Source organism: Oligosphaera ethanolica, from assembly GCF_030814695.1.
Classification (GTDB): Bacteria; Verrucomicrobiota; Lentisphaeria; order Oligosphaerales; family Oligosphaeraceae; genus Oligosphaera; species Oligosphaera ethanolica.
Window position 1 is genome coordinate 2,651,989 of the sequence record NZ_JAUSVL010000001.1, and the last position, 57,671, is coordinate 2,709,659.

The window sequence follows — 57,671 nt, forward strand, 5'->3', positions numbered from 1 at the left end:
CTGTAGAGGACGCCACCACCAGAAAAATACTTACTGAACAATTCGTAATACTCAAGACGCACACCCTGTATCATCGCCACCATGCCCTCGAAGGCAATCACCAGCACGTTGCCGAAGATGATCACCAACAGCGACAGCGCGCCGCCCATGGGCAGCTCCTTGAGCATGTTCACGATGGAATAAATCGCCAAGCAGAGCGCCGCGTGACTGATGGCAAAAGCGCCCACGCGGACAAAGGACACCGTGCCGCTGATGTAGCCCGTGAAGGTCTCCATCAGTTCGATGCAGGACTCCAGCACGACTTCCAGTAGGCTGCCGTGTTCTTCGCCGTGCTCGTCGTCAGCATCGCTCTTGTGGGCACCATGACGCCGATAGTGCTGCAACAGCAGTTGCACCGGCTTGCCCACAAAGAGCAGCACCAGCGGCAGCGCCAACACTACCAGCTGCCAGGCCGACACCTGCCCCGTCAGCGCCACCGAAATGCCAATGCCCAGCGCCAGCCAGTAGAATAACAGCCCGAGAACTCCAAAGCGGTCAAAGACACTCTCAAAATAGTGTCGCGCCATATAGCGGTTGATGATGTTGATGATGATCGCGACGCTCGTAAAGACGATGCCGACGCCGACCGCCACCAGCAGCAGCTTGCGAATGTCCTTCTCCGCCAGTGGACTGAGCCACAGCGGTGGAAATATCTCGTGGTTCTCGTAACCGAAGCAGCTGCCGTAGAGCAGTCCAAAGACCGCCGCGCTGATGCCGCAGGTGGTCAGCAGGAAACCGACGTCCCGCAGCATCTCCGGCAGGCGCCGTTTGCTGTAATGCAGCCACAGACCAATCAGCGCCAGCACCGCGCCCTGCCCGAAATCGCCGAACATGAAGCCGAACAGCACCACGAAGGACAGGCCCACGAATAGGGTCGGGTCGAGCTCGTTGTAGCGCGGGATGGCAAAATTAGTCACCAGCATGCGGAAGGGCCGCAGCCACGCCGCGCCCTTGAATTGCACGGGAACGGTCTCCAAGCCGGCCTGGACCAGCACGTCGTTGCCGGCTTCAATGACTTCGACGACGCCAGCGCCGTCCGTGTTCTCTTCCACGATCTGGCGTACTTTCTCGACCTGGTCTTTCGGTGTCCAGCCCGAGATGCAGTAGAGGTGCGATACGCGGCCAAAATGCTTCTGGGCGCTGTGCACGGCCTTGAGGCCCCGCAGCTGCGTCCGCATCGCCAACAGCACGCCGCCGTATTCCTCGCCGAGTTTGAGGACGCTCAAGCGGCATTCCTCAAGCTGGCGATGTAACTTCTGCAGTTCGTCTTCGACATGCTGGCGCTCTTCTGCCGCGCTGCCGCTGACTTCCGGCGGGGCCTCAATGGCCGTAAAGCCGAACTTGCGCAGCTCTTCCTCGACCGCCCAGCGGTTTTTGCGGGACGACAGCACCAGCACGTTGCCGTCCTTGCCCTCGGCGGGCAGCAACAGCGCTCGTTCGCCCATGACCATGCTCGCGCTGGGCAGCACCGACGGCGCAATGCGGCCCGTGATCATGTAGAAATGCGACAGATTGCGCAGCGCCTCCAGTCGCACTTTCTGCAGTGGGTAGCCGGCCAGCAGCGTGCTTTCCAGACTGAGACTGCCAGAATCGCTGATGAGCTTGTTGAGCGTATCGTCCTGGACCTTGAAGCGCTCGTGGATTTTGCCCAGCAGGGCTTCCATGTCCTTCAGGTCCATGTTCTCCAGCTGCGGCGCGCGTGCGTCGCTCTCGACGCCGAGGGCTTCGATCAGCCGGTCGCAGCGCTCCAGCAGACGGTCGACCGTGCGCTCGTCCTTGTCCTGGTTGACATTGGACAGCAGCTTTCCCCGTGACTGGTTCACGGCGTCTACCAAGTGCACCAGGCCGCGCTGGCCAAGAATCCTGGTCATCGCGGTGACGTGCTTGCTCAGTACCAGGATGTTCACTTTGCACATTTCTACCGGCCTGAACATGATCACACTCCAATCATCATGTCTTGCATGTCACGCGGCGGGATGGCAAAATGCACCCCCTCGTACACACGCCCAATGTTCAAGGTCTCAAAACGAAGCAAGAAGGGATAGGCTACAATGGACAGGGCGGGGCGATTATAATCCCGGAACAACGAATACACATAACGATACAGGTAATTCCACAGCGCATTCTCGCACAGATAGAGCTCGGCCGCCGCAAAAGGCTCCAGCAGTTCCCGGAAGTCTTTCGGCAGGCCGTGTATCGTGCGGGCCACGCCGCCGTTGGCGGCCACCAGCGCCGTCAGGTCCTCCGGCTTGAGTTGCTCGCCGTCGTCAATCCAATAGCCGGCCATCTTCTCCGGCTCGAAGTGATAGAGATAGACGTCCCGCAGCAGGATGGTCACGTTGATGATGTCGATATTGCGACGCACTGCCTGCACCGCCTCCCGGCGGATGTCCAGCGGCGTCCGCCCGGCCAGGCGCAGCAGGTCGCGGTAATGCACCTTGTCAATCTGGCACTCCGCCGTCATCATGTCGTGGTCGCGGTCAAGCTGCCGCACAATGTCGTCAAGGTGATCTTCCGGATCAACCACCGGCAGGTGCCGCACAAAGGCCTCAATATTCGGCGCCTGCAGCAATTCATCAACCGGAAAAGCCGGATGCTGCGGCAATTCAACCAGCAGATAGTTGATGTCGGTCTTGTTCTCGGGGAAAAAAAAGTAATGCAGGACGGTTTTGACGTCGTCGTAGAAAACGCGGTCAATCAAGGCGCCATAGAACAGCGCGGTGGCGTCGTCAAGCTGCGCCTGGATGGCCCCGAGCTGCTTCATCTCGCGCAGAATGAGATTTTTGTGAAAAGCGCTGCGGCTGCTCGCGTCAAGGCCGAAGTTGCGCAGTTCCCGGATCAGATTTTCCGTCGTGCCGCTGCTCGTCAGTCGTTGCAGCGCCTCGCCTTTGACGGCATTGGCCCACATGCCATGCAGCTTGGCAAAAAGAAAATCGTGGCTGGCGTTGGTGGCGAGTACTGGCATGGCACGGTCATATCAAGAAAAAAGAGGGCGGTGGTGAACGTATCGCGGTGGGACTTTCCGGCGGCATGCGCTTACTTGTCGCTCGGGTAGGCTAAGGCCTCCTTGACCTCGCGGAGGCGCCGGTCGAGGCCCTGATGGAATGCCTTGAGCTCAATGGCGTGGCGTTTGTCGGCCTCGGCAAGCGCCTTGTCGCGCTCGCTGCGCGCCGTCGTCAGGCGCGCCGACAGCAGCGCTTCGTATTCTTTCGCCAGCGCTTGCTGGGCCTGGACCTTCTCGTCGTTGATCTGCTGGCGACTCGCCGTCAATATCTGCTCGGCTTCGCGCTCGGCGGCGGCGACGATCTCGTCGGCCTGCTCTTCAACCAGCAACATCCGCTTGAGAATGTCGTCCATGGTGTTTACTCTTCACTTTTGATGATCTGCAGGATATCACGGGCGCTTGTGGCGGCGCGGATCTTCTCGGCAAAACCCGGTATGGAAAACAGCCGCGAAATCTCGGCCAGCGCCAGGATATGCGGGCCGGGGTTGCCCAGTTCGGCAAAAATCGTGATCACGATGTACACGGGCTCGCCATCCAATGAGTCGTAGTCCAAACCGCGTTTGGAAACGCCCAGCGCCATCAGCAGCCCGTTGGCCTCGGCAAGCTTGCCATGCGGCAGCCCCAGCCAGCGGGATATGCCCGTCGACATCTTGTTCTCGCGCTCCACCAACGCCTCGACGGCGGCAGTGCTGTCCGTGATTAGGCCGTCGTTGACAAAAAGCTGCACCATCTCCGCAAATAACTCGGGCTTCTCGGTGGACTGGAGATCGAGCTTGATCAAAGATGGCGTGAGTAACTCGGATATTTTCATGCTTGTACCTGCCAAGTAAGTCGTTACAACTGAGGCCGGCGACCTCGTGAATTTATAACCGGTAATATAGCGCCGAATTCACAAAAAATGAGCGTGAAAAGAAGTAATTGATATTGGTCGGTTCCAGGGGACGACTGGGACCGTGGGGACTGATTGACTGCTGCGCACTGGGGCGAGGACTCACTGACTCATGAGGCATGATCCCATGGATTGGACCGTGGGGTCTTTCTGGACCGTGGGGATTGACGCCCGACGCCTTGGACTGATTGGGGACTGATTGGACTCCTGTGAGCGCACGTCTCCCGATGCGTCCACTCGCGCGCACGGCATCCCTTGCCGCGAAGCGGCAGAAGCGCTGAAAGCGCGACACATACCAGCCCAGGGCAAGCACGCTGAAAGCGTGCGCCGCCCTGGGTAATTCGCCATTGTTCTCGTGTTCCTCGGCCTCTCTGGCCCCAGTCGGCGAAGCTGACTGGGGCCAGAGAGGCAATGGAACGATGTGTCTTTCCTGGGGTGGTCACGCCGGTCCGCCCCTACGGCAAACGCCCGCCCTCAGATATTGAGTTCTTCGGCCAGCTGGCGGCCGGCTTCGATGGCGCGGATTTCGCCCAGCAGGTCATCGAGGTTGCCTTCCATGATTGAGCTGAGATCATAGAGGGTGATGTCATAGCGGTGGTCGGTCACGCGATTCTGCGGGAAGTTGTAGGTGCGGATGCGCTCGCTGCGTTCGCCGCTGCCGACCTGCGATTTGCGTTCGGCGGCGTTCTTGGCGTCTTCCTTGCTCTGTTCGATTTCCAGCAGACGCGCGCGGAGGATGCGCATGGCGATTTCCTTGTTGCGGTGCTGGGATTTTTCCTGCTGGCTGGCCACGAACATGCCCGTGGGGAGGTGTGTCACCCGCACGGCCGAGTCTGTGGTGTTCACGCACTGGCCGCCGTGGCCCGATGAGCGATACACGTCAATGCGCAGTTCATCGGGCTTCAATTCGAAATCGACTTCTTCGGCTTCGGCGAGGACGGCGACGGTCACCGTCGACGTGTGGATGCGGCCCTGCGCCTCGGTCACGGGAATGCGCTGCACGCGGTGCACGCCGCTCTCAAAACGCATGGTGCTCCAGGCGCCCTCGCCGCGGAGAGTGAACGACGCGTTTTTCAGACCGCCCAGAGGCGTGTCCGTCATGTCGAGGACTTCCTGACGCCAGCCCCTCAGCTCGGCGTAACGGCTGTACATGCGCAGCAAATCTGCCGCGAAGAGCCCCGCCTCATCACCGCCGGCCGCCGGCCGGATTTCGACAATGACGTCGCGCCCTTCATTGGGGTGTGGCGGCAGGATCAGCGTCTTGATGTCGCGGTCCAGGCGCGTTTCCTGCTTTTCGAGCTCGGCGATGTCGGCGCGGATCAACTCTTTGAAGGCATCGTCTTCGGTCTGGTCCAAGAGCTCCGCGTTGTCGCGCAGGTCCTGTTGGGTTTTCAGATACTGCTGCCAGAAATTCAGGAGCTGCTTCAACCGCTGGTATTCACGGTTGAGCTGCTGGTACTGCCCTTGTTCGCCGTGGGCAAAATCAAAGGCCGATATGGCCCGCTCCACCTCGGCGAAGCGCTCGGTCGAATTGGCTATGTAACGGTCAAGATTCACAGTCGGGCCTTATGGCTTGACAAGTGGTCGATCACGGAAAAAGGACGGCGCCTGGCGCCCAAAACGCCCCTGCCGGCAACGAAAAGACGGACGGAGAGCATTTCCTGGGAAATCTCTACCGCCCGTTTTTTTGCGACATTGCTGGCGCGTCGGCTATGCTGTTGCTGACGGACGCCTAGGCGGGGCCGCAGCCCCTGCACGCTCAGGCTGTGTACTGTGTCAGCCCTTGGCGTAACGACGGCGGAACGCGTCGACACGGCCTTCGGTATCTACCAGCTTCTGCTTGCCGGTGAAGAACGGATGGCACTTTGAACAAATACCGACGGACGTTTTTTGTGCCAGCGAAAAGACTTCCATCTGGTTGCCGCAAGCGCAGCTCACAACGCACTTCTGGTACTTGGGATGTATTGCTTCTTTCATGACCATTCCCTTTTTTTGCTTTGCCGGCCGGGCTCGGGGTTACCGACCGGACTGACTCACACACTACACTCGTTTCGCTTGTCAATAAAAAGCCATTGCCGACATGGGCGCCAAGCCTCGTGGCGTGACGTTGTCGACGGCAGCATCACATCTCCGCGAGGGCGGCCTTGCGGCTGAGGCGAACCCGGCCGCGGTCATCGATGTCAATCACTTTCACGGAGATTTCTTCCCCGACCTTGCAGATTTCATCAACCGTCTTGACGCGGTAATCCGCCAGCTCGGAAATATGCACCATGCCTTCCTGGCCGGGCATGATCTCGACGAAGGCACCGAAGTCCTTGATGGTCTTGACAATGCCCTTGTAGATCTTGCCGATCTCGACTTCGCCGGTGGAGCCCTCGACCATGTAGCGGGCCTTTTCCATCGCGGGGCCACTGGTGGCGAATATCTTGACCGTGCCGTCGTCGGTCACGTCAATCTTGGCGCCGGTGCTGTCACAGATGCCGCGGATGTTCTTGCCGCCGGGGCCGATGAGGGCGCCGATCTTCTCGGGGTTGATCTTCAGCACGGCCATCTGCGGCGCGTAGGGGCTCAACTGAGCGCGGGGCGCGGGCAGACAGGCGGCCATGACCGCGCGAATCTGTTCGCGGGCGACCTTGTTGCGCTGCATGGCGTCGTACATGCCAGGAATGTCCAGGCCGGCGATCTTCAGATCCAGCTGGAAGCCCGTGATGCCTTTGCTGGTTGCCGAAACCTTGAAGTCCATGTCGCCGTAGTGGTCTTCGGAACCCAGAATGTCCGTCAGGAACTCACGCTTGTCCGTGCCAGTCACCAGACCGATGGAAATACCAACCACCGCGTCGCTGATCGGCACGCCGGCGTCCATCAGCGCCAGGCTCGATCCACAGACTGTCGCCATGGACGATGAGCCGTTCGAACCCAAAATCTCCGACGTCACTCGCACCGTGTAGGGATAATCCTTGGGCATCGCGCCGACAACCGACCGCTCCGCCAAGGCGCCGTGACCGATCTCACGACGGCCCGTCGAACCGTAACGGCCGACTTCGCCCGTGCAGAAATTCGGGAAGTTGTAATGCAGAATGAAATTCTTTTCGGATGGCCCGCCAGTGATCACGTCGTATTCCTGGGCGTCGCCGCTGGAAGCCAAGGTGGCGATGACCAGCGCCTGAGTGTCACCGCGCTTGAACAGCGCACTGCCATGGACGCGCGGCAACACGCCGACTTCGCAGCTGATCTCGCGCAGCTCGTCGAGCTTGCGGCCGTCCTGACGAATGCCCTTGTCCAACACCAGGCCGCGAATGGCCTTCTCCAGCAAGACTTCCCAGATGAGGCCGACGTCCGGCGTGCTGCCATCCGCCGCCGTGAATTTGGCGGTGAGCTCCGCAGTCAGCTCGGCCTTAAGGGCGTCCTGTTGGGCCTGGCGTTCGAGCTTGCTTGGCGCCGAACAGGCCGCGGCGAGGCGGTCGCCGCAAAATGCCTCGGCGGCAGCCAGGGCGGCAGCATTGGGCAGGTTGGGCGTGAAGGCCGCCTTGGCCTTGTTGACGCGGGCGGCGAGGTCCTTCTGGGCCTCGATCTGCTTGCAAACGATGCCGTCCGCGAAGAGCATCGCGTCGCGCAGGTCTTCTTCGCTGATCTCGCTGGCGCGCCCTTCGATCATGATGGCCTTGCCGGCGATGCCGGCGTAAACCAGATCAATGTCGCTGGCTTCGATTTCCGCATTGGTCGGATTGGCGATGAACTGGCCGTTGACGCGACCGACCCGCAGCGCGCCCACCGGGCCGTTGAAGGGAATGTCCGACACCATCAGGGCCACTGACGCGCCGAGAATGCTCAGCACGTCCGCTTCATTCTCGCCGTCAGCACTCAACAGTGTCGATACGATCTGCACTTCATTGATAAAACCCTCGGGGAACAGCGGGCGCAACGGCCGGTCCGTCATGCGCGCCGTCAGGATTTCCTTCTCGGTAGGGCGGCCTTCGCGCTTGAAGAAGCCGCCGGGCATTTTGCCGACTGCGGCGAAGCGCTCGCGATATTCGACCTGCAGGGGGAAGAAGTCAATGCCGGGGCGGGGCTTGGCCATGGTGGCGGTAATCAACACCATGGTGTCGCCCTGACGGACGGTCACCGACCCATTGCACAACAGGGCCATCTTGCCGGTTTCGATCTCAAGCTGCTTGCCGGAACCCAAATCAATACTTACGCGTTCAATACTCATGTCTGTCTCAATCCTTACCATCCCTGCTGTTGTCAACGGCCTGTGGTGGAAGCCAGGGTGTTCCACCGCCGCGCTGGGCTCGTCGCCCATAGCCGGGACCGGATCTCAAGCTGCGGCAGCTGACTGTCTCGGAAAACAGAATGCGGAATTGCGGCATAAGCGGCCAAGCTAAGCCCCTGCGCAGGGCGCCTGGCGGCTTATGCCGCCCAATTCCACACTGTTTTTTATTCCAAAGGAGTCTTCGCTGCGTGAAGCAGGTCTTTATCCGGCTCTCGGCTGCATCAGCCCGGCAAATATGCACCGGGCTCGGTGTTGGCTGGCGCTCTGCCGCAACCGCGGCGCTATGGCGTTCATCCAACCAGCGCAAAAGAAAATACCATAAGGCCCCCGGGAATATGGGTTTCACCGGGGATCCTGCGGAACAACTCGTCAGCGACGCAGACCAAGTCTCTTGATCAGGGTCACGTAACGCGCATTGTCAGTGCTCTGCAGATACTGCAACAAGCGGCGGCGGTTGTTCACCATGGCAACCAGACCACGGCGGGAGCTGTGATCCTTCTTGTTAACTTTCATGTGCTCGGTGAGCTCCAGGATGCGCTTAGTCAGCAACGCCACCTGCACTTCGCAGGAGCCGACGTCTTCGCTGCTGCGCTGGAACTCTTTGATCGTCTGGGTCTTGGTCTCTTTGTCCATGGTCTTTCCTAAATGCGTTTTCGCTACCAAACCATACTCGGGATTCTTCATCCGCTTACCGTGATGATCCAGTCATTCACTCGCGAATAACGGAAGCTCACAAATATAGCACGTCTTTTTCATTCAACTAGTAACAGAAACGCTAATTGCCGAGTTTCGGTAACCGGCCAGTCATGGATGTTGGCTGGGACCGTGGGGACGCCCGGGACCGGTTGGACTCCTGGGAGCGCCGCCGCCAACCGGTCCCAGCAGTCCCAGGAGTCCCCACGGTCCCAAGAGTCGCTTGGCATGCTCGGATATTTCTTGACATCGGGTCAAGTCGGCGGATAGTGTAGTCTTTTCCCGGTTCTGCCGGCCGCGCGTCTTATCGCCCCACCCAACCAGGAGCCCACCATGATCCGAAATTTGTATACGGCGTTGTTGCTATGCGCCATGCCTCTGGCGTTGTTCGCCGCTGAGGACGGCAATCTCTTCAAGAACACGGATTTTTCCGCTGGTTTGAGCCACTGGTGGTCGTCCTTTGCGGCCAATGCGCGTGATCACGGGCTGACGCATCGCATTGAGGAAGGCAAGTTGGTGCTGGACATTCCCGAGCCGACCGAGGGCAGCATCGGTAATGTCCTCATGGGGCAGGGCGCGTCACTCAAGGCTTACGAGAAGTTCCGTTTGTCCTACACGATCACCATTGACAAACCCGGCGTGATGCGCCATGTCTATCAGCTGTCCAACAATCCTTGGACGGCGTTGGGTCTGGCCGAGAACGTCCCCTTGCAGCCCGGCACGCATCACCTCAGCGCGATCTTCGTCTCCGAATACGACAAGCCGGAGTTGCCGGCGCATTTTACCTTCAACCTCAGCAAACTGAAAGGCCGGGTGGTCCTCAGCGATTTTTTGGTCACTGAGTACAACGAGCTCCCCCTAGCCGCGCTCAACCCCGCGTGGCAGGTCTTCGTTGACGTGCAGGCGCCGGAGTCTTACGCCGATCAGCCCGTGACCCTCCGGAGCCCGACCGGCGCGGAAGTCCGACCGCTCGCGGCCAATCTGCAAGACGGCGTTATCGACATCCGGGCGCTCAATCAGGGGCGTTTCAAGGAGCGCGCGGCCGCCGTCCTTTACAACGACTTCACTGTCGCGCAAGCCGGCGGCATGACTCTCGGTCTTGCCGCCGATTGGTGGATGGAGGTGTACTGCAATGGCGAACGCGTGTACGACACGCTGGAAAAGGGCAATGCCTCCCAACGCTTCGAGCCCAATGACCACGTTGTCACTATCGCCGTCAAACCCGGCCGCAATCTCGTTGCCATCAAAGTCCTCAGCGGCTCCGCCGGCTGGAAGCTGCTCCTTGGCAAGCCTCTGCCGCCCATCGTCTATAAGCCCAATGACGAATGGCAGCCCGTCGATCTCAGTAATATCGTCATCAGCGAAGGTAGCGCCCTTGATTTCAGCGCCCTCGTGCCCAGGCCCGCCGGGCAACTCGGCCGCATCAGCATCAACGACGCTGGCGATATGGTCTTTGCCGGCGCGCCGCAGCAAAGCGTTCGCATGCAGGGCTTCAACGGCTTCCCGTCGTCAATCTGGTACCAGCAGGACGACGCCGAATTCAAACTGCAGGTGACCGCCTTCGCCCAGGCCGCCAGACGACAGGGCTACAGTCTCTTCCGTGTCCATGGCCTCCTCGACAAGTGGCTCTGTCAGGACGCCACCGGCGACATGGCCATCAATCCTGAAAAACTCGACCGCTGGGATTACATCCTCGCCGAGCTCAAAAAAGAAGGCATCTACGCCCACATCGTCATCTTTTCCTTTGGGCTCTACGACGACCCCAAGAACGCCAAGCAGCTTTTTGAGGACCGCAATAAGCACCGGCTGCTGCTCTACTTCGGCGGCGACTGGGAGCGCACGCATTTTCGCTATGGCGCCGAGACGATCCTCAATCATGTCAATCCCTACACCGGCTTGGCCTGGAAGGACGACCCGCTGGTCGCTTTCCTCGAATTCTATAACGAGCAGGGGTCGGGTTTCGGCGTCATTCACCAAGTCATGCGCGATGACCCCGATGCATGCGCGCTCATTGAAAAACGCTGGCATGACTGGCTCGTGGCCACCTACGCCGATGGCGTCCCGGCTGACCTCGCGGCCGAGCTGGCCGGCACGCCCCTCAATCAAGCACCCGTACCCAATTTTTATCGCGATAAAGCCACGCCGCTGGGCAACGCCTTCGGTCTTTTCCGCTCCTTCATCACCGTCGACGGCGCTGACTGGTGCCGGCAGGTCGTGCGCGACAACGGCTATCAGGGCCTGATCACCCAGTACAACGGCTCGAAACGCCTGGGCTGCAGCGCCGCCCGCTGGCAGATCAGTCAAGTCATCGATCTCCACGCTTACTACCAGCATCCGCGCGGTGGCTGGGGCGCGCCTGGCTGTACCGTCGAACAGGACAGCTCGCTGGCTGACGCCGCCAACTACTGGCGCAATACCAACGCCGGCCGACTGTCGGGGCGGCCGTTCATCGTCAGCGAATTCAATCACTGCTACTGGAATCCGTATCAATACGAAGCCGGCCTGGTTTTCCCCGCCTATTCGGCCCTGCAGGGCTTCAGCGCCCTCCAGATTCACTCCGGGCCCATCGCCCTCAGCGCGGCGAAGAGCAGCATCAACAGCTTTGCCTGCGCGCAGTCGCCGGTGGTCCGTGCCAACGAAGTGCTCTCGACGCTGTTGTTTCTGCGTGGCGATGTGCAGAAGGCCCCGCACCTGGTCGAGCTGGTCGTCCCCGAGGCGAGTCTGGCCAGCAATGGCCTGACGCACTGGGCGGTCTCAACCGAGCAAAGCCGCCTCGCGTTGCTCACTGGCTTCTCGGTGGCCTTCCCATGGGCCAAACGCGCGGATGGCACCAGTCGTGGCCGGGCCCCTGACCTGCAAATCCTCCCCAATGACGCCGCCAAGGTCGACGATCAGGACTGGTTCGTCAATGTCATCGAAAATCCCGACGGCGAGTTCTCCCTGGCTCAGACTGTGCAGGTCCTCCGGGACAAGGGCATCCTCGGTCAGCAGAATATCAGCGATGTCGACGCCGGCGTCTTCCAGAGCGACACCGGCGAAATCGTCATGCGCACGCAAGACCAGGTGCTGAAGGTCATCACGCCGCGCACGGAGGCCGTTGCCATGGAAGCCGGCAAGAGCGAGCGCGTTGGCCGCCTGCAGATCCGTGATCTCAGCGTGGGGGCGACGGTCGCTATCGCGTCCACCAGCATGACGCCCCTGGCGAATGCCGACCGCATGCTCTTCATCTTTTCGACTCAGACCCAAAACACCAACGCGACCTTCGGCCACGACGGCCGCATGAAAATCCACTCGGGCACGCTGCCCATACTGCTCCGGACGGGCACGGTCCGCGCGCATTTCACGCCCGCGCAAAAACGGCCCTTCGCTCTCTACGCACTGGACTTCAATGGCCAGCGCCGGGAGCAAATACCCGTCGAATACCAGGGCGACGACCTCGTCATCGCTGTCAATAACGGCGCCCTCCAACATGGCCCGACGACCTTTTTTGAGCTCGTCGCTGAATAAGCACGCCAAGAAGCAGCATTGCCGACGCGTTTCCCGGGCGCCGGGTGCTGTCTGCGCAAGGAGGCCATTGTTCCTTACCCGCCGCACCCACCAACCATAGCCATAGCCGCATCCCACCCAACCCCAGCCCCGGAGAAGCAACCATGAAGATGAAGTCCTGTCTGCTCGCAGTGTTGTTGGCGGCCAGCGCCGCCGTCCCCGCCGTCGAAATCCACTCGCCCTTTGGCGTCTGCGCGCACCTCGGAGGCGGCGCGGAGTTCGCCAAGCTCATTGAAGAACTCGATCTGATGCAGGCCGCCGGCATCAAATGGGCCCGGGCGGATTTCACTTGGGCACAAATTGAGCCCAGCGAAAATGAATTCGTTTTCACCAATTACGACCGGGTGGTCGCCGAAGCCGAAAAACGCCAGGTGAAGATCCTGCCCATTCTCTGTTACAACAGCAAGTGGACGCAGGGCTTTGCGCACGAGAACCTCGACGCCTGGGCGCGCTTCGTCCGCACCGTCGTCAGCCGCTATGGCGACCGCCTGAAGCACTGGGAAGTGTGGAATGAGCCCAATATCGGCTTCTGGAAACCCAAGCCCGACCCTGAGCAGTACACCGCACTGCTGAAGGTCAGCTACGAGACCATCAAGGCCGTCGATCCGTCACTGGAGGTGCTCTACGGCGGCATGGCCGGCGTCGCTCCTAAGTTCGTCGAAGACACCCTCAAGCTGGGTGCCGGCGCCTTCTATGACATCATGAATATCCACCCCTATTGCTACCCGGCGACTATCGAACAACGAAAAAAACTAGCCGAAGTGGATGAGCTGCGCGGCATTCTCCGCCAGTACAACGCGCCGGAACGCATCTGGATCACCGAGACGGGCTGGCCCACCCACGAATCCGAAGTGGCCGTCCACGCCAAATTCTGGTCCGAGCTGATCGCCGCCGGCGCCAAGCGGCGCTTCCCTGGCCAGGACCGCTGGACCTGCGCCGTGGTCGTCGACCCCGCCGACAATGCCGGCGGCGGCGTGTCCACCCGCGAAGAAATCTTCGGGGTTCTGGCAGCCAACCCAGCCTTCACGGCCAAAGCCGTCACCTGGGCGGAAGCTGCGGCAATTACCCCCGCTGACACGCAGATTCTCGTCGCCCTCATTGGCGAGCACTTCGCGAAGAATCAGTACGACAAGCTGGTTGGCTACGTCCGCGATGGCGGCATGCTGGTCCATATCGGCGGCGTGCCCCTATACTACGCCGACGAATACGACGATGCCGCCGCCGGGTGGGTCCCCGCTCGCAACAACGCTCCCGAAAACTACCGCGCCGGCCTCCGCATCGGCTGGAGCGCCTGGTGGCTCGACAAAGACCTGCCCGAAAAAGCCGCCGTCACCAGCGCCGCCAGCGACGACTTGGCCTTCACTATCCCGAAGAAACTCGAAACCACCCGCTGGTTCAATGACAAACTCCTCAAGGACGGCGACGAATTCGTCCCCCTGCTCAAAGCCAGCGACAAGGACGGAAAATTCATCGGCTGGCCGGTCGCGCTCTATCTCTTCAACAGCGACTTCAAAGGCGCGGTGCTCACGGCCTGCCTGCCCATGGCGCAAAGCTCCGGCGTCACTTGGGATGTCCAGGGCGGCCGCTGCCCCCGCGCCTATCTTACCTACCTCGAAAATGGCATCGAAGTCTACTTCTGGTACGAATTTCGGGATGCCGGTACCGATCCGTACTACAACGAACACCACTTCGGCATGATCCAACTCGGACTCGAACCCAAACCCGCCTACAATGCCCTCAAATACGCCATTTCCCTCGTCGGCGACAAACCACAGTTCACCGGCAAGACCACCAATGCCGACGGCGTGGTCAGCATCGGCTTCAAAACCTCTACCGGTCAGGGCGTGGCTATCTGGAACAGCTTCGGACCCGACAAGGTCTACAATTTCACCGCGCCAGCCGCCGCCTTCAAGGCTACTGATCACCTCGGCGCGCCACTCGACCTCAAAGCCACCAATGGCGTCATCACTCTTAACGCTAGCGAAGCACCAACCTACATCCTCTGGTGAAGATCAGACGGATCCGACCGATCCGTCGGATCCGTCTGATCCGTCCGCGATACAACATCGAAGAACAGACCAATCTGTCGAGTCCGTTGCGGCCTCTGGCACGAATGCCCCAATATTACAAGGAGAGTGCATGGTAATGCGGGCACTGCGGGTAATTCTGGCGGCGCTGGCGGTGCTGGCCGCTACCACGGGCTGCGTGGAGACTCGCCCGCAGCCGCGCGCTGACCTGATGAATGTCCTGGTGCAGCACTACTTCGAGTGCCGACGCTGCGGCAGCCTCGAAGGCGGCTACTACGGCAAAAACAGCGTGTCGCGGTGGAATAGCGCTCCGCAAGGCAAATGCCGGCATCGTTGGCGGGAAATCAGCCAAGAAGTCTTCGAGCGAAAATGGCTTGATCGCGCTGGCGATACGACGCATTATTGAGTGTCGTCCGGGCATCGCCGGCCAAACGCCAGGTGGGCATGATGGCATTCATTCCGGCTTGGGACTGGGGCGCATGACTCGCCGCGACGCTATACTATGCGCGTGGCCGACAGGATATACGACGATTAGGCCCGCCGCCACAACGCACAGGCATGACAGTGCAAACTGAAGGCAGACCATGGATATTCTCAATGAGTTGAAAGCTGTGACAGGCGCGCTGGCGCAGGAACGCATTGACTACGCGCTTTGCGGTGGCTTGGCGATGGCCATATACGGTTTGCCGCGCGCTACCCTGGATGTGGATTTGCTGATTCCATTTGACGCGTTGTTCAGTGCCAAACGTGCTCTTGAACCCCTCGGCTACACCTTGAGTGGCGCACCAATGGCGTTCCACAACGATGCAATCCAAATCTACCGACTCGTGAAAATTACACCAAGCACCGAGGAAGAAATGGTGCTCGACTTGTTATTGGTGACCCCAGCGATTACCCCGGCTTGGGAATCGCGGCGGAATATTACCTGGGACGGACAGATGATCAAGGTGGTGTCGGTGGCCGGGATGATGCTTCTGAAGTCGTTTCGCCGTAGTGGCAAGGACCTCGATGACATTGAGCACCTTAGGAGCCTCGGCGATGAAACTTGATCTCAGTCCCGAAGCAGTGGGGCAACGGCTGCGCCAGGTCGAGCAGCTGCGACGCCTGTGCCTGTCGCTGGCCGCTGCCGGCGTAAGTCGCGAGCTGGCGCAAAAATACCCGGAGAACCAGGTCCTGCAGCGAACCGCCCGGGCACTGGGCAACAATGCCGCGGCAAAGACGCCTAGCCGACAGGACGGCGAGGCGCAGGAGTAAAGGGGAACTGGCATGAGCAAGGATCAACCCTTGTTGAATGACAGGCGACTACTGGTGGCGTCAGGTGACGACGCGGCCATGCAGCACCTGTCGTGGCCGAAGATGGTCCGCGCGAACGATGGCGCGCTGATACTGGCGTACAGCGCGGGCATCGGCCACAACAAAGGCGCGTCGGGGCTGGCGTGGTCGGTGTCGCGTGATGGCGGGCTGAGTTTTTCGCCGCCGGCGCTGCTCTGCTATTTTCCGCGCGACGACGCACGCTATCACGACGTGGGCAATATGGCCATGGGCATCGGCGCCGATGGCGCGGTAATTCTCCTGGCAATGGCCTACCAGGGCGAGGTGGCCAGCACGGTCTTGGGCTGGCGCTCCGCGGACTGCGGTCGGAGTTGGCAGCGCTGCGACACGTCGGCGCTCGCCGAGAACCGCACGGGGTCGGTATTCGGCCATATCTTCGCAGTGCCCGGGCGGGGCTTGGCGGTCAGCGGGCATTTTCGCTCACCGCATACGCCCGGGATATGGCTGGCCTACTCGATGGACGACGGGCATAGCTGGGGGCCGCCGCAGACCGTGACGACCGAGCTCTTCTTCGAGCCGGTCTTTGTCCACGCCGGTGGTCGGCTGATCGGGCTGGTGCGGGAGAATAAAGCCTGCGCGTACCATCAGTTCGTCAGCGACGACGGCGGCATGACCTGGCAGTTCACCGCACGAGCGCTGCAGGGCGATGCCCACGCGGTGCATCCGAGCCCATTTCTGGCGGAAGACCCCGCACAGCCCGGACGCCTGTTGGCGCTGGTCTCGGAACGCGCTCCGGCGCAGCGTATCAGTCTGTGGACGGCAGCAAGCGACTGCTTGCAGTGGCAGCGGCTCGGCTTGGTGGTCGCGGGCGATGGCGACTGGACCTACCCGTGGCTGACGCCCATCGGCGACAAGCAGTGGTTCCTGGCCTATTATCAGGGCGAGGGCGCCAAAACCGCACTGTATGGCGGCACTATCACTGTGCCGCGCTGATGCCTTTTGGATGACTGTGAAGTAATGGAGTGTATGGATGAGTACGAGCCTGTCCGAGTGGTTGGATGAGTATGTCGGCTGTGTACGGCGCTGTTTTGGTGATCGCGTGCTGTTCGTGGGCCTACAGGGCAGCCATGGCCGTGGTGAAGCCGGAAAAGACAGCGATATCGACTTGGTGCTGATTCTGGATCACGCCAGTGCTGACGATCTGTGCGCCTACGACGCGGCGATTAGCGATCTGCCCCAACGCGAGAAAATCTGCGGATTCATTTCCGGTCGGGACGAACTGCGCTGTTGGAGCAAGGCCGATCTCTTTCAGTTCTACCACGACACCACGCCACTGCTGGGCGACCTGGCGCCCTTGCTGCCGGCTATTTCCGCGGAGGATGTCCGCCAGGCTATTGTGTTCGGCGCCTGCACGATCTATCATCTCTGCGGGCATAACATCGTTCACGAGAAATCACCGGATATTCTGCAGGGCCTGTACAAATCGGCGGTGTTTGTGATGCAAGCGCTTCATTTTCAACGTACGGGTCGTTATCTCAATGCGCACCGGGAGCTGCTGCTGGCGCTGCCGGCTGACGAACGGATGCTGCTCACGACCTACTTGCAGGGCAAAAGCGCTGACAACGCAGCAGCGATCTTCAGTGAGGATTTTGCGACCTTGTCGTCAGCGCTCTTTGCGTGGTCCGGGCAGGTCATTCGCGGATACGGTTCTTAGGCAGGCATGCTCGAGGTACCATGTTCGCAGAAAGATATGACCTGGGGCGGACGAATGATCGAGGTGGTGTCGGTGGCCGGGATGATGCTTCTGAAGTCGTTTCGCCGTAGTGGCAAGGACCTCGATGACATTGAGCACCTTCAGAGCCTCGGCGATGAAACTTGATCTGAGCCCGCAAGCCGTGGATCGGCGGCTGCGGTAAATCGAGCAGCTGTGGCGCTACTGCCAGGGTGACAGCTGGGTTGACACCGTATTCATTGCGTCTCAGCAGTCGGCGTGGCGTAACCGGATTGGACCGCGCTTTCCATCTGCTCGACTTCGTCGTCGCTGAGCATAGCGAAGAGGGAGGACCGCTTTCTTGCCGAGACCCTGCCGTTGTTCTGCAGGCACAAGCGGACAAAGAGGTCGATCATCTGGTCTGGTAGATCCGCAATGTCCTGGATCGCAGATTTGGTCCGGTCGTAGTTTTCGAGAAAGCTGAGCTCTTCGACCAGTTCAATGCCGACGCTTCGCTCGGCAAAGCGGAAGAGGGCCTCAGCCTGTGGCGTCATGTCCATGTAGGCATAGCTAGTGAGGACATCGTTTGTCACCGTCATTCTGCCCTGGCCATCCAACGTGTACTCGACAAGCGCCAGCAAAGGCTTTGAGAACGCCTCCAGTGACGCATCGTACGCCGCGCGGTCTTTGAGCATCGCTGCTGACACGGGAAGGACGATGCCAGCGGGGCTGAATCCACAACGAGCTAAGATATTGTGGATGAGGAAGCGGTGGATTCGGCCATTGCCATCCTCGAACGGGTGAATGAAGACGAGCCCATAGGCCACTGCTGCCGCATGGACTATTGGTGAAACACCGCCGTCTTCCATGGTCTTGTGGGCGTCAATCAGCCCGGCCATCAATTGCGGCACGGTCTCGGGGGTTGGGCATGCGTAATGCACTCGTTCCCGTTGCCAGGAAACGGTTTCACCCACGTAGTTTTGACTCGACCGGTAATCACTGTCACGGAAGCGTGGGTCGACAATCCGGTTCTGCAAGTCGACAAGTCTTTCCTTAACGCAGAAGTCCTCCTGTTCCGCCAACTGGAGGAGCGCGATGAAGCGCTCAGAGCGGGAAGAAGAGGGTGATATATGCTCAATCGCGAAGGACGACTTGGTTTCTTTCGTGTACAGATAACTCATCGCTCGCCGGAGCATCTCCGGCGAGTATCGCCCCATGACTTCCCGGCAGCGTTCTGCCAGGTTTGTTTCCTCGAATGCGCACAGCACGTTGGTTCGGCGAACCGTAGGGCAAAAGTTGCGATTGCCGAGGAGGTTGTTGTTCACGCGTTGACGCCGTACCTGAATCGCAGGCGCTAGGGTATAGTACTGGTCAGGTTCGAGGAGATCGATGTAGTTGCCCCGCTGCAAATCTGGCAGAGGAAGCCGGTTTCCCGACAGAAATTCGTACAGAAACCACACCCGGCGAGCGTACTTGCCCAGCGACTTTGACATGATATAGGAGACGATGTCCGCAGTAGCGGCAAGGGAAAACACTCCAGCCAGGATTCCCAGATTGACGCCGTCATACTTCAACGCAAACTCCAAATGGTCCCCAACTGAATCGCCGGGCCAATAGGAGGCGGGAAAGATATCAGCGACACTCGCACTCGTCTTCTCAGTTCGGTGCGTGCCGGAGCTGGCTACATAGGAGATATGCCAATTGGGTATGACCTCAAGGCCATACCGTTTGACTAATTCGCTATATCCGGCGGCTCGTATGGATGGCTGATCTGTGCTTGTCATGTCATGCAAATTTCTCTGAGAAAGTTTATGGCGTTGTGAATATAGTTATTAATGCCGTGTCCTCAAGAAAAACATTTACACATATGGGCGAATTGAGGTAATCGGTCAGTGTACACCCCGGCGCTTCGCTGGGACAATTTGCAGGAAACCCACGGCCCGCCGCCGCCCAGCCATCCGACCTTGATTTCCGCCGACCTTTGCGGCAGCGTGTTTCATAGGAGTGATTGATGTTGGATGCACGATATGCCTCTCTCCGGTGCGGTGAGTCTGGACGTGCCTAGCCAATGTGGCGCCCTCCGGGCGCAATTCCAAGTTGCTGTCACACCCCGGGTTGCGGCGCCCTCCGGGCGCCTCACCCGGGGCTATGCATGGTACGGCCCTCCGGGCCGAACTTGGCCGATCTGGCATTTTATTGCCGCGAAGCGGCAGAAGCGCTGAAAGCGCGAAACATACCAGCCCAGGGCAAGCACGCTGAAAGCGTGCGCCGCCCTGGGTGCAACGGCGACTATATTCGTGTTCCTCGGCCTCTTTGGCCCCAGTCGGCGAAGCTGACTGGGGCCAAAGGGGCAATGGAACTCACTTGCATATCCGGGGGTGACGTCGGTGGCATGCCTAGCATCCGTTATCAATCGCTGACCGATTTCCGCCGACCTTTGCGGCAGCGTGTTTCATAGGAGTGACCACCCCGGCGCTTCGCTGGGGCAATTTGCAGGAAACCCACGGCCCGCCGCCGCCCAGCCATTCGACCTTGATTTCCGCCGACCTTTGCGGCAGCGTGTTTCATAGGAGCCATTGATATTGGATGCCCGACATGCCCTTCACCGGCGCGGTGGGACGAGACGTGCCAGGCCAATGTGGCGCCCTCCAGGCGCAATTCTAACTTGTTATCATACCCCGGGTTGCGGCGCCCTCCGGGCGCCTCACCCGGGGCTATGCATGGTACGGCCCTCCGGGCCGAACTTGGCCGATGTGACGCCGTGATTTGTCCGATCCGAGCCGAAAGCCACCATCATTCAATGGTTATGTTTTTGCGCCGTAGGCGCTTAACTATGCTTAACCCCAGGCTTTAGCCTGGGGACGCAGCCTGCCAACAGACAGTGCCTCGTAGAGGCACTACAGTTTTGATTATCAATCGCTGATCGATTACCTCCATGGCTAATCCTGGGGGCTGAATGTGGTAACGAGGAGTGTATGCCGTGATATATTTCCTGTCAAGATGATCGCGTAAGGTGTTGCCAAATTACGGTTTTACTGGCGAGGGCATTGGCAATATCATGCTGAAATTCCGGCCACCGCTGACAACGACAGATAACGACGGAAAGGACCACCACACCGATGGCCACACGACCGATGACCATACGCCAGCGCCTCGTTGATTTCCTGGGCTTACGTCGGAGCATGGTCGGCCTTTTGGGCATGGTCGTGCTGCTGGGTATGGGCGAGAAGATGGCGGAGCGTTTTCTGCCGCTCTATCTGATCGCACTGGGCAGCAGCACGCTGTGGCCGGGCTTTCTCAATGCGCTGGACAACCTGCTGTCGGCGCTGTATTCCTTCCCTGGCGGCTGGCTGGCCGACCGCCTAGGCGTGAAACGGTCGCTCCTGCTATTCAACGTCCTGGCGATGTCGGGCTTCGTGGTGGTCATTGCCATACCACGCTGGGAGGCGGTGATTGCCGGGTCGTTTCTGTTTTTGTCCTGGACGGCGATATCGCTGCCGGCAACCATGAGCCTGGTAGCGACGTCGCTGCCCAAGGAAAAACGGGTGATGGGCGTGTCGGTGCATTCGTTGGTGCGCCGCATTCCAATGGCCCTGGGACCAGTGTGCGGCGGGATTTTCATTGACCAGTGGGGACCCGTGACGGGCGTCCGCGTGGCCTTCGTGGCCGCGCTGCTCATGGCCATGGTGGCGTTGGTCGCCCAGCAGAAACTCATCGTCGACGATCAACCAGCCTCAAGTGAGCCTGCTGGTGGCGGCTTTTGGGCAATGTTGCGCGCCATGCGGCCGGAGCTGAAGACCCTGCTGGTGGCGGACATCCTGGTGCGTTTCTGCGAGCACATCCCCTACGCCTATGTGGTATTGTGGGCAATGACCGAGGTCAGCGGCTACGACACGGCGCGAGTGTCGGGAACGCAATTCGGCATTCTGACCACGGTCGAGATGGCGACAGCCATTCTCTGCTACCTGCCGGTGGCGTGGTTGGCGGATCGCGGCGGCAAAAAGCGCTACGTGCTGATCACTTTCGTCAATTTCACCCTGTTTCCAGTTGCGCTGTACTTCAGCCGGTCGTTCTGGCCACTGATGCTGGCCTTTGTTGTTCGCGGACTGAAGGAATTCGGCGAGCCCACCCGCAAAGCGCTTATCCTTGAGCTGGCGCCTGAAGGCCGAAAGGCCGCCGCCTTCGGCACCTACTACCTCTGCCGAGACAGCATGGTGGCGCTGGGCGCTTTCACCGGCGCGTACCTCTGGCGGTTGGGACCCGAGGTCAATCTCTTCACGGCGGCGGCCTGCGGCGTCGCCGGTACGGCCTGGTTCGCCTGGCGCGGCCGTGACTTGCACATCCCGCCGGCACTATCTGACGCATGACGCGGCGCCGGCTTTGTCTAATCACAGTGGCCTGCGGCGTCGCCGGTACGGCCTGGTTCGCTTGGCGCGGCCGGGACTTGCATGGGCAATCCCTCGCTTAGTGAAGTCTTGGGGGGGGGCAAGTCTGAGTCTTTGCGTGCATCAGAATGCACAGCAAAGTACGCGGAAATCACCGTGCCCAATCTTCTGAAATCGCACCAATACACAAAATGCTGTCATTCTGCAATTTTTTGCGTGAAAAAAACGTGTTTTGTAGCTATCTTTCACGCAGTTTTCAGAAATCAGCCCACCCGACCGATAAAGGGGGATCCCCCATCCAATGGACGCGCGCGCGCATTAGCGACGGAAAAGGGTGATGTGGCAGGAGGGCATCAAGCACCGTTGTCGGGTCGTGAGATTGAAGGCTTCTTCAGCCAGCCTGGCCATGTGTAGCGAGTGGCCATCTGCGGCACGCAGCCTCTTCAGTAATCGGTCAGTGTACACCCCGGCGCTTCGCTGGGACAATTTGCAGGAAACCCACGGCCCGCCGCCGCCCAGCCATTCGATCTTGATTTCCGCCGACCTTTGCGGCAGCGTGTTTCATAGGAGTAACCACCCCGGTGGGGAAAACACCGGGGACAATTTGCAGGAAACCCACGGCCCGCCGCCGCCCAGCCATCCGACCTTGATTTCCGCCGACTTGTGCGGCAGTGTGTTTCATAGGAGTAACCACCCCGGTGGGGAAAACACCGGGGACAATTTGCAGGAAACCCACGGCCCGCCGCCGCCCAGTCATTACACATAGGTTGCTAACCAGGCAGCGGATTTCATAGGAGCAATGCTCTTCACATAGCATGCGGCAATCGCCGGCGATGAGTTGATTGGTAACCATGCACAAGATCATTCGCCGAGGTTTTGAGCACCGAAGGTGCGCCCTAAGATAGCCCAGGGCAAGCGCCCGCAGGGCGCGTCGCCCTGGGTAAGGTGCCCCATCCCAAAAGAGCCCTGAAGGGGCGGCCTAAAAGACCTGCGACGAAGGGTCACAGCGCAAAATTGCCGCAGCAATTAATGAGTTCCATTGCCTCTTTGGCTCCAGTCAGCTTCGCCGACTGAAGCCAAAGAGGCTGAGGAACACGGACCAATATGGCGCGCTACCCAGGGCGGCGCGCGCCTTCGGCGCCGCTTGCCCTGGGCTATCTTAGGCCGCGCTTTCAGCGCTTCTGCCGCTTCGCGGCGGAAATGCACGACGAGAAAAGGCTGCTTGGTTGAAACAACAAGTGCCATGAATACCGTTAAATGAAGAGCATCGGTTTCATATGAGTCATTGATATTGGATGCCCGACATGCCCTTCACCGGCGCGGTGGGAGCAGACGTGCCCGGTAAATGTGGCGCCCTCCAGGCGCAATTCCAAGTTGCTGTCACACCCCGGGTTGCGGCGCCCTCCGGGCGCCTCACCCGGGGCTATGCATGGTACGGCCCTCCGGGCCGAACTTGGCCGATCTGGCATTTTATTGCCGCGAAGCGGCAGCAGCGCTGAAAGCGCGAAACATACCAGCCCAGGGCGGCGCACGCTGAAAGCGTGCGCCGCCCTGGGTGCAACGGCGACTATATTCGTGTTCCTCGGCCTCTTTGGCCCCAGTCGGCGAAGCTGACTGGGGCCAAAGGGGCAATGGAACTCACTTGCATACCCGGGGGTGACGTCGGTGGCATGCCTAGCATCCGTTATCAATCGCTGACCGATTTCCGCCGACCTTTGCGGCAGCGTGTTTCATAGGAGTGACCACCCCGGCGCTTCGCTGGGGCAATTTGCAGGAAACCCACGGCCCGCCGCCGCCCAGCCATTCGACCTTGATTTCCGCCGACCTTTGCGGCAGCGTGTTTCATAGGAGTAACCACCCCGGTGGGGAAAACACCGGGGACAATTTGCAGGAAACCCACGGCCCGCCGCCGCCCAGTCATTACACATAGGTTGCTAACCAGGCAGCGGATTTCATAGGAGCAATGCTCTTCACATAGCATGCGGCAATCGCCGGCGATGAGTTGATTGGTAACCATGCACAAGATCATTCGCCGAGGTTTTGAGCACCTTCAGCGCTTCTGCCGCTTCGCGGCGGAAATGCACGACGAGAAAAGGCTGCTTGGTTGAAACAACAAGTGCCATGAATACCGTTAAATGAAGAGCATCGGTTTCATATGAGTCATTGATATTGGATGCCCGACATGCCCTTCACCGGCGCGGTGGGAGCAGACGTGCCCGGTAAATGTGGCGCCCTCCAGGCGCAATTCTATGTTGTTATCCTACCCCCGGGTTGCGGCGCCCTCCGGGCGCCTCACCCGGAGTTATGCATGGTACGGCCCTCCGGGCCGAACTTGGCCGATCTGGCATTTTATTGCCGCGAAGCGGCAGCAGCGCTGAAAGCGCGCAACATAACAGCCCAGGGCAAGCACGCTGAAAGCGCGCGCCGCCCTGGGTTCAACGGCGACTATGTTCGTGTTCCTACGTGGCGGTGGTTGTACTCCTTGCACCAGCAATCGAGTTCAACGGCGACTATGTTCGTGTTCCTACTCGCAGATAGCGACTTCGACGGGAGTTGGTTTGAGGACGGTAACGAGGTCGGCCGGGGCCATATCGAGGATGAAGCCGCGGTGACCGCCGTTGATGTAGATGCGCGGCAGGTCGAGGATGGTCTTTTCGACATAGATTGGCATGGCCTTGCGGGTCCCGAAGGGCGATGTGCCGCCGACGCGGTAGCCGGAATTGCGTTCGGCCTGGGCGGGATCGCAAGGCGCGACGGTTTTGACGCCGAGGATGCGGGCGAGATTCTTGGTTGACACGCTGCGGTCGCCATGCATGAGCACCACCAGGGGCTTTTTGGCGTCGGTTTCGAAGATGAGTGTCTTGACGACGGCATGCTCATCCAGGTTGAGTTCCTTGGCCAGGTGGCTGGTGCCGCCCTTTTCGACGAAGTCGTAAAAGAGTTCCTGGTAGGGCACCTTGAGGCTGTTGAGCAGGCGGGTGGCGGGGGTGACGGGGCTTTTGTCTTTGGCGTTGCTCATGGCTGGTCCTTTCCTATGCGGGGCGCGGTTGCGGCATCGGCGCGATTGAGGCATTCGTTGGCCATGCGGAGATTGCGGCAGGTCGCGAGAGCGCGGAAGAGGGCGCTGTCGCGGCCATAGAGTCCGGCGGCGACGCGGAGGACGAAGCCGTGGTTGGCGCCGGGGCGCTGGCCGGATGCGGCGGCGATGTCGCGGAGGAAGTCGATGCGTTCGGCGTCGCTGAGTGGCGTTGGCGGGCGGTTATGGCAGTGGTCGTGGATATCGCGGAGGAGGGCGGGGTTTTGGAGCAGGCCGCGGGCGGGTATGACGCCGTCCACGGCGCATTGTTGGCGCATGGCCTCGGCGTCGTCGGCGGTGAAGAGATCGCCGCTGCCGAAGAGGATGCAGTCCGGGAGCAGGTCGCGGGCCTTGGCCAGGCGCTGGAGGCCGTCGCTGATGGGCCGGTAGAGTTCACGGACGGTGCGGAAGTGGCAGAAGACCAGGTCGGGTCGGGCGGCGCGGACAGCTTCGGCGATGGCCGGCAGTTCCGCGGGCGAATCGAAGCCGACGCGGATTTTGACGCTGATAGCGTGGTTGCCGCAGGCCTCGCGCATGGCGTCGAGCGTGCGGGTGATCCAGTCGGGCTCGCAGAGGCGTTTGCCGCCGCCGCCATTGCCGATGACGGTGGGGCTTGGGCAGGCGCAGTTGAGATCGACGCAGGTGGCGCCGAGGCTGTGGAGGATTGCGGCGGTGGTGGCGAGCTTGGCGCTGTCGATGCCCATGATCTGGGCGATGACGGGCATGCCGGTGTGCAGGAAGGGCTGCAGCCAGTGCTGCAGGCGTGAACGGCGGGGCACGCCGGTGGAGATGCGCAGAAAGGGCGTGAACCAGGCGTTGACGAAGCCGCGCCTGCTCATGGCGCTGAGGAATGAGCCCTCGGTGACGCCTTCCATGGGGCCGGGAAGGATGCGGGTCGGGAGTGTGCGCCCGTCAGCGAAGACAATAGGTTGTAACCACGGATGGCTGCTCATGGCGTCGGTTTCCGTCGCGGCCGGCTATGGCTTGGCGCGGCGAATGGGGCCTGGGTGTTTGGGTGTTGCCAATCAAGGTGAACCGAAAAGAGGCCTTGCCGGGGGCGTGTGGTGCGCGGTGCCGGCAGGGCAGGGAAGCGTTGCAGTCATTTGCCGTCAGTCCTGGTCATTCCAGTTGCGGCGTTGGAAGCGTCGTTCGCGGGCGGCGGGGCGTTTACGGTTGGCCTTGGTGAGAATGGCGTCCTTGCGGATATGCGGCGCCATGGCGGCCCGGAATTCCGTCGAGAACTGGATGTTGATCTGTTCATTCTGGAGGTACACGACATTGCCATTGGCACAGACCAGGCAGAAGATCAGCTGGGTGTTGCCGGGGAAACGCTGGCAGACGGCGGCGATGTCCTGCATCCGTGCTTCGCTCAGTTCTTCTTCGTAGAGCCGGACGTGCACTTCCTGGGTGTAGAGTTCCTGGACCTTGGCCATGGGGATGATATTCTGCGCGTGGAGTTTGAGGGGCTCTTCTTCGTCTCGCCGGCTAAGTTCGCCTTCGACGAAAACGACTGACTCGGGCTGCAGGGCCTCGGGGCATTGCTGGCGGACTTTGTCATAGGAGTCCGGAAAGAGCAGGCATTCCACGGTTGACTCGCGGCTTTCGAGGGTGAGAATAGCCCATGGCTTGCTGTCTTTCTTGGTGAGTTTCGGGCTGATGCCGCTGAGGTAGGCGCCAACTCGGACCATGGTGCCCGGGGGCAGTTGGATGAGATCGCTGAGGTCATCGAGTTGATAGGCGTCAATGAGGGCCTGATCTTGGGAAATGGGGTGTCCGCTGACGTAGAAGCCGAGCAGTTCCTTCTCGAAGCGCAGCAGTTCGCGCAATTCCCACGGATCGACCTTGGGAATAGGCAGCTCGGCGACCTTGCGGTCGGCGGGCGCGAGCAGGTCGAAGAGCGAGCCCTGGCCGGCTTTGCGGTCCTTCTGGGCCTGTTGGGCGATGCCGAGCACGTCGTCGATCATGGCGACGAGCAACGCGCGGTGGAAGCCGAAGCAGTCGAGCGCACCGGCTTTGACCAGGCTTTCCATGAGGCGCTTGGAGAGGCCATCCACTCGTTCGCAGAAGTCAGTGAGGTCCTTGAAGGGGCCGCCCTTTTTGCGGGCATTGATGATACCGGCGACAGCGGCTTCGCCGACGCCCTTGATGGCTGCCAGACCGAAGCGGACATTACGCCCGTCGACGGAGAAGGTCGCGTCGCAGACATTGACATCTGGCGGCAGGATACTGATGTTCATGGCGCGGCATTCAGCGAGGTAGAAGGAGAGTTTTTCGGCGTTGCTGAGTTCGCTGGTGAGTACTGCGGCCATGAATTCGGCGGGGTAGTTCGCTTTCAGCCAGGCCGTGCGGTATGAGAGCATGCCGTAGGCGGCGCTGTGGGACTTGTTGAAGCCGTAGCCGGCGAATTTGAGGATTTTGTCCCAGATATTTTTGCTGACGACGTCATCGATGCCATTTTTGCGGCAGCCATCTTGGAAGAGTGCGAACTGCTGCACCATGACATCGACCTTTTTTTTGCCCATGGCGCGGCGGAGGATGTCGGCATTGCCGAGGGTGAAGCCGGCTACGGCCTGGACGACCTGCATGACCTGCTCCTGGTAGAGCATGATGCCGTAGGTTTCTTCGAGGATGGGCTTCATCGCGGGCACGTCGTAATCGACGGGGATGGTGCCCATCTTGCGGCCGATGAATTCGTCGAGGAACTGCATTGGGCCGGGGCGATAGAGGGCGATGAGGGCGATGATGTCTTCCAGGCGGTTGACGCGGAAGCGCCGGCAGAGGTTTTGCATGCCGCCGGATTCGAGCTGGAACACGGCGATGGTGTTGCCCTGGTTAAGCAGATCGTAGGTCGGCTTGTCCTCAATGGGTATGTCATTGCTGAGGATGCGCTTGCCGGTATTTTTTTCGATGAGGTCCAGTGCGTCCTGGATAATGGTGAGGGTCTTCAGGCCGAGGAAGTCCATTTTGAGCAGGCCGAGTTCTTCGCAGGGCACGGCGGAGAACTGGGTGATGGGCTCGTCGTTGGCGCCTTTGGCGATGGGGCAGACATTGGCCACGGGCATGTCGCCGATAATGACGCCGGCGGCGTGGATGGACAGATTGCGGTTCAGGCCTTCCAGTACCGTGGCGAACTTCCAGATCTCCTGCACCCACGGGTTGTTCTCGAAGAGATCGACCAGTTCCTTGATCGGCGGCGCGTTGTTCTTCTCGTCGCCGTGGAGCGCCTTGTGGAGCGTCATTTTGGGATCAGCGGGAATGAGCTTACAAATGCGGTTGCCCTCTTCGACGCTGCGGCCGAGGGCACGGGCCACGTCCTTGATGACGGCCTTGGCCTTGAGGGTGCCGAAGGTGCCGATCTGCACCACGTTGGCCGCACCGTATTTTTCGCGGACGTACTCAATGACCTCGTGTCGGCGGCGTTCGCAGAGATCGATATCGAAGTCAGGCGGGCTGACGCGATCGGGGTTGAGGAAGCGCTCGAAGAGCAGGCCGTAGCGCAGTGGGTCGATGTGGGTGATGCCCAAGCAGTAGGCGACGATACTGCCGGCGCCGCTGCCGCGGCCTGGGCCGAGCGGCACGCCGATTTTGGCAGCGTGGGCGAGGAAGTCCCAGACCACCAGGAAGTAGCTGGTGAAGCCGGTCTGGCTGATGACGCCAAGCTCGAAGTCCATGCGCTCGACTTTTTTGCGGTCTTCAGCGCTCAAGTCGGGACTGTCGGCGTCAATGTCGTAGCGCCATTTGAGGCCCTCGACGCATTGTTGGCGGAGGTATTCCTGGCGGCTGATGCCCTCGGGCACGGGGTATTCGGGGTAGTGGTTGGCCTTGTCTTCGGCGACGGTGGGCAGGTGGACATTGCAGCGTTCGGCGATGGCGACGGTATTGGCCATGGCTTCGGGGATGTCCGGGAAAATCTGGGCCATCTCATCGGGGCTCTTGAAGTAGAATTCATTGGTGCCGAAGCGCATGCGTTTCGGGTCGTTGATGGTGGTGGCCGTGCCGATGCAGAGGAAGAGCTCGTGCGCCTCGGCGTGCTCTTTTTTGCAGTAATGCGAGTCGTTGGTGACGACGAGGCCGATGTCGCGCCGGCGGCTCAGCTCGATGACCTTCTCGTTGACGGGTTTTTGTTCGGGCAGGCCGTGGTCCTGGATTTCGAGGAAGAAGTTGTCTTTGCCGAAGATATCGAGGTATTCGTCGAGGGCTTGTTCGGCGGCGCGGTCATTGCCGGCGCGGAAGTGCTCGGGTATTTCGCCACTGAGGCAGGCGCTGAGGGCGATGATGCCCTGGTGGTACTGGCGGAGGAGTTTTTTGTCGACGCGCGGTTTGTAGTAGTAGCCCCTGAGCCACGCCTCTTCGTTGAGGTGGCAGAGATTGACGTAGCCTTCGTAGGTTTCAGCGAGGCAGACGAGGTGGAAGCCCTTGAAGTGCGGGATGCTGTTGTCGGTGACGGTGTAGTCGGTGGGGGCGACATAGAGTTCGCAGCCGAAGATGGGCTTGATGCCGGCTTCCTTCATGACTTTGGCGAATTCCACGCAGGCGCTCATGTTGCCATGGTCGGTGCAGGCGACGGCGCTCATGCCGTACTCTTTGGCGAGGGCGGCGATGCCTTTGCAGCTGGCAGTGCCGTCGAGAAGACTGAAATCGGTGTGGACGTGCAGGTGGACAAAGGGCGACGCCATGATGCGTTCTCCTTATATATGAAAATGGCCGGCAGCTCGTGTGGGCTGCCGGCCATGGCAATTAGACGTTTTGGCCGGAGACCGCGTCGCTGATGTGAAATTCCTCAATGTGGAGGCTCTGATCGGAGTGGAAGCTGATTTCGCAACTGTACTCCTGTTTCAGCCCGTCAACCAGCTTGCGGTCGTTATTATTCAGGCGGTCCGCGACGCGCGGGTGCACGGCGACCTTGAGTTTTTGGCCGGGCTTGCGGCGGCCGAGGATTTCATTGAGGCGGCGCTGGATATCGACGCTCATGCTGGTGGTGGACTTGACCAGGCCGCTGCCCTTGCAGTAGGGGCAGTTGTCAAAGATGGCGCTTTCCATGCTTTCGTGTTCGCGCTGCCTAGTCATTTCCAGCAGTCCCAGTGGCGACAGCTGGTAGATTTTGGTTCTGGCGCGGTCTTCGGCGAGGAGGTCTTTAAAGGTTTTGAAGACCACCTGCTGGTCTTTTTTCTGCCGCATGTCGATAAGATCGAGAACGATGATGCCGCCGAGGTTGCGGAGGCGGAGCTGGCGGGCGATTTCCTTGACGGCTTCCAGGTTGGTGGCCAGGATGGTCTCGGGCTGGTCTTTACCGCTACGGTTCTTGCCGGTGTTGACGTCGATGGCGATGAGCGCCTCGGTTTCGTCGATGCAGAGATAGCCGCCGCTGGGTAATGGCACTTTGCGGTTGAAGACGCCGTCGAGCTGCTGGGTGAGGCCGAAGGAGTGGAAGATGGGCGTCGGGTTCTGATAGAATTTGACGCGGGTGGAGTCCTGCTTGTTGTAGCGTTTGATGAGTTCGGTGGCGCGCTGGTAGGTCTCTTCGCTGTCGACGACGACTTCGTCGACGTCTTCGGTGAGGCAGTCGCGGAGCGCGCGTTCAGCGAGGTCGGGTTCCTGGTAGACGCAGACGGGTGCGCGGTGGGTGGCGGCGACTTGTTCGCCCTTGTGCCAATAGTCGAGGAGCAGATCGAGATCGCGCTGGAAGTGTTCTTGTTTACGGCCGGCGCCGACAGTGCGGCAGATCAGGCCCATGTTTTTTGGCAGTTCGAGGCCACGGATCATCTGGCGCAGGCGGTCGCGCTCATCCCGTTCCTCGACGCGTTTGGAGATGCCGATGTGGGACGAGTTGGGCAGTAGAACCAGATAGCGCCCGGGTATGCTCAGGTTGGTGGTGACGCGGGCGCCCTTGGTGCCGATGGGGCCCTTGGTGACCTGCACGAGGATTTCTTGGTCGACCTTGAAGAGGTTGGGGATGTCCTCGACGGCCGGGCCGGTCTTGGGCGGGCGGCGTGATGGGCGGTGGCGATTGCGGCCCTGGTCGCTCTTCCGGTCGCGCTCGTCGTTCCCTGCCGGGGCGGCGCTGTCGCCGTCGCTTTTGGCTTTGCGCGGTGCCTGGGGCTGGCGCTGCTGCTGGCCGCCGCGGGGCGCGGGCGCTGCTGCCGGCTCCGGCTTGGCGCTTTTCTTGCCGGTCGAGAAGATTTCGCGGACTTTGGCGAGGAGGCCTTTCAGTGGCGAGCTGCTTTCAGCGACCTTCGGCTGCTGATCGGTGCCCTGCTGCTGAGGGTTTTTTCGCGGGCGGCGCCGACGCCGATTCGAGCTGCGTTGGGACGGCTGATTTGGGTTCGGGTTCTGATTCGGGTTGGGGTTGTTTTGGGCGCGGGTTGGCGGGTTGAGCTTGTCATCGTCGTCGCTCTCATCGTTGCCGCTGATCTCACCGTCGCCCTCGCCCTCGCCCTCGCCGTCGTCATCGCTGGTTTCGAGGGTTTCTTCGCTGGCGGGGATCATGTCCCAGTAATGGAGGAAGGCGTTTTTCCCGCAACCGATGTCAACAAACGCGGCTTGCAGGGACGGTTCGAGGTTTTTGATGCGGCCTTTGTAGATGGACCCCACCATGGTGTCGCGGATATTGCGTTCCATGAAGAAGTCTTGGAGGATACCGTCTTGGACGACGGCGACGCGGGTTTGCAGTTCTTCGCAGTTGATAAGGATTTGCTTCATTCAGTCATTGTTCTCCAGGGAAGAAATCTTCTAAGATGGTGCCGTTGGGAATGGGATTCCCACGGAGGAAGTCGTCGGCCTTCATTTCAGCTCGGCCTTCGGGAATGAGCCGCTGAATGCGCAGGGCATTTTGGCCGCAGGCGACGAGCAGGCCGTCCCGTCCCTGGGCCAGGACGGTGCCTGGTCGCGTGACAGGGGTGACGCCGTCGACGACGTCGGCGTCGGTAATTTGTATGCGCTTCGGGCCTTTGCCGGCGGGGACGACGGCGGCTACGCGCGGCCAGGGCGAGTAGGCGAGGATCATGCGCAGGATCTGCCCGGCTGGCAGGTCCCAGCGGATGGCGCCGTCGTGCTTCTTGATTTTGCGCGCGTAGGTCGCGGCGGCGTCCAGCTGTGGCGTGGGCTGGAGGCCTTCGCGGGCGATGCGCCAAATGACGTCGCCGATGTGGTCGGCGGCGAGTTGACCAAGGCGCTGTTCGAGGTTGTCGGCGTTTTCATGCTCTGGAATGGGCATTTCGTACTGACAGAAAACCGGGCCAGTATCCAGCCCCGCTTCCATGCGCATGAAGGACACGCCAGTCTTGTCGTCGCCCCGGAGGATCGCCATGTTGATGGGCGATGCCCCGCGGAACCGCGGCAGCAGGGACGCATGGACGTTGAGGCAGTCCACTCGCGGTATGCTCAACAACTCGGGCTTGAGCAGCTGGCCGAAAGAGGCCACCACCAGCAACTCGATGTCGAGCCTGCGCAACTGGTCAAGAAAATCCGGGGTGTTGACCGAAGCAATGCGGTCCACCTTGAAGCCTTGCGCCTCGGCATGGCTCGCTACCGGCGTGGCAAGCAGCAACTGCTTGCGGCCAGCAGCACGGTCGGGCTGGGAGCCGACGCCGAGAAGACTGACTTTGGGGTGCGTGCGCAAGGCATCAAATATGGGTATGCCTAACTTACCCGATGCCAAGTAATAAAGTCGAACAGGCGTGTTTTCTGGCATAAGGACTGACTGTGCCTCGGAGGAAAAAAGAGAGGGCGCGCCGCAGCTTTACGCACGGCGAACGGCCATAGAAACAATTAAAAACAATATAACCCGCAAGAAACAATATGAAAGACAACGCACAAACGGAGATGATGATCCGACCGATCGACTGTCTTTTTCGCCGAGCCGTCTGCTCTTCTGTCTTCTTCGCGGACGGATCCGACGGATCGGACCGATCCGACCGATCCGACGACGTGATCAGTCCGATCAGTCCGATCAGTCTGATTGACGGTCTTTTTCGCGGACCGATCCGACCGATCCGACGGATCCGACCGATCCGACGACGTGATCAGTCCGATCAGTCCGATCAGTCTGATTGACGGTCTTTTTCGCGGACCGATCCGACCGATCCGACGGATCCGACCGATCCGACGACGTGATCAGTCCGATCAGTCCGATCAGTCTGATTGACGGTCTTTTTCGCGGTCGAATCGTCGGAGTGCCTTGGCCAGTGGGCAGGAGCGCTGGTCGACGTCCCAGCCGCGGCGGTATTCTTTGAGGACAAATCGCGACTCGAGGTTGATTTCGTGGCGGACGCGGCGGCGTTCGCCGCTGATGTGGGCGACGGACATCTTGTCATAGTTGCTGGTTTGGTGTCTCATCCAGGCGATGACGGCGGCCTCGGCGCGTTCTTCGATGCTGATGCGTTCCGTTCTGGCGACAGTACCGCTGCCGACGGGCACGGCGTGTTCGGTGACGGCGTCGGCGAGGCGTTCGGCCACGGCAGACCACTTGGGCGCGAAGTCGAGGAAGGCGAGGACGGCGGCGCGGAATTCGTCTGCGTAGCGCGCCTGTTTTTTGTCGCGTTGGCGTCGAGACGCCGCGAGGCGCTTTTGGTATTCGGGTGATGCCAGTTCCTGCTTGCGCCTGGTTTTTTCGGCGGCGATGATGTCGGCGGGCGCCCACAGGCCGATGGCGCTGAGTTTGTTGCGGTAGAAGGTGTTGACGACCCAATGCGGCCCGGCCAGCTTGACGCGGCGGGTGAGCGCGGCGTCGCCGCTGGGCAGGAATTTCCAGCCGGCGGGCGGGGTGACGGTTTTACCTTGGTACCAGAGACCATTTTCGCGGTCGATGACGGCGATGGTTTCCGGTGTTGCCGCTGGTTTTTTCATAGTCATGCGAGGGTTTGCCAGAATGCGTAGGCCCAGCACAGCGCCAGCGCCGTCAAGGCGACGCCGACGGCGGCGCTGCCGAGATCCTTGGCGCGCTTGGCCAGTTCGTGATAAGCGGGCGACGCGAGGTCGACAACGGACTCGATGGCGGTGTTGAGCAGCTCGCAGCTGAGGACGGCCAGCCAGCAGAGATTCAGGAGCAGCACGAGGATGCCGTTCAGCGGCAACAGCAACGACAGGGGCACCGCCACCAGGCCGAGCAGGAGTTCCTGCCGAAAGGCGGCCTCTTTGCAGGCCGTCTTCAGCCCCGCCGCCGTGTAGGTGCAGGAGCGGTAAAAATGCTCAATGCCGCTGAAGCGCGGTGGTTTCGCTGGCTGGGAGTCGGGCTGCATGGCGGGCTCTCTTGACGATGCTCACACGACGAGGGGAAAACGGGCTGGTGGCCCTCGCCGGCCGCTTATTGTTGTTTGGCTGGCTGCTGATAGTCGTCCCGGGCCTTTTGCGCCATTTGGCGGAGGAAGGCGGCGTCAGCGGGGTCCATTTTATCAGGGACGAACGTGATCACGCTGGTATTCTGGTCGTAGAGTTCGGCGAACCAGATGCAGGCCTGCAGGTACATGCCGCGGCGGTTGAGGTGGATGAGGTCGGTGCGGATGCTGCGGCTGCCGTCTTTGTTCTTGCCCCAGTGGATACCGGTGATGAAGGAACCGCCGGATTCCTTGGGCAGCTCCGGGTACTCGAACTGCGCGAGCTCTTCCTTGCTGTAGATTTTGCCCGGGACGAACTTGACGGCTTGGTTACGGCGGGCCAGCTGCACAGCCAAGCCAGTGGGGATGACACGTAGCTGGTAGTTGGCGGCGAGCTGGTTGTAGGCGGCGAAGAGCTTGTCGAACATCTCTTCCTGCCCGCCGGGCAGGACTTTCGGGAAGAAATTGTGGTCGTCCCGATAGGCCCAGGTCATCTGGATGACGATTTCGGCCTGCGGGGCGTATTTGCGGACGTAGTCGTAGAGATTCTTGAACCAGGGCTCGTGGCTTTCGGGCTTGAAGCTGAGCGAGGACACCTGCTGCATGGTGATGATGTCCCACGGCTGGCTGGTCAGCTTGTCCTTGAGCGTGTACTTGCCGGCGTAGGGCTTGTAGTCCGGATCGGCTTCGGCCTTCTCGACTTCGCGCCAGTGCCGCTCCAGCGAACAGCCACCGATGTTGGCGCGGTCAAGCACCAGCTCGCAGTCCGGCACCGCCGCCACAATGGTGGGCAGATAACTGAACACGCTGTCGGCAAAACTGTTGCCGATGGTGAGCACTTTCAAGCTCCGGGCCGACAGGCCGCAGGCGCAAAGGCAAAGAATAGCAAGACCAAGGACGGTGGCTTTTTTCACAAGTCGCTCCTGATTGCGGGTTCGTGGCCCTGGGTGTTATTTGCCGGCAGTGAAGAGTTCCCGACAGACCGCGCAGAACGCCGCCATGTCTTCTTCGCTGCCGATGGTGATGCGGATGTAGTCCGATATTCTGGGAAGATTGAAATAGCGCACCAGGAAGCCGCGCTCACGCAGCGCCTGGAAGACTTCGGCCGCCGGCCGTGGCGGTTTCGCAAAAATGAAGTTTGCTTCGGAAGGCAGCACGTCGCAGCCCATGGCCAGCATTTCGCCGCAGAGCTTTTCGCGGGACGCACGGATGCGGCGGACATTTTCGCGCATGGCGGCGCTGTCCTTGATGGCGGCGGTCGCCAGGGCCTGGGTGAGCATGTCGATGTTGTAGGAGTCGCGAACTTTGTCCATCTCGGCGATCAGCTCCGGCGCGGCGCAGGCCAGGCCCAGACGCAGGCCGGCCAGCGAATAGCTTTTGGACAGCGTGCGGGACACGACGACATTGGGGAATTGCCCCAGCAAGTCCAGGCAGTTGTCATTGGCGAAGTCCGCGTAGGCCTCGTCCACCCAGACCACGCCCGCGAATTCGCGGCAGAGTTTGGCGACGCGCGCTTTGGGAAAGCTGTTGCCGGTGGGGGCGTTGGGGCGAGCCATGATGAACAGCGCGGCGCCGGCGGCGAGCTCGGCGGCATTCTCCGGCAGCATGAAATTTTCGTCGAGGGCGACGGGTATTTTGCGAGCGCCTTGGATGTCGGCGAGGACGGGGTACAGCGAGTAGCTTGGTTCGGTGTAGGCGAAACCGCCGCCCTGGTCGACGAAGGTGCGCAGGGCGATGGTCAGCAGGTCGTCGGAGCCATTGCCGCAGAGGATCTGCCTGCTGTCAATGCCGAAGAGTTCGGCGGCGGCTTCGCGAACGCTGTCCGCACCGGGTACGGGATAGAGCTTCAGGCGCTCGGCGGGGAAATGCTGCAGGGCGTCGGCGACCATGGGCGACGGCGGGTAGGGGTTCTCGTTGGTGTTGAGCTTGATCAGGCGGCGCCCTTTGGGCTGCTCGCCGGGTGTGTAGCCCGCGATGCGGGCGATGGTGGGCCGTGCGTACGACATGGTGTCTCTCAAAGCTGTTTTTCTTGCCTGGATACGCGGTGCCGGCTCGGGGCCGAATGGCTACTGGCGTTGATGCCGCCGGTGGCCCGTTTTCCCGCTTGCGGCCTGTACTATAAACCGCCGCCGCGTCTTTGCCTCTTCCCGTGCCGGACCTTATATTGCCCGGCGAGTGTTCCCAGCGTCGTCAGGCCGGCGCCAAAGTCGCGCCGAACAAAAGTAGTATTACACCGCAATAAGGGGAAGATGACCATGCAAAAAGGCATTTGTTACGGATTTCTGCCGGGCACCACGGTCGAGGAAAAATTTGCCCAGGCGGCCGCGCTGGGTTTTGCCTGTGTGGAGGTCCCGACGCTGGCGACGGCTGCGGACCGCCAGCAGTACCGCGCCGCCGCCGCCGCCGCCGGCATCTGTATCCCCAGCGTCATGAACCAGGCGCATTGGTCCGCGCCACTGTCCGACGCCGATCCGGCGGTGCGCGCTAAGTCGGTCGAGGGCATGATGGCATCTCTGGCGACGGCAGAAGCGCTGGGGGCCAACACCGTCCTGCTGGTGCCGGCGGTGGTCAAGCCCGATGTCACCTACGAGCAAGCATGGGAACGCTCGCATGAAGAAATCAGCCGCATGCTTCCCGCCTACGCCGAAAAACGCGTCACCATCGCCGTCGAGAACGTCTGGAACCGCTTTCTCCTCAGCCCCATCGAATTCTGCCACTACGTCGACAGCTTTAGCAGCCCCTGGCTCGGCGCCTATTTCGACGTCGGTAACATCCTCGCTTACGGCTACCCCGAACACTGGATCATGAGCCTGGGTAAGCGTCTGAAAAAAGTGCATATCAAGGGCTTTGACAGCGGCAAGCACGCCTGGACCAGCCTCCTCAAGGGCACGGTCAACTGGCCAGCGGTCATGACCGCTTTCCGCGCCGTCGGCTATGACGGCGTCATCACCGCCGAACTGCGGGGCGAAGGCGAAGACGCCGCCGCACAGGCCCGGAATGTGAGCGCGGATATGGATACAATTTTAGCGATGTAAGTGCCGGCGGCGGGGGCGGGAGTGGGTGATGGTCTTTGTCGCGGACGGATCGGACGGATCGGACGGATCAGACGGATCGGACGGATCGTCGATTTGATCGGTCTGATCGGTCTGATCGGTCTGATCGGTCTGATCGGTCTGATCAAGGAAGGGTTCCTCCCGCGGCTGGGTAATCGGTCAGTGTACACCCCGGCGCTTCGCTGGGACAATTTGCAGGAAACCCACGGCCCGCCGCCGCCCAGCCATCCGACCTTGATTTCCGCCGACCTTTGCGGCAACGTGTTTCATAGGAGTGATTGATAATGTCGGCACGATTGTCTCACACGGGCGCGGTGGGATGCGCCGTACCGGGCGAATGTGGCGCCCTTCGGGCGCAATTCCAAGTTGCTGTCACACCCCGGGTTGCGGCGCCCTCCGGGCGCCTCACCCGGGGTTATGAATGGTACGGCCCTCTGGGCCGAACTTGGCCGACCTGATATTTTATTGCCGCGTAGCGGCAGAAGCGCTGAAAGCGCGAAACATACCAGCCCAGGGCAAGCACGCTGAAAGCGTGCGCCGCCCTGGGTACGACGGCGACTCTGTTCGTGTTCCTCGGCGCCTTTGGTCCCAGTCGGCTTTGCCGACTGGGACCAAAGGCGCAATGGAACTCACTTACTTACTTGGGATTGACATCGTCGGCATGCCTGGCATCCATTATCAATGGGTGACCGATTACGCGGCGGCCCGGCAAAGGCTCCAGCGATGAATAATCAACAAACAGTTCGCGAGCACAGCCTGTAAACCAGCCCAATTTGAAGCCGTGAAGAAAAAGTCTTCGCGGCTTTTTTTGTCGCCGCGAAATTGATAAGCCTTGTTACTTATTCATTCTTTTCACCCCCGCCTCTTGCAATCTTGCCCAGCGCGTGATACCTTTTATTTGCTAAGTGTTTATACTAATCAATATTAGCATAAATTTCTTAGCTACAATTAACAACAGGAGGCGACCATGGGAAAAGAACTGAAATTGGTATCGGAAGCGACGCTGCGTTCTCACATCCAGGCCAGGATCCGGGAACTAGGCGAGATGGGCCTGTTCATTTCGGGCTCGTTTGTTCACACGGAACGCAAGTGCGGCAGCAAAACCTGCGCCTGCGCCAGCGGTGGTCCGAAGCATCCCTGTTGTCTGCTGACCAGCAAAGTGGCCGGCAAGACGAAATCGGTCTATGTCCCGGTCGACATGGCCGAGGAGGTTGAGGCGTGGGTGGCCGAGCACAAGCGACTGAAGCGTCTGCTCAAGGACATCGACGAACTGGGGGAGCGACTGATCCGGATTCATGTCGCGGCGCGGGAGCGCCGCAAGACCAATCAGGCGCGGGTAAAGCAGGTCAAGGATCACCTAGACTCGTAAGGCGGCAACGGGACGGAGCCCACCATGAGCAGACCACAGTCGCCCCCGCTTCCTTCCGGCCAGGTTATGGACCTCTATGCCAACGCCATAGCCTACTTCATGCCAGATTTGTGGGACATGATCAGGCAGTTTGCGGACCAACGCAAACCGCAGTGCTGCCTATACAGCGCGCCAAATCTGATAGCCACCGCGCTGATGGGCTACTTGTCGTCGCTGCCCTCTTTTCGCCAGATCGATCGCGCGCTGGGCGGGGATCCCAACGTCATGGACAACATCGGCAGCCTGTGCGGCAGCCCGGCGCCCGCGGTCGCTCGCGGAGAAACCATCAATTACTACTTGGCTGGACTGGCCGAGCATTGGCTGGCCGACGTGCTGGAACATACGGTGTTTAACCTCCTCAAGGCCAAGCGACTGGAGGTATGCAGGGAGAGACTGGCAGACACCATCCTCGTGGCCGCGGACGGCACCGGACTGACAAGCACGACGCGCCCCATCGCCCATAGCACCACCCGACATCATGGCGACGGGACGTTGGCGTATCACGCCTACGTCCTGCTGCTGTCCTTCGTGTCACCTCATGGCATCATCCTTCCGTTCATGCGGGAGTTCGTGGAAAACGGCGATGACTACGAACCCGAATTTCAGAAGCAGGACTGCGAGCTCAAGGCGCAGACCAAGGCCTTCGCGCTGCTGAAAAAGAACCATCCCATGCTCAGGCTCACCGTGCTTCTTGACGCCTTGTCCTTGAACTACGACATGATGGACATGTTCCGGCACTACGGCTGGCACTTCTGCATCAGCCACGCCGAGGACAAGGTGCCGGGGCTCAGAGACCAGCTGGCGAAAAAACTCGCCGCGGGAGAGTTTCGCACGACCGTGCAAGAAATCCCTGGCAAAAACGGCAAAACGATACAAACGTACCGGGCCGTAGATATCAAATACGCCTTCGGCAAAGGCAGAGAGCCAGGGGCCATCGCCGTGCCGGTGACCTACGTCGAGATGAAAAGAGTCATCCTCGACGACAACAACCAGGAGGTGGAAAGCAAAAAATACTCGCGCGTGACAAGCCACGTCATCAAGACACCCAATCAAATGGTGACCTTCTTTGAGGACATTGGATGCACACGCTGGGTGGAGGAAAACCAAGGCTTCAACGAAATGAAGAATCTGGGGCTGAACATCGAGCACGCATACGGCACCAAGGGCGAGGCGCTGAAAAACCACTTCACACTACAGATGATCGCCTTCTGCATCATGCAACTGGCGGGGAAGACCAACCTCATCGAGCTGGTCGCACGGGACGTGAACGGCGGCGGCAACGTGAGCGGAAGCTTGCGAATCATCTTCAAAAGCCTGGCGGCGACAGCCAGGGCGTTCCTGAACAACCTGAAGAACCAGGCGCTGCGCCTGCTCGAAGACTATTCGTCCTGGCGCATCAGATGGCTGACGGGATAGCAAAAGGGTGCCGCGTGAATGCTTCCCGTGCTCGATGCCTTCGCCCCAGATACTGACTTCAACATAGGTGGACACAAAAAAGACCCGTTCCACAGTATAAAAGCTCCAAGCGAAATCACAGGGCTAACAAACTGTGCGGACAGGTCAACGCTAATCTACGCCCACATTCTGCCAGATCAAGAGAACGGCCACCGGAAGACCCGAACGGAGAAACCCATTATTCAACGCTGCAAAGGCTCTGCAATCATTTGGCTTTTGCCAGTTTGGAGTTACATTTTAGTATTGATATACTCCTGCCGTAAGCCATGCGTGGCGGGAGCAAGCCGGCGTTGCCGGTGTACCGCAATGCCGTGGTTGCCCCATTGAGGACATCTGGTATGTCGTGGATTCAGTTGGAAAAATTGGCTTTGGCCTACAAGCGCAAACCGACGGCAACTGCCGCCTTGGCTTTGGACCGCGGCATGCGCAAGTCCGGTGACTTCATTGACACGCTGAGTGAGCATTTTGTACGGACGCAGGGCAGTCTTGAGGACTGCTCGGCGTCTTTTCGTTTTTCTGAGGAAGGGCAGTTTCCGGAATGGGCCTGTCACTTTGACGCTGAGAAGCGCGTATTCGAGCTCAATCCGGTCGGCGTCGTCGGCTTTCATGATGAATGTACCCGTGCACAGGAGGCCCTGCTAACGCAGGAGGGCCGCGGTACTTTTACGATGTACCGGCTCTACGCCTACATGGCCGAGCTGAACAAATTGCCGAGCAAGTACCTGCCCTTTCTGATGTTGTTCCGGGAAAAGGCCCGGGTGCTTGAAGTCACCCAGGTCGAGCGTCGCCGCGGCAATATCACGCCCGTCGTGGTTGACAGCGAAGAGGATATGTACCTCTGCCTGCTCTGGGCTTTCAAGGAGCTGGAAGTGGCAATACAGCGCCTGAGCGGCATCAACCTGCGCACCGATCTGAACATCACGTGGTTCGAGTCGGAGTGGATCACGGGCGTCAAGTAATGGCCGCAACTGTACCGATGCTGTGAGTGACCCTATAACCGAACGGTAGTGACCGCGAATGTTTTCTTTTATTTTGCTTTCAACGTGTTTGGGTGCGCTTTGTCTTTTCCTCGCCGTTCTCTACGGCAGTCTTCCGCGGGGCCTGCGCGACTGGCAGCGGGCTTTGCCCCGGCAGCGCTGGTTGGGGTTGTTGCTGGGCAGCATCTGCTTGATCTGGGCGGCTTACCACGCATGCATCATGCTTGAGGGCGATCTCTCCCGTTTTCATTTTCTGGTCAAGCTGGCGGTGCCGGCGGGCATTGTCCTCTGTTTTTTCTTTTTGGACTTCCTATTCGCGCGAGCGCTGGGAGGTTTTTTTATTTTATGCGCCAATCAGCTACTGCACGACGCATTTGTGCACGACGTTGGCGGCCGTGGCGTGTATTCGCTGGTGTGCCTGGCCCTCGGCCTCATCGGCTTGTTCCTGTTAGGGGCGCCGTGGCATTTTCGCGACAGTATGGACCTGGCGGTACGGCGGCCACTGTGGTCGCGACTTTTGGCTGGTCTGTTTTTGCTGTTTGCTCTGGTTCTGCTTGCCCAGCCGTATTTGTGATTCACGCGATATTCCCGCCTGGGGTAAGCAGCTGCCAGGCACCGCTCGGCGGCGGTGGGAATACAGCCCATAAGGATAGTGTATGCATTTGACGATCACGCGTTTTGAGGTTTGGTGTGCTCGAGTTGGCGCTGCTTGCCGGCGCGGTTTGGCGCTGGCGCTGATGCCACTGTTGCTACTCATGCTGGCGGGCTGCCTACCGGGTGAAGAACGCGTGCCCTCGGTGATCTCCGTGCGCTCGGGAGCGGGTCAGACCGCCCTGCCAGGCGCCGCCTGCGAGCAAAAGGTCGTCATTGAAGTCTTCGGCCCCCCGCGGCATTCCCACCTGGGCGCGCCAAGCCAGCGGCGTCCAGCGACCGACGTGCGGGTGCAGATCGAACCCGTCTATAGCGACAGCGGCGCAACTGCCGAACCGGCCATCGGCAGCACGGACAAGGGCGGCATTTTCCGGGCGACCCTGTGTCTGGGCCGCGCGCTGGGCGACCAGTATTTCAAGGTGACCTGCCCAGATTTTTCCGAGGTCAAGCCCGTCTTTTTCCACGTCGTCAACGGCCTGCAGCTCATTGGCAATAACCAAGAAACGCTGGCCGGCGACGAATTGCCGGCGCCCATTCAGCTCCGGGTGGTGGACGAGGATCAACGGCCGTTGGCGAATGTCCCGGTGTTTTTCACCCGCACCTCGGGTTCCCCGAAGGCCAAGTTGTCAGCGCGCCGGGTGATGACCAATGCGGATGGCCTGGCGACGACGATGTTCGAGTCGGCCGAGGGCTACACGGGCAAGTACGAGATTTTAGCCGAGGTCGGTGACAACCACAGCGCCTTTCGTTCGCGCGGGGTGGTGATTCAGGCGATGGCGATCAGCCGCGTGAACATCGTCATTGGCGTCCTGGGTGGCCTGGGCATTTTCATCTTCGGCATGATGCTGATGAGCGATGGCCTGCAGCAGTTTGCGGGCGATCGGCTGAAAGGCCTGCTGCAGCTTTTTACTGGCAATCGTTTTTTTGCCATGTTGGCCGGCATGGTGGTCACCTCGTTGATCCAGTCGTCGAGTGCCTGCACAGTGATGGTCGTGGGTTTTGTCAACGCGTCGCTGCTGAATCTCACCCAGGCGATCGGCGTCATTCTCGGCGCGTCCATCGGTACGACGATCACAGCGCAGATGGTGTCCTTCAAACTCGATGGCTTGGCCCTGCCGGCGATTAGCATCGGCGTGATCTTCGTGCTGGTGGCGAAGAAGAGCCAGATGCGCGGCGTCGGCAACGCCATTCTGGGTTTTGGTCTGCTGTTCTACGGCATGACCCTGATGTCCAAGGAGCTCAAAGCCATTGCTGATTTCCCCACCTTCGTGTCATTTTTTCGCATGTTCGACTGCACGCCGGACGCCGCCGGCTACCCGCCGTTCATGGCGGTGCTCGGCGCTATCGCCGTCGGCACGGTTATGACCATGGTGGTGCAGAGCAGCTCGGCCACGGTCGGCCTGGCCATTGCCCTGGCCGACAGCGGCCTCATCAACTTCTATACGGCGGTGCCGCTGATCCTCGGCGATAACATCGGCACGACCATCACGGGCTTCCTGGCGGCGATCAACACCAACCGCACCGCCATGCAGACCGCACTGGCGGCAACTATCACGAAACTGCTTGGTGTATTCATCATGGTGCCACTGCTCTATGTGCCATGGGAGAAAGTGCCCTGCTTCCTGCAGCTGGTAAACACGATCACCAGTGGCGACGTTTTTTCCGAGACGCCGGAAAATATCGGCCGGCATGTCGCCGCCGCGCATTCGCTGTTCAACATCTGCAACGTGATCATGTTCTTGCCCTTTGTCAACGCGATCGCGGCTGCCGTTCGTTTTGTGTTGCCGGCCAAGGTCGCCGGGGAGGGCGGTGAGGGCCGCATTTGTTATCTTGAGCCCCATTTGCTGAACACGCCGTCGGCAGCACTGAATCAGGTGCTGTTTGCTTTGATCAGCATGACTCGCGAGGCCATGACGCTCTCACAGAAAGCCATTAACGCGGTGCTGCACTGTGACAAGTCTGAAGCCGAGCAGGTGCGGGCGATGGAAAATCGCGTTGACGACGCCCAGCGCGATATCATTGATTACCTGGTGAAATTGACGCGCCGCACGCTTAGCGAGCGACAGTCGGCGACCATCCCGGTGTTCATGCATTGCGTCAACGATGTCGAGCGCATTGGCGACCGCGCCATCAATATCTTCGATCTTACCGAGCCGCTGGCCCTGCAGAACGACGGGCCCTTTTCCGAGTGGGCCGTCAATGAGATCACCGAGATCAACGAACATATCCGTAAACTCGCAGATCTGCTGATCGAGGGCATGACCAAAAATGACGAGGGCGCAATCACCAAGGTGGTTCAGCTAGAGGCGGAAGTTAAGATGATGACGTCGCGTTTCGAGCGCAATCACGAGGCACGCTTGAATTCCAAAGCCTGCACTGTCGAAAAAGGCGTGGTGTACGACGAAATGCTCGCCAATCTCGAACGCATCGCCGCGCACTTGAGCAATGTCGCCCAACGCGCCAAAGATATGCTGCTCCACCACGTGGATTTCAAAGTGCCCGTGGCTGCCACTGCGACAGGTATTCCGCAGCCCGCCGCCAGCAAATAACTCGGGCGGCATGTAATCTGTCACCCATTGATAATTGAGCCATAGAGCTTCAGGCTGAGCCAAACGTGCCCGTTTCCCGGGCCGCGAAGCGGCAGCAGCGCTGAAAGCGCGAAACATACCAGCCCAGGGCAAGCACGCTGGAAGCGTGCGCCGCCCTGGCCCAAGCGTCCGGCTTGGGCATGTCATTACGATGGGCCATCGACGTGGGTGTCGTTGGGTAGACAATGGAGGCGTGTCGCATGGCAAAAATACTGGTATTGCTGCTTGTCATTGGCGCCATTATCATGGTGTCCATGCAGATAATGGAATCCGGCTCTGGTTCCGGTGACTGGCGCCCCCGCCGTGACCGGGTAATGCGGGCCGAGCAGGAACGCGCGCAGGTCGACGCGCAACGTGAAATCACCGCCGCCCACGTCTTCCAATTTGTCTCTCGCGCTATTGCCGACGGCCGCGATGTCCCCGGCGTCGGCCGTTTCAGTCTCCTCCAACCCGAGCACTGGAGTAAAGACGGCGCGACTATCAATGACACCAGCAGCAATCTGGAGGAATGCCGTGAACTGGCCGAAATCCGCTCACAAACAATCCTCCAGGAACGCTTCCCCGTCGAGGACGCCGAGGCCATGGCCGCGCGACTGGCGCTGGAAGCCGAACGCCACTACAAGATGTTCAAAATCGGCGACCAGGTGAACTTCCTCATCCGCGGCGGCGTCGGCCCCGGCAGCGCTGTCGCAGGGATGCTTGTCGATGTCACCGAGGAGCGTGTCCGCGTCGGCAGCCGCCTGATCAACCGGATTGATATCGACGACGATACTCAGGCGCGCATCTATCCCGACGTCAATGAGCGCGTGAAAAAGAACTACGTGATCATGCAAAGCGCCCGCGAACAGGTTATACGCGCCAATCGGCTGGACGAAATTCGCCGCGAGGTGTACCCGCCTATTTTCGCCACGGCGGGGTTCATTCCCGATGTGACGATGGTCAACCGCGACTGGCAAAGCGGCCGGGTTGATGCGTGGATTGCGCCAAGGACCCTGGCAGAGAAGGTCCAGGCGGCCCTGCTTAGCGAGGCGAGCACGCGCTATTTTCGCGAAAATATGGCCGGTCGCGGTTATGTCTTCACTAATGCCGGTGCCGGTGTCCAGGAGTGGGTCCCCGAACGCGTATTGCGCCAACAGAGCCGCTGAGACAAGCGTGCTCAAAAGCTCTCACACCGCTGCCAGTGCTTCACACCCGTGACAGAACGGACGGGTAATCGGTCAGTAACCGCCCCGGCAGGGAATTCACCGGGGACAATTTGCAGGAAACCCACGGCCCGCCGCCGTCCAGCCATTACCCATGGGTGGCTAACCGGGCAGCGGATTTCATAGGAGCAATGCTCTTCACATATCATGCGGCAATCGCCGGCGAGGAGTTGATTGGTAACCATGCACAAGATCATTCGCCGAGGTTTTGAGCACCGAAGGTGCGCCCTAAGATAGCCCAGGGCAAGCGCCCGCAGGGCGCGTCGCCCTGGGTAAGGTGCCCCATCCCAAAAGAGCCCTGAAGGGGCGGCCTAAAAGACCTGCGACGAAGGGTCACAACGCAAAATTGCCGCCGCAATCAATGAGTTCCATTGCCTCTTTGGCTCCAGTCAGCTTCGCCGACTGAAGCCAAAGAGGCTGAGGAACACGGACCAATATGGCGCGCTACCCAGGGCGGCGCGCGCCTTCGGCGCCGCTTGCCCTGGGCTGGTATGCTTCGCGCTTTCAGCGCTTCTGCCGCTTCGCGGCGGAAATGCACGACGAGAAAAGGCTGCTTGGTTGAACAAGTGCCATAGATACCGTTAAATGAAGAGTATCGGTTTCATAGGAGCCATTGATAACCAAAACTGTGATGCCTCTACGAGGCACTGTCGGTTGGCAAGCTGCGTCCCCAGGCTAATGCCTGGGGTTAAGCATGGTTAAGCGCCTACAGCGCAAAAACATAGCCATTGAATGATGGTGGTTTTCGGCCCGAATCGGACAAAGCAAGTCGTCAGATCGGCCACGTTCGGCCCGGAGGGCCGCACCATGCATAGCTCCGGGTTGCGGCGCCCGCAGGGCGCCGCAACCCGGGGTATGATAGTAAGTTAGGATTGCGCCTGAAGGGCGCCACATTGGCCTGACACGTCACGCCTCACTTGCTTACCTGGGGTTGACGTCGGCGGCATGCCTGGCATCCGTTATCAATGGCTGACCGATTACACGGACGGCTGCCCAGATCCTGCGGGAAAAGTTGCAAAGGACCGGGCCGTAAGATATGGTAATGCCCTGTTTTTCAGCCGCACCCACCATGCACACGCACGGTACTCCTTGGCGGCGGACAACTTGACCCAAGCACACCGCTGGTGCTTGCGTGCTTCGCCAAGCAGGCGTAAGCCATTACTCTTTGTCCGGGTAGCTCAGTGGATAGAGCAGAAGTTTCCTAAACTTTTGGTCGGAGGTTCGATTCCTCTCCCGGATACCATCTTATTGGCCCCGCGTTCCTGACTCCCCGTGAACGCGGGGCTTTTTTCTGCCCGGAACCGCCGCTTTGTCGGTGCGGGGGATGATATTGGCTTGCCGCGTACGTATTGCAAGTGGTCGCGGGGGCCTTGCGTGCGTTCCCTTTGCCCTATATGTTAGCCTGCTCTACCCGCTGCCGGCAAGGCTGGCAGGTCCGTTGCCCGAAGAAGAGGCCTTTGAAAGGAAGAAACGTGATGCTACGCAAGTACCTGACTATCGCCCTGTGTTGTTGTGCTCTTGGCCTGGTCCATGCGGACTGGAATGTGTCCATGGACATTGATGGCAAATGCCAGATCAGCAAGGACGGCCAGCCCATAGCGTCCGTCGGCGCCGGCTATTTTCTCCTTGGCTGGCAGGTGCGGGGCTTTGCGGCTCCGAATTTCAACACGCCGCCGGAGGGCCTGATTGAGGCTATTGGCGGCAAGGAAGGCGATCCAGCCAAAGTCGCCATGCGCCTCAAGTACGACGTCGTTGACGACAACAGCATCCAGTTTCACTACACGTTTACGCCTGACAACGATCTCCAGGCCAACACACTGTATGCCAGTCTGTCGGTCGAAGCCGCTATCAGTGCCGGCCGGCCATATTTTGCCAACCATAAAGAGGCCGGCGTGATTCCCGCCGAGCTGGGCGAGCAGATCCACATTTTCACGCAGAGCGCCGAGCATCTGGCCATAGACACCACGGCGGGTCTGTTCAGCGTGACGCTGCCGTCCTCGCGCCACGTCCTGTTGCAGGACAGCCGCAAATGGGGCAGCAGCTTCAGTATTCGCATCGGCGCTATGTCAGAAGAGGGCGAAACCTGGAAAGCCAACACGCCCTACGTCGTTGCTTTTACGCTGACCATGCCAGAAAAACTCGTTTTCGAGCGCGACGTGCCCTTCACCCTCACAGCCAATGACGACTGGATCCCGCTAGATACCAAGCTGGACATTGAGGCCGGGTCGGCGCTGGACCTCAGCGGCGTGCTCAAGCACGACGCGCCTGCCGGCAAGCACGGCTACCTCCGCGCTGTCGGGCCCAATTTCGAGTTCGAGAACATGCCCGGCGTGCCGCAGCGTTTTTACGGCGTCAATTTCTGTTTCAGCGCGCACAACATCACGCCCGCAGAGAGCGAGATTCTCGCCGACCGGCTGTCCCGCCTGGGCTACAACGCCGTGCGCTATCACCACTACGAGCGCAACATCACCATCACGGCCCTTCCTGGCGACTCCACCCAGCTGCATCCCGAGCGCATGGCGCAGTTTGACGCGATGTTCGCCGCCATGAAGAAGCGCGGCCTCTACGCTACCACCGACACCTTCGTGTCGCGCAATATCTACAACAGCGAAGTCTGGCCGGGCATGGAAGGCATGCTGGCGACCCAGATGTACAAGCGCCTCTGTCTCATCAACGACAACGCCTTTGAAAATCTCAAGAAATTCACTCGCAACTTGCTCAACCACGTCAATCCCCATACCGGCCTGAGCTACGCCAAGGACCCGTCGCTGACCTTCATCTGTCTGATCAACGAAGGCCTCATTGACACGCATATGATTTACCAGCCCATGGAAGAGCACATCCAAGCCGAGTGGCTGCGCGCGTGGAATGACTGGCTCAAGGCCAAATATCCCAACAAACAGGCACGCGATGCTGCCTGGGGCCGCGAAACCACCGATGAGCTCTGCCCCATGCCCAAGCCGTCTGCCGGCACCCCCGGCGAACTGCGCGACCTCGACCAGTTCTTCGCCGACAAGCAAATCAGCTTCTATAACCGCATGAAGGATTTCATGCGCAATGAGCTCGGCTGCAAGGCGTTGCTCAGCGATATGAACAACAGCGGCAAGACCACCTGGGCGCAAATCGCCCGCAATGAGTACGACTATGTCGACGACCATTTCTACGTTGACCACCCGCAGTTCATCAAGAAGTCCTGGAGCCTGCCGTCCCGCTGCAGCAATACCAGCGTGGTCAAACGTGGCGTGATGGGCGGCTCGGCCTGCGGCTATGTCCGCCAGCTGGACAAGCCCCTGACCATCACCGAGTGGAACTACTCCGGCCCGGGCCGCTACCGCGGCGTCGGCGGCATCCTCACCGGCTGCATGGCGGCCCTGCAGAACTGGAGCGGCCTGTGGCGTTTCGCCTACAGCCATGGCAACAGCATGTTCACGGTGCGCTCGGCAGGCTACTTCGACCTGGTGTCCGACCCGCTGAACCAGGCTGCCGATCGCGCGTCCCTCTGTCTCTATCTCCGTGGCGATCTCGCCCCCGCCGAACGCACGGTCGCTATTACCATGGACAAAAAGCACCTCGCCGATGAACGCAACACCCCGCGCGCTGGCGTCGTGCCGTCCTGGCAGAATTTCAACGCCATTGCCCAAGTCGGTGTTTTTGTGGGGGACAGCGGCGCCACGGTTCCGGCGGATGTCAGTCTCGCCTTGTCCGACCGCGCACCCAAGGCCGCTATTCACCTCGCCGATGAGGCGCGGTCACCGGAGGCCGGCTTGGCCCTTGACGCGCTGTTCCGGGAAAAAGGCTGGCTGCCGGTCAGCAATCGCACCAACCTGGGTGAGAACATCACCGAGTCGGTCAACGCGCAGTTCATGATCAACGCCCCGGCGGACGTTATGGTCCTCAACACGCCACGCACCGCCGGCGGTTTCGCTCCGGCCGGCCAGGTCATCACGACGGACGCGGCGACCATCACCATCCTCGATACCGAGGCAACGGTGTGGGTGTCCAGCCTTAGCGACGAGCCCATCGTCAGCAGCAAACGCCTCCTCCTCTCGCACTTGACCGACCTGCAGAACGAAGGCGCTCGTTTCATGGAAAAAGCCCGCAAGACTACCTTGGCGTGGGGCAAGCCCCCGCACCTGGTTCGCAATGGCCGCGCCAAGGTCGCCCTGAAATTGTCGCAGCCCGAGAAAGCCACCGTGTGGCAAATCGACCTCAGCGGCAAACGCCTCGCGAAATTGCCGACTACCATCGTCGACGGCGCTCTCACTGTCGATCTCGCCGTCAAGGGCGACTTCGGCGCACAATTGCTCTACGAAATCACCGTCGAGTAAACCCGCGCACAAGACGCGCCGGTTTTTTCCGCAGATGGCGCAGTTTAACGCCGACTTTTGAGTGTGGCGCCCGCCAGGGCGCCGCACTTTTTTTCGCGGACGGATCCGACCGATCGGACCGATCGGACCGATCCGACGACTTGATCAGTCCGATCAGTCGGATCAGTCCGATGATCCGTCTGATGAAGCAGCCAGCTTGCGCCATTTGCGTCACTTCGCCAGGTGCATTACCCACGACCGTTGTCAGCAAGATTCTTGTATTGTCCTATTTATGATTTAACTTAGCAAGATTCATTATTCATCTTTTTTCACTTGGGAGTGACTCTTTTGCGTTCTGGACTCATCGACCGTTTTTTCCGTTGGCTGAATAGCTTTTCATCCAGCCCGATCAAAAGCCCCGCTACGACTGCCATGCCCATGGCCGGTAATCGCGACCAGAGCGCGGCGGCGACGTTGCCAGCGAAGCCACGCGTAGCCGGCGTGGACGTCAAAGACAGCCAGAGCGGTAAGCAACGCCGCCGCACGAAGTCGCCGGGTGCCGGTGCTGGCGCGGCCGTCCCAGCCAGGGCCTCCGCAGCGGCCCCAGGCGCGTCCTCCCGTGGCGACCGGCAGACATCCGCCGACCAGCCGGCGCAGCGTAGCAAGACGGCGGCGCCGCCGACCATGGAAGGCTGGAAGATCCCGTCCGGCGACCGTCAGCAGCCTGGTGAAGTGCTGTTCCAGGACTTTCCGTTGGACCCGCGCATCCTGCGGGCGATTGTTGACGACCTGCAATTTCGCATTTGCTCGCCCATCCAGGGCTTAACGCTGCCGCATGTGCTCGCCGGCAAAGATATCGCTGGCAAGGCCCAGACTGGCACGGGCAAGACCGCGGCATTTCTGGTGGGAGTGCTCCAAAAATACCTGGCGCCGAACGCCCGGCACCGCGACCAGCGGCAGCCTATGGCGCTGGCACTGGCGCCGACTCGCGAACTCGCACTGCAAATCGCCAAAGACGCCGACTCCCTCAGCACCTACACGTCTTTCCGCACCGTCGCGGTTTTTGGCGGCATGGACTACGAACGGCAGAAACGCATGCTCAATGACGGCGTCGATCTGGTCGTGGCTACCCCCGGGCGCCTTATCGACTTTCTGCGCCAGGGCGCCGTCGACTGCAGTAAGCTCGACACGCTGGTGATTGACGAGGCCGACCGCATGCTCGACATGGGGTTCATTCCCGATGTCAAACGCATCATCTCGCAGCTGCCCAGGCCCGAAGATCGCCAGACGATGCTCTTCAGCGCCACGCTGTCACACGATATCATGAACCTCGCTTCGCGCTGGATGCGCCCCGATCCCGTGATCGTCGAAGTGGAACCCGAGCATATCATCGCCACCGGCATCGAAGAAACGATCTACGCCGTGTCGACCGCCGAGAAAATGCCGGTCCTGCTGTGGACGCTCGAAAATGAAGCCTGCGAACGCGTGCTGATCTTCCGCAACCGCCGCCGCGATGTCGAAGACCTCCATCGCAATCTGCAACGCTATGGCGTCAGCAGCGAAATGCTCAGCGGCGATGTCGATCAGAAAAAACGCCTGCGGATTCTTGAAGACTTCCGCAATGGCGCGATCAAAGTCATCGTGGCGACGGACGTCGCCGGTCGCGGTATCCACGTCGATAACATCTCGCATGTCATCAACTACGATCTGCCTTATGAGGCCGAGGACTATGTGCACCGCATCGGCCGCACCGCCCGCGCCGGCAGCACTGGCCGCGCCATCAGTTTCGCCGACGAAGATTGCTCGTTCGTGATCCCCGATATCGAGAAGTTCATCGACCGCGCGCTGACGATCACCACGCCGACCGACGCGATGGTCCAGCCCCGCACGCCTACCGCGCCTATGCCACCGCGCCGCCCTCGGCCGGAAGACGAAGGGCACTTCGGTGGCCGCCCGCGTCGTCGTGACCCGCGACCGGCCGGAACCCGCGTCCGCCGCGGTGGACCACGACACTAAGTTCATTTTAACCACGAATGTACACGAATTAACACGAATAAATTCAAATTTTTCTCCCGCTGTGGACGCAGTCCACAGCGGGAGAATTTTTCTTCATTGGTGTTCATTGGTGTTTCTTTATGATGGGGTGTTATGACGGTTACTGTTCGCCAGGGTGATCGACCGGTTCCGGCATGCGCGGAGTCCATGCCGGTGGTGGTGGTACTCGACCGGCTGCGCAGCGCGTACAATGTCGGGAACATCTTCCGCGTGGCCGAGGCGACGCGGGTCGCGAAGATCGTCGCCTGCGGCTATACGGCGGCGCCGCCGCATCCGAAGCTGGCCAAGACTGCGCGTGGCTGCGACGAAGTCGTCCCCTGCGCAGTCGCCGAAAACGCCGCCGCTGCCATTCGGGCGCTCAAGGCCGACGGCTATACGGTCTATGCCGTCGAGACCGCGCAGGACGCGCAGATGTACTGGGACTGCCAGCTGGCATTCCCGGCGGCCATCGTCCTGGGCAACGAAGCGCTGGGCATCGACCCGGAGGCCCTCGCGCTCTGCGACGCCGTTATCGCCCTGCCCGCACGAGGCCAGAAGAACTCCATCAATGTCGGCAACTGCGCCGCCGTCGTGCTCTTCGAATGCCTCCGCCAAAGCCTCGCGGCATTTCAGCGCTGAAAGCGCTGCGCAAGGCGCTGAGCGTCATCAGCTGATGGCTCGGGCTGGGCTGTTCCCGCTGTCGCGCTCCTTCCTTCCCGCCGCGCCGGTTTATCCCCCGTTTTAGTCGTCCAGTGGCATGCTGCTCGTCGGCATGCAAGCGCAACTGCATTCTCGCGCTGGCGGGTTACATTACAGTTTTTGCCTTGTGCGTGGTTAACGCTGACGACTGCACTGCTTGCCGGAGAGGCCCTGTGGAGCGACTCGATTATTTCATCCGCCGACTGCTACTGATCGTCCCGACCTTCATTGGCATCACTTTCCTGTGTTTCACGGTGATCCAATTCGTGCCGGGTGGGCCGGTGGAACAGGCGCTGATGCGCATGCGCGGCGGCGGCGTGGGCGGCGAAAGCGCGGCAACGGCCAGTGAGGCGTCGGCCGCCATCTCGGCCGAGCAGCGCGAGGCACTGCGGCGCCATTTCGGTTTTGACCAGCCATTTTTGCGGCGCTACTGGCGCTGGCTGGCGCATGACCGCGTGGGCATGCGCATGGCGTCGTACAAATTTCCCAACAAGAGCGCCTGGGCGCTGATCAGCGAGCGTTTCCCGGTGTCATTGGTGTTCGGCATCACGGGCTTTCTGCTGACCTACCTAATCTGTGTGCCCCTAGGCATGCTCAAGGCCCTGCGGCACGGCGGCGTGTTCGACATCGCGTCGAGCGTGATTGTCTTCGTGGGTTACGCCATACCGGCTTTTGCGCTGGGCATGCTGCTCAAGATGCTGCTCTGCGGCACGGTGGAGTCCATGTGGGACATCCTGCCGGCCACCGGCTTTCACTCGGCCAATTTTGCCGACATGACCCTTGCCGGCAAGGCCCTGGATATCTTCCGGCACATGCTTCTGCCGGTGCTCTGCTACATGGTCGGCAGCTTTGCGGTGCTGACCCTGTTGATGAAGAATTCGCTGCTGGAGCAGATCAACAGCGATTATGTGCGGACGGTTTACGCCAAAGGCGCCGGCACTTGGCGGGTGCTTTTGGGCCATGTCCTGCGCAACGCGCTCATACCCATCGCGACGGGCTTCGGCAGCGTCCTCACCCTGATGTTCGCCGGGTCGGTCATCATTGAGCGCGTCTTCGAAATACCCGGCATGGGCAGCCTGAGCATGGAGGCCATCATCGGCCGCGACTACCCGGTTTTCATGGGTGTGTTGGCCTTGACCTCCATACTCGGACTGCTGGGCAATGTCCTTTCAGATTTCTGCTACGTGCTGATCGACCCGCGCATTTCCTTCAAAGGCAATGGCTGAGGGTCGCGTCAGACGCCCATGCGGCCGATGCGGATATTGCAGTTGACCCGCTTCAGGCCACTGATCAGCGCTTCCTTCTTGGCTTTGTCGATGATGTCCTGCGAGTAGGCGATGCCGCTGAGGGTCACTTCGCCGTTGAGGCACTCGGCTTCCAGGAAGAAAATGGGCAGCTGGCATTCCGTCAGCAGGTGCCGTACAACCGCCTGGCCCAGTGCGAGATTCTCAATGATCTCTTTGCCGGTGGCGATCTGCTCCGGCGTCACCCGCTGTTCGACCATCGTGCGAATGACGGCGACGATCTGCGCCACCGTCAGGTCCTCTGTGTTGATCACTGCGTGGTAGGCGCAGGGATCGCGCCAGTCGGCATCGAAGAAATAGCGATTGAAGCCCGAGCGGTCGCGGTCGTCCTGCGTGACCAGCTGCTTGGCCGTCTTGTAATCGACGCCTAGGGCCTTCTCAATGCGCTGCACCCGCGTGTCCAGCGGCGCAACCAGGCGCACGCTGATGACGCCGGGTATGCCCTTGAAAAAGACTTGGCAGCCCCGGCCGACAAAGATGCAATTGCCCTTGATGGCCTCTTCGTAGAACAGACTCTTCAGGCAGCGCACGTAGTCTTCCATTGCTGTGGACAGCGCCGCGAAGAGCCCGGGCTTCTTCTCGTCGTAGGCCTTGCGGTGCTTTTCTTCAATGCCCATGTCGCCAAGACGCTCGTCAACGACTTTTTTGTCGACAAAGCGGTAGTTGAGTTGCTTGGCCAACTCGCGGGCGACCTCGTCGCCCATTGCGCCACGTTCTCGTGCTAGGGTGATAATTGCCATGGTACACCTCCTGTCGTTGGGTCCGACCCAGGTCACACTATGTCGCCTTGGGGCAGCGACAGCCCGACCTCGCTGCTTCAATCTCGCCAGCGGGTGTTTTGACTATAACCGGAATAACCCGTGAATGCAAATTCACAAAAACACTCCACTATGAAGGCGCGATGAATCTACTTCTTTTGCGGCTTAATGCGGCGGCGTGAATTGCCGCAAAGCGGCAAGGCATGCCGCCATCTTCATTGTCTTTGTCTTCTTCGCGTCTTCGCGTCTTCGCGTGAGAAAAATTGACGTGGCATATGGGTCATGGACATGCGCCGGAGCTGGGGTACAGTAAACGGCCGTTGTGCGGCAAGCGCGCCCATGCGTGCGGAGTTGCGCGGCAGTCGTCTTCCCCGATGTATCATTATCCTCACGAGGCCCGACCATGCAGATTGCAGGCATTTGTCCCATTGCGCCGGCGGTGTACAACGCCGCCGGTGAGGTCGATTTGGCTGATTACGAGCGCTGTTGCGCCACGATGATCCGCCTTGGCGCTGACGCCTTGACGCTCTTCGGCATCGCCGGCGAGTACTACAAGATGGACTACGACGAAGAGCTCGCGCTGATTGACAGCACTGTGCGGGTCTGCCACGATCAGCAGCGGCCGGTGATTATCTCCAACACGCGCCATGCGACGGAAGTGGCCGTGAAGTGGGCGCGGCGCATTGAGGCGTCGGGCGCGGACTGCATGATGGTCCTGCCGCCATTCTTTCTCAAGCCGGGCGGTGCGGCGTTGTTTGCGCACCTCGACGCCCTCTGTGGCAGCGTGTCGCTGCCGGTGATGCTGCAGTACGCGCCCGAGCAGACCGGCGTGGCCATAGCGCCGGAGGTCCTGGCGCAGCTGGCAAAAAAGCACGGCAATCTGCTGTATTTCAAGATTGAATGCAAACCGCCGGGCGCCTACATCAGCAAGCTCAGCGGTTTGTTGCCGCCGGGGCGCACGATCTTCGTGGGCAATGCCGGCTTCCAGATGATCGAGGGTTTCATGCGCGGCGCTGCCGGCGTCATGCCCGGACCGTCGATGGTCGATGTCTATCGTCGCATCTGGGACGCGCTCAAGGCCGACCGGGTGGCCGACGCCGAGGCCATCCACGAGAAGCTTAACGCGATCCTCAACCACATCCGCCAGGATGTGGAGATGATCATCTACTACGAGAAGGAAATCCTGCGTCGTCGCGGGATGATCAAGACGGCGTACTGCCGGCATCCGGGCCACGTCAGCGACCCGGTGAACAACGCGCTTTTCGAACGGCTTTATCCGATGATCGCCAAGGAGTTTCTGCCGCTATGAATGACCTCCGCAACAAACGGGCGCTCGTGACTGGCGCGGCGCGCGGTATTGGGTCTGGTATCGCCTTGGCGCTGGCCCGCGCCGGCGCCGACGTCATGCTGCATTTCCGCGGCGATCCGCAGGACGCCATCAACCTCGCCGAGCAGATTGGCGCCATGGGGCGCAAGGCGCCACTCTGTCAGACTGACCTCGGCAGCGAAGCCGGCGTCGAAAAGCTCTTCGCCGACGTCGAGCGGGTGTTTGGCGGCCTGGACATCGCGGTGAACAACGCCGGCTGGGATCCGGGCGCCCTCCCTGCCGAGGAGATCACCTACGAGAGCTACCAGCGCCTCAGCGACATCAATATCCGCGGCACGCTCTTCTGCTGCCTGCACGAAGTGGCCATCATGCGCCGCAGTCCCGCCGGCGGCAGCATCATCAACATTGGCTCGGTGCACCAGGAAACCACCGTGCCTGGCCGCATTCTTTACGCCATGAGCAAGGGCGCCATCCATTCCTTCACCGGCGCACTTGCGCTCGAAGCCGGTCCGCAGCACATCCGCGTCAACAACATCGCGCCTGGCTACATCGTCGTTGAGCGCATGAGCAGCGCCCCGGGCTTCGACCGCGACCTGATCGCCGCCGGCATCCCCCTCAAACGCCTGGGCGAGCCCGACGACGTCGGCAACATGGTGGTATTCCTCGCCTCCGATGCCGCGTCCTTCATCACCGGCCAGACCTATGTCCTCGATGGCGGCGTTTCCCGCAAACTCGCACGCACTGCCACCTGACAGAACCACCATGAAGATGTAAAAACTTACCGCCAGGCGGCTGTATTTGCCTTTATTCGTGTGTATTGATGTTCATTCGTGGTAACAAAGAGGCTGCATTATGTCTGTTAAGTATGTTTTGATCACCGGCGCCACTGCCGGTACTGGCCTGGCCATCGCCCGTCGTTTTCTCAAAGAGGGCTACGGGGTGTATATCACCAGCCGGCGCGAAGAAGACGCGAAGAAGGCCGCCGCGGCCTTGGCTGATAGTTTCAAGCTGCCCGTGCGGGGCTTCAAACTCGATCCCGCCGATGGCGAAGCCGGCGTCAGCGCCATCTTCGAGGAGATCGACGACCTGCACGCGCTGGTCCTGAATTCGGCCAACCTGGGCATGACGCCGTCCCTGGCCAACCCGCTCACGCTGGACATCAAGGAGTGGTCGGAGGTCATCAATACCAACGTGGTGTGGAATTTCACCCTGGCGCGCAGCGCGGCGCGGCTCATGCAGGACCACGGCGGCGCCATTGTCTTCATTGGCTCGAACACCTGCCGCCGCGCCATCGCCGGCCGTAGCGCGTACGTCGCCTCAAAGGGCGCCATCGCCTCCATGACCAAGGCGCTGGCCATGGATTTCGCACCATACGGTATCCGCGTCAACTGCCTCATGCCGGGCATGATCGCGACCATCCGTTGGGACGCCCGCAGCGCCGCCGAACAAGAGGTCTGCAATAAACAAATACCGCTGGGAAAAGTCGCCACCTACGACGATATCGCCGAAGGCGCGTTCTTCCTCGCCCACAGCGCCACCCAGTCCACCGGTACCGAAATGATCATCGACGGCGGCGTCGACGCCAGGCTGTAATTTCTTCCTCACGCGAAGCTGGCACGTCTTTTGTCTCACGCGAAGACGCGAAGACGACCAGCTCGGGGCGCAGCCCGAGCTGGGAAGAC

At 60.4% G+C, this 57,671-nt stretch carries 47 protein-coding genes and 1 tRNA gene (1 of these 48 running past the window's edge); 28 read left to right on the plus strand and 20 right to left on the minus strand.

From position 1 onward, the window contains the following. The 8 genes from J3R75_RS09090 to rpsO all read right to left on the minus strand — a co-directional run. Window positions 1-1,973, minus strand: the 5' portion of a protein-coding gene (locus J3R75_RS09090; protein ID WP_307261213.1) for a V-type ATP synthase subunit I. Its footprint begins 70 nt before the window's first position; the window shows 1,973 of its 2,043 coding nt (coding positions 1-1,973); its start codon is at window positions 1,971-1,973; the stop codon falls past the left edge of the window. 2 nt (window positions 1,974-1,975) lie between these two features. Beyond that, window positions 1,976-3,004, minus strand: coding sequence for a V0D/AC39 family V-type ATPase subunit (locus tag J3R75_RS09095; protein WP_307261214.1), 1,029 nt, complete (start codon window positions 3,002-3,004; stop codon window positions 1,976-1,978). A 71-nt stretch (window positions 3,005-3,075) separates the two neighbouring features. Beyond that, window positions 3,076-3,396, minus strand: a complete 321-nt coding sequence (locus tag J3R75_RS09100; RefSeq protein WP_307261216.1) for a hypothetical protein — start codon at window positions 3,394-3,396, stop codon at window positions 3,076-3,078. Window positions 3,397-3,401: 5 nt separating this feature from the next. Next, a complete protein-coding gene (locus J3R75_RS09105) occupies window positions 3,402-3,854 on the minus strand; it encodes a PTS sugar transporter subunit IIA (RefSeq protein WP_307261217.1) in 453 nt (150 codons plus the stop codon). 552 nt (window positions 3,855-4,406) lie between these two features. Further along, window positions 4,407-5,489, minus strand: a complete 1,083-nt coding sequence (gene prfA / locus J3R75_RS09110; RefSeq protein ID WP_307261218.1) for a peptide chain release factor 1 — start codon at window positions 5,487-5,489, stop codon at window positions 4,407-4,409. Window positions 5,490-5,708: 219 nt separating this feature from the next. Beyond that, the gene (gene rpmE / locus J3R75_RS09115; protein ID WP_307261219.1) at window positions 5,709-5,909 is read right to left on the minus strand and encodes a 50S ribosomal protein L31; all 201 of its coding nucleotides are present in this window, start codon (window positions 5,907-5,909) and stop codon (window positions 5,709-5,711) included. A gap of 145 nt (window positions 5,910-6,054) precedes the next feature. Then, entirely contained in the window at window positions 6,055-8,145 is a 2,091-nt protein-coding gene (locus J3R75_RS09120) for a polyribonucleotide nucleotidyltransferase (RefSeq protein ID WP_307261220.1), read from the minus strand. A 429-nt stretch (window positions 8,146-8,574) separates the two neighbouring features. Continuing rightward, window positions 8,575-8,838 (minus strand): 30S ribosomal protein S15, encoded by a 264-nt coding sequence (gene rpsO / locus J3R75_RS09125; RefSeq protein ID WP_307261221.1) that lies wholly within the window; start codon window positions 8,836-8,838, stop codon window positions 8,575-8,577. 393 nt (window positions 8,839-9,231) lie between these two features. Here rpsO and J3R75_RS09130 point away from each other — a divergent pair, with 393 nt between their 5' ends. From J3R75_RS09130 to J3R75_RS09165, 8 genes are all read left to right on the plus strand, one after another. Continuing rightward, window positions 9,232-12,405, plus strand: a complete 3,174-nt coding sequence (locus tag J3R75_RS09130; protein WP_307261222.1) for a hypothetical protein — start codon at window positions 9,232-9,234, stop codon at window positions 12,403-12,405. 143 nt (window positions 12,406-12,548) lie between these two features. Continuing rightward, a complete protein-coding gene (locus J3R75_RS09135; protein ID WP_307261223.1) occupies window positions 12,549-14,453 on the plus strand; it encodes a beta-galactosidase in 1,905 nt (634 codons plus the stop codon). A 130-nt stretch (window positions 14,454-14,583) separates the two neighbouring features. Continuing rightward, window positions 14,584-14,877, plus strand: coding sequence for a hypothetical protein (locus tag J3R75_RS09140; protein ID WP_307261224.1), 294 nt, complete (start codon window positions 14,584-14,586; stop codon window positions 14,875-14,877). A 178-nt stretch (window positions 14,878-15,055) separates the two neighbouring features. Further along, the gene (locus J3R75_RS09145; protein WP_307261225.1) at window positions 15,056-15,520 is read left to right on the plus strand and encodes a nucleotidyltransferase family protein; all 465 of its coding nucleotides are present in this window, start codon (window positions 15,056-15,058) and stop codon (window positions 15,518-15,520) included. Then, window positions 15,510-15,725, plus strand: coding sequence for a hypothetical protein (locus J3R75_RS09150; protein ID WP_307261226.1), 216 nt, complete (start codon window positions 15,510-15,512; stop codon window positions 15,723-15,725). The genes J3R75_RS09145 and J3R75_RS09150 overlap by 11 nt, the downstream gene beginning before the upstream one ends. 12 nt (window positions 15,726-15,737) lie before the next feature. Then, the gene (locus J3R75_RS09155) at window positions 15,738-16,736 is read left to right on the plus strand and encodes a sialidase family protein (RefSeq protein WP_307261227.1); all 999 of its coding nucleotides are present in this window, start codon (window positions 15,738-15,740) and stop codon (window positions 16,734-16,736) included. Between the two features lie 37 nt (window positions 16,737-16,773). Beyond that, the gene (locus J3R75_RS09160; RefSeq protein WP_307261228.1) at window positions 16,774-17,457 is read left to right on the plus strand and encodes a nucleotidyltransferase domain-containing protein; all 684 of its coding nucleotides are present in this window, start codon (window positions 16,774-16,776) and stop codon (window positions 17,455-17,457) included. Between the two features lie 6 nt (window positions 17,458-17,463). After that, a complete protein-coding gene (locus J3R75_RS09165; protein WP_307261229.1) occupies window positions 17,464-17,622 on the plus strand; it encodes a hypothetical protein in 159 nt (52 codons plus the stop codon). Between the two features lie 89 nt (window positions 17,623-17,711). On the opposite strand, the gene J3R75_RS09170 is transcribed toward J3R75_RS09165, so the two are convergent. Continuing rightward, entirely contained in the window at window positions 17,712-19,238 is a 1,527-nt protein-coding gene (locus J3R75_RS09170; RefSeq protein ID WP_307261230.1) for a Fic family protein, read from the minus strand. Window positions 19,239-20,573: 1,335 nt separating this feature from the next. Between J3R75_RS09170 and J3R75_RS09175 the strand changes: the two genes are divergently transcribed. From J3R75_RS09175 to J3R75_RS09185, 3 genes are all read left to right on the plus strand, one after another. Then, window positions 20,574-21,821, plus strand: coding sequence for an MFS transporter (locus J3R75_RS09175; protein WP_307261231.1), 1,248 nt, complete (start codon window positions 20,574-20,576; stop codon window positions 21,819-21,821). 475 nt (window positions 21,822-22,296) lie between these two features. Next, the gene (locus J3R75_RS09180; RefSeq protein ID WP_307261232.1) at window positions 22,297-22,605 is read left to right on the plus strand and encodes a hypothetical protein; all 309 of its coding nucleotides are present in this window, start codon (window positions 22,297-22,299) and stop codon (window positions 22,603-22,605) included. A gap of 972 nt (window positions 22,606-23,577) precedes the next feature. After that, a complete protein-coding gene (locus tag J3R75_RS09185) occupies window positions 23,578-23,769 on the plus strand; it encodes a hypothetical protein (RefSeq protein WP_307261233.1) in 192 nt (63 codons plus the stop codon). A 594-nt stretch (window positions 23,770-24,363) separates the two neighbouring features. Here J3R75_RS09185 and ybaK read toward each other — a convergent pair. The 9 genes from ybaK to hisC form a co-directional block, all read right to left on the minus strand. Next, window positions 24,364-24,858, minus strand: a complete 495-nt coding sequence (ybaK, locus tag J3R75_RS09190) for a Cys-tRNA(Pro) deacylase (RefSeq protein WP_307261234.1) — start codon at window positions 24,856-24,858, stop codon at window positions 24,364-24,366. Then, window positions 24,855-25,868, minus strand: coding sequence for a tRNA-dihydrouridine synthase family protein (locus J3R75_RS09195; RefSeq protein WP_307261235.1), 1,014 nt, complete (start codon window positions 25,866-25,868; stop codon window positions 24,855-24,857). The genes ybaK and J3R75_RS09195 overlap by 4 nt, the downstream gene beginning before the upstream one ends. A 156-nt stretch (window positions 25,869-26,024) precedes the next feature. After that, window positions 26,025-29,591 (minus strand): DNA polymerase III subunit alpha, encoded by a 3,567-nt coding sequence (gene dnaE, locus J3R75_RS09200; RefSeq protein ID WP_307261236.1) that lies wholly within the window; start codon window positions 29,589-29,591, stop codon window positions 26,025-26,027. 61 nt (window positions 29,592-29,652) lie between these two features. Then, on the minus strand, window positions 29,653-31,614 hold the full coding sequence (locus J3R75_RS09205; protein ID WP_307261237.1) for an Rne/Rng family ribonuclease: 1,962 nt from the start codon (window positions 31,612-31,614) through the stop codon (window positions 29,653-29,655). Window positions 31,615-31,618: 4 nt separating this feature from the next. Then, window positions 31,619-32,572: a methionyl-tRNA formyltransferase gene (gene fmt, locus J3R75_RS09210; protein ID WP_307261238.1), complete on the minus strand. Its 954-nt coding sequence runs from the start codon at window positions 32,570-32,572 to the stop codon at window positions 31,619-31,621. Between the two features lie 473 nt (window positions 32,573-33,045). Then, entirely contained in the window at window positions 33,046-33,765 is a 720-nt protein-coding gene (locus J3R75_RS09215) for a DUF2293 domain-containing protein (RefSeq protein ID WP_307261239.1), read from the minus strand. After that, entirely contained in the window at window positions 33,762-34,151 is a 390-nt protein-coding gene (locus J3R75_RS09220; RefSeq protein ID WP_307261240.1) for a diacylglycerol kinase, read from the minus strand. Before J3R75_RS09220 ends, J3R75_RS09215 begins: the two co-directional genes overlap by 4 nt. Before the next feature lie 65 nt (window positions 34,152-34,216). After that, window positions 34,217-35,140 (minus strand): DUF4886 domain-containing protein, encoded by a 924-nt coding sequence (locus tag J3R75_RS09225; protein WP_307261241.1) that lies wholly within the window; start codon window positions 35,138-35,140, stop codon window positions 34,217-34,219. 36 nt (window positions 35,141-35,176) lie between these two features. After that, a complete protein-coding gene (hisC, locus tag J3R75_RS09230) occupies window positions 35,177-36,232 on the minus strand; it encodes a histidinol-phosphate transaminase (RefSeq protein WP_307261242.1) in 1,056 nt (351 codons plus the stop codon). 249 nt (window positions 36,233-36,481) lie between these two features. Here hisC and J3R75_RS09235 point away from each other — a divergent pair, with 249 nt between their 5' ends. The 8 genes from J3R75_RS09235 to J3R75_RS09270 all read left to right on the plus strand — a co-directional run bounded on the left by J3R75_RS09235 (window position 36,482) and on the right by J3R75_RS09270 (window position 45,503). Next, window positions 36,482-37,261, plus strand: a complete 780-nt coding sequence (locus J3R75_RS09235; protein WP_307261243.1) for a sugar phosphate isomerase/epimerase family protein — start codon at window positions 36,482-36,484, stop codon at window positions 37,259-37,261. Window positions 37,262-37,354: 93 nt separating this feature from the next. Next, a complete protein-coding gene (locus J3R75_RS09240; protein ID WP_307261244.1) occupies window positions 37,355-37,561 on the plus strand; it encodes a hypothetical protein in 207 nt (68 codons plus the stop codon). Between the two features lie 685 nt (window positions 37,562-38,246). Next, on the plus strand, window positions 38,247-38,648 hold the full coding sequence (locus tag J3R75_RS09245; protein ID WP_307261245.1) for a DUF6788 family protein: 402 nt from the start codon (window positions 38,247-38,249) through the stop codon (window positions 38,646-38,648). Between the two features lie 264 nt (window positions 38,649-38,912). After that, entirely contained in the window at window positions 38,913-40,103 is a 1,191-nt protein-coding gene (locus J3R75_RS09250; protein WP_307261246.1) for a hypothetical protein, read from the plus strand. A gap of 377 nt (window positions 40,104-40,480) precedes the next feature. Beyond that, window positions 40,481-41,101 carry a hypothetical protein gene (locus J3R75_RS09255; protein WP_307261247.1) on the plus strand — a complete coding sequence of 207 codons (621 nt, stop codon included), beginning with the start codon at window positions 40,481-40,483 and terminating at the stop codon, window positions 41,099-41,101. A 58-nt stretch (window positions 41,102-41,159) separates the two neighbouring features. Beyond that, window positions 41,160-41,693 (plus strand): hypothetical protein, encoded by a 534-nt coding sequence (locus tag J3R75_RS09260; RefSeq protein WP_307261248.1) that lies wholly within the window; start codon window positions 41,160-41,162, stop codon window positions 41,691-41,693. Window positions 41,694-41,775: 82 nt separating this feature from the next. Continuing rightward, on the plus strand, window positions 41,776-44,319 hold the full coding sequence (locus tag J3R75_RS09265) for a Na/Pi symporter (RefSeq protein WP_307261249.1): 2,544 nt from the start codon (window positions 41,776-41,778) through the stop codon (window positions 44,317-44,319). 239 nt (window positions 44,320-44,558) lie between these two features. Next, window positions 44,559-45,503 carry a hypothetical protein gene (locus tag J3R75_RS09270; RefSeq protein WP_307261250.1) on the plus strand — a complete coding sequence of 315 codons (945 nt, stop codon included), beginning with the start codon at window positions 44,559-44,561 and terminating at the stop codon, window positions 45,501-45,503. 11 nt (window positions 45,504-45,514) lie between these two features. On the opposite strand, the gene J3R75_RS09275 is transcribed toward J3R75_RS09270, so the two are convergent. Beyond that, window positions 45,515-45,745 carry a hypothetical protein gene (locus tag J3R75_RS09275; RefSeq protein ID WP_307261251.1) on the minus strand — a complete coding sequence of 77 codons (231 nt, stop codon included), beginning with the start codon at window positions 45,743-45,745 and terminating at the stop codon, window positions 45,515-45,517. A 251-nt stretch (window positions 45,746-45,996) separates the two neighbouring features. Here J3R75_RS09275 and J3R75_RS09280 point away from each other — a divergent pair, with 251 nt between their 5' ends. The 6 genes from J3R75_RS09280 (at window position 45,997) to J3R75_RS09305 (ending at window position 53,826) form a co-directional block, all read left to right on the plus strand. Next, window positions 45,997-46,122 carry a hypothetical protein gene (locus J3R75_RS09280; RefSeq protein WP_307260077.1) on the plus strand — a complete coding sequence of 42 codons (126 nt, stop codon included), beginning with the start codon at window positions 45,997-45,999 and terminating at the stop codon, window positions 46,120-46,122. Between the two features lie 605 nt (window positions 46,123-46,727). Beyond that, window positions 46,728-46,803 (plus strand) — tRNA-Arg (locus J3R75_RS09285). Between the two features lie 229 nt (window positions 46,804-47,032). After that, window positions 47,033-49,888: a hypothetical protein gene (locus tag J3R75_RS09290; protein ID WP_307261252.1), complete on the plus strand. Its 2,856-nt coding sequence runs from the start codon at window positions 47,033-47,035 to the stop codon at window positions 49,886-49,888. A gap of 327 nt (window positions 49,889-50,215) precedes the next feature. Next, a complete protein-coding gene (locus J3R75_RS09295) occupies window positions 50,216-51,883 on the plus strand; it encodes a DEAD/DEAH box helicase (RefSeq protein WP_307261253.1) in 1,668 nt (555 codons plus the stop codon). Window positions 51,884-52,015: 132 nt separating this feature from the next. Next, a complete protein-coding gene (locus J3R75_RS09300; RefSeq protein WP_307261254.1) occupies window positions 52,016-52,540 on the plus strand; it encodes a TrmH family RNA methyltransferase in 525 nt (174 codons plus the stop codon). A 233-nt stretch (window positions 52,541-52,773) separates the two neighbouring features. After that, window positions 52,774-53,826, plus strand: coding sequence for an ABC transporter permease subunit (locus J3R75_RS09305; protein ID WP_307261255.1), 1,053 nt, complete (start codon window positions 52,774-52,776; stop codon window positions 53,824-53,826). A gap of 8 nt (window positions 53,827-53,834) precedes the next feature. On the opposite strand, the gene J3R75_RS09310 is transcribed toward J3R75_RS09305, so the two are convergent. Further along, on the minus strand, window positions 53,835-54,644 hold the full coding sequence (locus J3R75_RS09310; protein WP_307261256.1) for a cytidylate kinase family protein: 810 nt from the start codon (window positions 54,642-54,644) through the stop codon (window positions 53,835-53,837). 421 nt (window positions 54,645-55,065) lie between these two features. On the opposite strand from J3R75_RS09310, the gene J3R75_RS09315 reads away from it, so the two are divergent. The 3 genes from J3R75_RS09315 to J3R75_RS09325 all read left to right on the plus strand — a co-directional run bounded on the left by J3R75_RS09315 (window position 55,066) and on the right by J3R75_RS09325 (window position 57,582). Further along, window positions 55,066-55,971: a dihydrodipicolinate synthase family protein gene (locus J3R75_RS09315; protein WP_307261257.1), complete on the plus strand. Its 906-nt coding sequence runs from the start codon at window positions 55,066-55,068 to the stop codon at window positions 55,969-55,971. Further along, window positions 55,968-56,741 (plus strand): SDR family NAD(P)-dependent oxidoreductase, encoded by a 774-nt coding sequence (locus J3R75_RS09320; protein ID WP_307261258.1) that lies wholly within the window; start codon window positions 55,968-55,970, stop codon window positions 56,739-56,741. The genes J3R75_RS09315 and J3R75_RS09320 overlap by 4 nt, the downstream gene beginning before the upstream one ends. A gap of 100 nt (window positions 56,742-56,841) precedes the next feature. Further along, complete coding sequence (locus J3R75_RS09325) at window positions 56,842-57,582, plus strand: SDR family NAD(P)-dependent oxidoreductase (protein ID WP_307261259.1); 741 nt, start codon at window positions 56,842-56,844, stop codon at window positions 57,580-57,582. Window positions 57,583-57,671 lie beyond the last annotated feature (89 nt).

Bases quoted from the DNA above. Each gene is read 5' to 3' on its own strand.
- J3R75_RS09245 (WP_307261245.1), top strand. From the start codon at position 38,247: ATGGGAAAAGAACTGAAATTGGTATCGGAAGCGACGCTGCGTTCTCAC.
- J3R75_RS09105 (WP_307261217.1), bottom strand. From the start codon at position 3,854: ATGAAAATATCCGAGTTACTCACGCCATCTTTGATCAAGCTCGATCTC.
- J3R75_RS09325 (WP_307261259.1), top strand. From the start codon at position 56,842: ATGTCTGTTAAGTATGTTTTGATCACCGGCGCCACTGCCGGTACTGGC.
- J3R75_RS09310 (WP_307261256.1), bottom strand. From the start codon at position 54,644: ATGGCAATTATCACCCTAGCACGAGAACGTGGCGCAATGGGCGACGAG.
- J3R75_RS09215 (WP_307261239.1), bottom strand. From the start codon at position 33,765: ATGACTATGAAAAAACCAGCGGCAACACCGGAAACCATCGCCGTCATC.
- J3R75_RS09255 (WP_307261247.1), top strand. From the start codon at position 40,481: ATGTCGTGGATTCAGTTGGAAAAATTGGCTTTGGCCTACAAGCGCAAA.
- J3R75_RS09140 (WP_307261224.1), top strand. From the start codon at position 14,584: ATGGTAATGCGGGCACTGCGGGTAATTCTGGCGGCGCTGGCGGTGCTG.
- J3R75_RS09120 (WP_307261220.1), bottom strand. From the start codon at position 8,145: ATGAGTATTGAACGCGTAAGTATTGATTTGGGTTCCGGCAAGCAGCTT.
- ybaK (WP_307261234.1), bottom strand. From the start codon at position 24,858: ATGAGCAACGCCAAAGACAAAAGCCCCGTCACCCCCGCCACCCGCCTG.
- J3R75_RS09145 (WP_307261225.1), top strand. From the start codon at position 15,056: ATGGATATTCTCAATGAGTTGAAAGCTGTGACAGGCGCGCTGGCGCAG.
- hisC (WP_307261242.1), bottom strand. From the start codon at position 36,232: ATGTCGTACGCACGGCCCACCATCGCCCGCATCGCGGGCTACACACCC.
- J3R75_RS09175 (WP_307261231.1), top strand. From the start codon at position 20,574: ATGGCCACACGACCGATGACCATACGCCAGCGCCTCGTTGATTTCCTG.
- J3R75_RS09165 (WP_307261229.1), top strand. From the start codon at position 17,464: ATGCTCGAGGTACCATGTTCGCAGAAAGATATGACCTGGGGCGGACGA.
- J3R75_RS09280 (WP_307260077.1), top strand. From the start codon at position 45,997: ATGGCGCGCTACCCAGGGCGGCGCGCGCCTTCGGCGCCGCTTGCCCTG.
- J3R75_RS09150 (WP_307261226.1), top strand. From the start codon at position 15,510: ATGAAACTTGATCTCAGTCCCGAAGCAGTGGGGCAACGGCTGCGCCAG.
- J3R75_RS09160 (WP_307261228.1), top strand. From the start codon at position 16,774: ATGAGTACGAGCCTGTCCGAGTGGTTGGATGAGTATGTCGGCTGTGTA.
- J3R75_RS09100 (WP_307261216.1), bottom strand. From the start codon at position 3,396: ATGGACGACATTCTCAAGCGGATGTTGCTGGTTGAAGAGCAGGCCGAC.
- rpsO (WP_307261221.1), bottom strand. From the start codon at position 8,838: ATGGACAAAGAGACCAAGACCCAGACGATCAAAGAGTTCCAGCGCAGC.
- J3R75_RS09260 (WP_307261248.1), top strand. From the start codon at position 41,160: ATGTTTTCTTTTATTTTGCTTTCAACGTGTTTGGGTGCGCTTTGTCTT.
- J3R75_RS09170 (WP_307261230.1), bottom strand. From the start codon at position 19,238: ATGACAAGCACAGATCAGCCATCCATACGAGCCGCCGGATATAGCGAA.
- J3R75_RS09130 (WP_307261222.1), top strand. From the start codon at position 9,232: ATGATCCGAAATTTGTATACGGCGTTGTTGCTATGCGCCATGCCTCTG.
- J3R75_RS09195 (WP_307261235.1), bottom strand. From the start codon at position 25,868: ATGAGCAGCCATCCGTGGTTACAACCTATTGTCTTCGCTGACGGGCGC.
- J3R75_RS09270 (WP_307261250.1), top strand. From the start codon at position 44,559: ATGGCAAAAATACTGGTATTGCTGCTTGTCATTGGCGCCATTATCATG.
- J3R75_RS09315 (WP_307261257.1), top strand. From the start codon at position 55,066: ATGCAGATTGCAGGCATTTGTCCCATTGCGCCGGCGGTGTACAACGCC.
- J3R75_RS09095 (WP_307261214.1), bottom strand. From the start codon at position 3,004: ATGCCAGTACTCGCCACCAACGCCAGCCACGATTTTCTTTTTGCCAAG.
- J3R75_RS09320 (WP_307261258.1), top strand. From the start codon at position 55,968: ATGAATGACCTCCGCAACAAACGGGCGCTCGTGACTGGCGCGGCGCGC.
- J3R75_RS09235 (WP_307261243.1), top strand. From the start codon at position 36,482: ATGCAAAAAGGCATTTGTTACGGATTTCTGCCGGGCACCACGGTCGAG.
- J3R75_RS09155 (WP_307261227.1), top strand. From the start codon at position 15,738: ATGAGCAAGGATCAACCCTTGTTGAATGACAGGCGACTACTGGTGGCG.
- J3R75_RS09300 (WP_307261254.1), top strand. From the start codon at position 52,016: ATGACGGTTACTGTTCGCCAGGGTGATCGACCGGTTCCGGCATGCGCG.
- J3R75_RS09265 (WP_307261249.1), top strand. From the start codon at position 41,776: ATGCATTTGACGATCACGCGTTTTGAGGTTTGGTGTGCTCGAGTTGGC.
- J3R75_RS09250 (WP_307261246.1), top strand. From the start codon at position 38,913: ATGGACAACATCGGCAGCCTGTGCGGCAGCCCGGCGCCCGCGGTCGCT.
- J3R75_RS09275 (WP_307261251.1), bottom strand. From the start codon at position 45,745: ATGGTTACCAATCAACTCCTCGCCGGCGATTGCCGCATGATATGTGAA.
- J3R75_RS09220 (WP_307261240.1), bottom strand. From the start codon at position 34,151: ATGCAGCCCGACTCCCAGCCAGCGAAACCACCGCGCTTCAGCGGCATT.
- J3R75_RS09135 (WP_307261223.1), top strand. From the start codon at position 12,549: ATGAAGATGAAGTCCTGTCTGCTCGCAGTGTTGTTGGCGGCCAGCGCC.
- J3R75_RS09205 (WP_307261237.1), bottom strand. From the start codon at position 31,614: ATGAAGCAAATCCTTATCAACTGCGAAGAACTGCAAACCCGCGTCGCC.
- dnaE (WP_307261236.1), bottom strand. From the start codon at position 29,591: ATGGCGTCGCCCTTTGTCCACCTGCACGTCCACACCGATTTCAGTCTT.
- rpmE (WP_307261219.1), bottom strand. From the start codon at position 5,909: ATGAAAGAAGCAATACATCCCAAGTACCAGAAGTGCGTTGTGAGCTGC.